Source organism: Paraburkholderia ribeironis (genome assembly GCF_900019265.1).
GTDB lineage: Bacteria > Pseudomonadota > Gammaproteobacteria > Burkholderiales > Burkholderiaceae > Paraburkholderia > Paraburkholderia ribeironis.
Window position 1 is genome coordinate 59,615 of sequence record NZ_CYGX02000019.1, and the last position, 50,185, is coordinate 109,799.

Annotated in this window: 41 protein-coding genes and 1 pseudogene; 31 read left to right on the forward strand and 11 right to left on the reverse strand. The window is 64.2% G+C overall.

Translation table 11 applies throughout. The features are described from left to right. Nucleotides 1–157: 157 nt before the first annotated feature. The 7 genes from BN2475_RS09645 to BN2475_RS09675 all read left to right on the forward strand — a co-directional run bounded on the left by BN2475_RS09645 (nt 158) and on the right by BN2475_RS09675 (nt 7,091). Nucleotides 158–943, forward strand: coding sequence for a sugar phosphate isomerase/epimerase family protein (locus BN2475_RS09645; protein WP_094779303.1), 786 nt, complete (start codon nt 158–160; stop codon nt 941–943). A 141-nt stretch (nt 944–1,084) separates the two neighbouring features. Next, nucleotides 1,085–2,074, forward strand: a complete 990-nt coding sequence (locus BN2475_RS09650) for a sugar kinase (protein ID WP_094779304.1) — start codon at nt 1,085–1,087, stop codon at nt 2,072–2,074. Nucleotides 2,075–2,292: 218 nt separating this feature from the next. Continuing rightward, nucleotides 2,293–3,576 (forward strand): MFS transporter, encoded by a 1,284-nt coding sequence (locus BN2475_RS09655; protein ID WP_094779305.1) that lies wholly within the window; start codon nt 2,293–2,295, stop codon nt 3,574–3,576. A 4-nt stretch (nt 3,577–3,580) separates the two neighbouring features. After that, nucleotides 3,581–4,564 carry a 2-hydroxyacid dehydrogenase gene (locus BN2475_RS09660; protein WP_094779306.1) on the forward strand — a complete coding sequence of 328 codons (984 nt, stop codon included), beginning with the start codon at nt 3,581–3,583 and terminating at the stop codon, nt 4,562–4,564. Nucleotides 4,565–4,643: 79 nt separating this feature from the next. Next, nucleotides 4,644–5,747, forward strand: a complete 1,104-nt coding sequence (locus BN2475_RS09665) for a LacI family DNA-binding transcriptional regulator (RefSeq protein ID WP_094779307.1) — start codon at nt 4,644–4,646, stop codon at nt 5,745–5,747. A gap of 60 nt (nt 5,748–5,807) precedes the next feature. Continuing rightward, nucleotides 5,808–6,626, forward strand: coding sequence for a YhfC family intramembrane metalloprotease (locus BN2475_RS09670; RefSeq protein ID WP_094779308.1), 819 nt, complete (start codon nt 5,808–5,810; stop codon nt 6,624–6,626). A 99-nt stretch (nt 6,627–6,725) separates the two neighbouring features. Continuing rightward, a complete protein-coding gene (locus BN2475_RS09675) occupies nt 6,726–7,091 on the forward strand; it encodes a DUF3022 domain-containing protein (RefSeq protein ID WP_094779309.1) in 366 nt (121 codons plus the stop codon). A gap of 6 nt (nt 7,092–7,097) precedes the next feature. On the opposite strand, the gene BN2475_RS09680 is transcribed toward BN2475_RS09675, so the two are convergent. Both BN2475_RS09680 and BN2475_RS09685 read right to left on the reverse strand, forming a co-directional pair. Continuing rightward, complete coding sequence (locus tag BN2475_RS09680; RefSeq protein WP_094779310.1) at nt 7,098–7,532, reverse strand: PGDYG domain-containing protein; 435 nt, start codon at nt 7,530–7,532, stop codon at nt 7,098–7,100. A 229-nt stretch (nt 7,533–7,761) separates the two neighbouring features. Further along, nucleotides 7,762–8,280 carry a Spy/CpxP family protein refolding chaperone gene (locus BN2475_RS09685; protein WP_094779311.1) on the reverse strand — a complete coding sequence of 173 codons (519 nt, stop codon included), beginning with the start codon at nt 8,278–8,280 and terminating at the stop codon, nt 7,762–7,764. A gap of 197 nt (nt 8,281–8,477) precedes the next feature. Here BN2475_RS09685 and BN2475_RS09690 point away from each other — a divergent pair, with 197 nt between their 5' ends. From BN2475_RS09690 to BN2475_RS09700, 3 genes are all read left to right on the forward strand, one after another. Continuing rightward, nucleotides 8,478–9,362, forward strand: a complete 885-nt coding sequence (locus BN2475_RS09690; RefSeq protein ID WP_094779312.1) for a LysR family transcriptional regulator — start codon at nt 8,478–8,480, stop codon at nt 9,360–9,362. A 136-nt stretch (nt 9,363–9,498) separates the two neighbouring features. Next, a complete protein-coding gene (locus BN2475_RS09695; protein WP_094779313.1) occupies nt 9,499–9,957 on the forward strand; it encodes an Lrp/AsnC family transcriptional regulator in 459 nt (152 codons plus the stop codon). A 270-nt stretch (nt 9,958–10,227) separates the two neighbouring features. After that, nucleotides 10,228–11,325: a saccharopine dehydrogenase family protein gene (locus BN2475_RS09700; RefSeq protein ID WP_094779471.1), complete on the forward strand. Its 1,098-nt coding sequence runs from the start codon at nt 10,228–10,230 to the stop codon at nt 11,323–11,325. Between the two features lie 161 nt (nt 11,326–11,486). Here the strand turns inward: BN2475_RS09700 and BN2475_RS09705 are convergent, their stop codons facing one another. Both BN2475_RS09705 and cydX read right to left on the reverse strand, forming a co-directional pair. Next, nucleotides 11,487–12,107 carry a P-loop nucleotide/nucleoside kinase family protein gene (locus BN2475_RS09705; protein ID WP_094779314.1) on the reverse strand — a complete coding sequence of 207 codons (621 nt, stop codon included), beginning with the start codon at nt 12,105–12,107 and terminating at the stop codon, nt 11,487–11,489. Then, nucleotides 12,104–12,253: a cytochrome bd-I oxidase subunit CydX gene (gene cydX, locus BN2475_RS09710; RefSeq protein WP_094779315.1), complete on the reverse strand. Its 150-nt coding sequence runs from the start codon at nt 12,251–12,253 to the stop codon at nt 12,104–12,106. Before cydX ends, BN2475_RS09705 begins: the two co-directional genes overlap by 4 nt. A 653-nt stretch (nt 12,254–12,906) precedes the next feature. Here cydX and corA point away from each other — a divergent pair. The 12 genes from corA to BN2475_RS09775 all read left to right on the forward strand — a co-directional run bounded on the left by corA (nt 12,907) and on the right by BN2475_RS09775 (nt 31,550). Further along, the gene (gene corA, locus BN2475_RS09720; RefSeq protein WP_094779317.1) at nt 12,907–13,884 is read left to right on the forward strand and encodes a magnesium/cobalt transporter CorA; all 978 of its coding nucleotides are present in this window, start codon (nt 12,907–12,909) and stop codon (nt 13,882–13,884) included. A gap of 447 nt (nt 13,885–14,331) precedes the next feature. After that, the gene (locus BN2475_RS09725) at nt 14,332–15,312 is read left to right on the forward strand and encodes a sugar ABC transporter substrate-binding protein (RefSeq protein WP_094779318.1); all 981 of its coding nucleotides are present in this window, start codon (nt 14,332–14,334) and stop codon (nt 15,310–15,312) included. 360 nt (nt 15,313–15,672) lie between these two features. Continuing rightward, nucleotides 15,673–17,265 carry a sugar ABC transporter ATP-binding protein gene (locus BN2475_RS09730; protein ID WP_094779319.1) on the forward strand — a complete coding sequence of 531 codons (1,593 nt, stop codon included), beginning with the start codon at nt 15,673–15,675 and terminating at the stop codon, nt 17,263–17,265. Beyond that, on the forward strand, nt 17,265–18,356 hold the full coding sequence (locus BN2475_RS09735; protein ID WP_094779320.1) for an ABC transporter permease: 1,092 nt from the start codon (nt 17,265–17,267) through the stop codon (nt 18,354–18,356). The genes BN2475_RS09730 and BN2475_RS09735 overlap by 1 nt, the downstream gene beginning before the upstream one ends. 110 nt (nt 18,357–18,466) lie before the next feature. Further along, nucleotides 18,467–19,507, forward strand: coding sequence for a LacI family DNA-binding transcriptional regulator (locus tag BN2475_RS09740; protein WP_094779321.1), 1,041 nt, complete (start codon nt 18,467–18,469; stop codon nt 19,505–19,507). 46 nt (nt 19,508–19,553) lie between these two features. Continuing rightward, entirely contained in the window at nt 19,554–20,483 is a 930-nt protein-coding gene (rbsK, locus tag BN2475_RS09745) for a ribokinase (RefSeq protein ID WP_094779472.1), read from the forward strand. Between the two features lie 543 nt (nt 20,484–21,026). Beyond that, complete coding sequence (locus BN2475_RS09750; RefSeq protein WP_094779322.1) at nt 21,027–22,805, forward strand: methyl-accepting chemotaxis protein; 1,779 nt, start codon at nt 21,027–21,029, stop codon at nt 22,803–22,805. 368 nt (nt 22,806–23,173) lie between these two features. Further along, nucleotides 23,174–23,935: a 2-keto-4-pentenoate hydratase gene (locus BN2475_RS09755; RefSeq protein WP_094779323.1), complete on the forward strand. Its 762-nt coding sequence runs from the start codon at nt 23,174–23,176 to the stop codon at nt 23,933–23,935. Between the two features lie 813 nt (nt 23,936–24,748). Further along, complete coding sequence (locus BN2475_RS09760; protein WP_094779324.1) at nt 24,749–26,671, forward strand: PrkA family serine protein kinase; 1,923 nt, start codon at nt 24,749–24,751, stop codon at nt 26,669–26,671. 237 nt (nt 26,672–26,908) lie between these two features. After that, nucleotides 26,909–28,180, forward strand: coding sequence for a YeaH/YhbH family protein (locus BN2475_RS09765; protein ID WP_094779325.1), 1,272 nt, complete (start codon nt 26,909–26,911; stop codon nt 28,178–28,180). Beyond that, nucleotides 28,177–29,892 carry a SpoVR family protein gene (locus BN2475_RS09770; RefSeq protein WP_094779326.1) on the forward strand — a complete coding sequence of 572 codons (1,716 nt, stop codon included), beginning with the start codon at nt 28,177–28,179 and terminating at the stop codon, nt 29,890–29,892. The genes BN2475_RS09765 and BN2475_RS09770 overlap by 4 nt, the downstream gene beginning before the upstream one ends. Before the next feature lie 353 nt (nt 29,893–30,245). Beyond that, entirely contained in the window at nt 30,246–31,550 is a 1,305-nt protein-coding gene (locus tag BN2475_RS09775) for an MFS family transporter (RefSeq protein WP_094779327.1), read from the forward strand. Nucleotides 31,551–31,720: 170 nt separating this feature from the next. Here BN2475_RS09775 and BN2475_RS36320 read toward each other — a convergent pair. From BN2475_RS36320 to BN2475_RS09790, 3 genes and pseudogenes are all read right to left on the reverse strand, one after another. Then, nucleotides 31,721–31,943, reverse strand: a pseudogene (locus BN2475_RS36320) (hypothetical protein). Between the two features lie 169 nt (nt 31,944–32,112). Next, on the reverse strand, nt 32,113–33,177 hold the full coding sequence (locus BN2475_RS09785) for a glycosyltransferase family 2 protein (protein WP_094779328.1): 1,065 nt from the start codon (nt 33,175–33,177) through the stop codon (nt 32,113–32,115). A gap of 211 nt (nt 33,178–33,388) precedes the next feature. Next, nucleotides 33,389–33,568, reverse strand: coding sequence for a hypothetical protein (locus BN2475_RS09790; protein ID WP_094779329.1), 180 nt, complete (start codon nt 33,566–33,568; stop codon nt 33,389–33,391). A gap of 445 nt (nt 33,569–34,013) precedes the next feature. Between BN2475_RS09790 and BN2475_RS09795 the strand changes: the two genes are divergently transcribed. Then, a complete protein-coding gene (locus BN2475_RS09795; RefSeq protein ID WP_094779330.1) occupies nt 34,014–34,265 on the forward strand; it encodes a DUF1488 family protein in 252 nt (83 codons plus the stop codon). Nucleotides 34,266–34,269: 4 nt separating this feature from the next. Here BN2475_RS09795 and BN2475_RS09800 read toward each other — a convergent pair whose 3' ends face one another. Then, the gene (locus BN2475_RS09800) at nt 34,270–35,199 is read right to left on the reverse strand and encodes a LysR family transcriptional regulator (protein WP_094779331.1); all 930 of its coding nucleotides are present in this window, start codon (nt 35,197–35,199) and stop codon (nt 34,270–34,272) included. Between the two features lie 251 nt (nt 35,200–35,450). On the opposite strand from BN2475_RS09800, the gene BN2475_RS09805 reads away from it, so the two are divergent. Continuing rightward, nucleotides 35,451–36,224: an SDR family NAD(P)-dependent oxidoreductase gene (locus BN2475_RS09805; protein WP_094779332.1), complete on the forward strand. Its 774-nt coding sequence runs from the start codon at nt 35,451–35,453 to the stop codon at nt 36,222–36,224. A 127-nt stretch (nt 36,225–36,351) separates the two neighbouring features. Here the strand turns inward: BN2475_RS09805 and mdtD are convergent, their stop codons facing one another. Beyond that, entirely contained in the window at nt 36,352–37,752 is a 1,401-nt protein-coding gene (gene mdtD, locus BN2475_RS09810; protein WP_094779333.1) for a multidrug transporter subunit MdtD, read from the reverse strand. 163 nt (nt 37,753–37,915) lie between these two features. On the opposite strand from mdtD, the gene BN2475_RS09815 reads away from it, so the two are divergent. Further along, nucleotides 37,916–38,776: a LysR family transcriptional regulator gene (locus BN2475_RS09815; protein WP_094779334.1), complete on the forward strand. Its 861-nt coding sequence runs from the start codon at nt 37,916–37,918 to the stop codon at nt 38,774–38,776. A gap of 146 nt (nt 38,777–38,922) precedes the next feature. Here BN2475_RS09815 and BN2475_RS09820 read toward each other — a convergent pair whose 3' ends face one another. After that, entirely contained in the window at nt 38,923–39,360 is a 438-nt protein-coding gene (locus BN2475_RS09820) for a carboxymuconolactone decarboxylase family protein (protein ID WP_094779335.1), read from the reverse strand. A 229-nt stretch (nt 39,361–39,589) separates the two neighbouring features. Here BN2475_RS09820 and BN2475_RS09825 point away from each other — a divergent pair, with 229 nt between their 5' ends. From BN2475_RS09825 to BN2475_RS09835, 3 genes are all read left to right on the forward strand, one after another. After that, nucleotides 39,590–40,639, forward strand: coding sequence for an NAD(P)/FAD-dependent oxidoreductase (locus BN2475_RS09825; RefSeq protein WP_094779336.1), 1,050 nt, complete (start codon nt 39,590–39,592; stop codon nt 40,637–40,639). A gap of 270 nt (nt 40,640–40,909) precedes the next feature. Beyond that, a complete protein-coding gene (locus BN2475_RS09830) occupies nt 40,910–42,889 on the forward strand; it encodes a PAS domain-containing hybrid sensor histidine kinase/response regulator (RefSeq protein WP_094779337.1) in 1,980 nt (659 codons plus the stop codon). A gap of 273 nt (nt 42,890–43,162) precedes the next feature. After that, entirely contained in the window at nt 43,163–43,657 is a 495-nt protein-coding gene (locus BN2475_RS09835; protein WP_094779338.1) for a DUF421 domain-containing protein, read from the forward strand. Nucleotides 43,658–43,696: 39 nt separating this feature from the next. Here the strand turns inward: BN2475_RS09835 and BN2475_RS09840 are convergent, their stop codons facing one another. Beyond that, entirely contained in the window at nt 43,697–45,094 is a 1,398-nt protein-coding gene (locus tag BN2475_RS09840) for an MFS transporter (RefSeq protein ID WP_094779339.1), read from the reverse strand. Between the two features lie 149 nt (nt 45,095–45,243). On the opposite strand from BN2475_RS09840, the gene BN2475_RS33510 reads away from it, so the two are divergent. The 3 genes from BN2475_RS33510 to BN2475_RS09850 all read left to right on the forward strand — a co-directional run bounded on the left by BN2475_RS33510 (nt 45,244) and on the right by BN2475_RS09850 (nt 49,875). Next, a complete protein-coding gene (locus tag BN2475_RS33510; RefSeq protein WP_143325763.1) occupies nt 45,244–45,471 on the forward strand; it encodes a hypothetical protein in 228 nt (75 codons plus the stop codon). Nucleotides 45,472–46,018: 547 nt separating this feature from the next. After that, nucleotides 46,019–48,613: a bifunctional lysylphosphatidylglycerol flippase/synthetase MprF gene (gene mprF / locus BN2475_RS09845; protein ID WP_094779340.1), complete on the forward strand. Its 2,595-nt coding sequence runs from the start codon at nt 46,019–46,021 to the stop codon at nt 48,611–48,613. Beyond that, entirely contained in the window at nt 48,610–49,875 is a 1,266-nt protein-coding gene (locus tag BN2475_RS09850; RefSeq protein ID WP_094779341.1) for a virulence factor family protein, read from the forward strand. Before mprF ends, BN2475_RS09850 begins: the two co-directional genes overlap by 4 nt. Nucleotides 49,876–50,185: the final 310 nt, after the last annotated feature.

Sequence of the window (50,185 nt, forward strand, 5' to 3'; positions counted from 1 at the left end):
ACACAGGCAACACAGGCCTGGGGATTTCCTCTATGGTGCACGACGCGGGTCTCGGCGCACTATTCGGCCATCGCAAGGCGCTTCGGCGCTTTTTTTCAAAACGAGTTTGGAACCGGTTCCAAGTGCCATTTACTCGACAGTACTAGGTAGATTCGACATGGCTGACGCAGTCGACATCGTGATCGTCGCAAGCGCATTCGGGATGGATGCGGTCCGCACGGGCGGTCATGCGCGGTGGGCAGACGCGTGCAAGCGCGCTGGCGCCGCGGGTTTCGAAGTGCGTCGCGAGTTGTTCGCCGACGAGGCCGATGCCGCGCCGCAGCGTCTGCGCTCGCTCGGCGCGTCGATCGCCGCGCTGGGCTTGTGGTCGGTGTTTTCGACGCCCGCGTCGCTGTACACGTCGGACGGACAACTCGATGCCGTCGCCTTGCGTGGTGCGCTCGACGAAGCGGCGGCGCTCGGCGCGCGTCTGGTCAAACTGCAACTCGGCGGGTTCGCCGGTAATGCACAAGGCGCGGCAATTGCGCGACACCTTGCTGAACAGTCGCATGGCGCGCAGCCGCGGCTTGTCGTCGAGAATGGGCAACTGGCGCAAGGCGGCTCGCTGGCGCAATTCGTCGGCCTGTTCGACGCATTGGCGCGTGAAGGCCACGCCGGGGTGCTGGGCATGACCTTCGATATCGGCAACTGGGCGTGGCGCGACGTCGCGCCGCTCGATGCTGCCGAGCTGTTGGCGCCGCACGTCGAATACATCCATTGCAAGACGACGGTGGGCGAAGGCGCGCGGCGCTTTCCCGCCGCTCCGGCCGCCGACGACGCGCGCTTCATGGCGGTGCTCGACCGGCTGCCGCGCGATTTACCGCGCGGCATCGAATTTCCGTTCGATACGGATCGCATCGATGCGGACGCGGCGCATTACGTCGGATGGCTTGCCGCGGCATGAGCCGCGCGCCGGACCGGCGAGGGTCGCGCACGCCGACCCGACGGAACACGCGGCCGACCACGCCGCTACAGCGATACGCAGCAGAAGGCGCAGCAATAAGCTGCAACACCAGCAATAAGCTGCAACACGCAGGAGCACAGCATGAGCAACCCACGCGCAGCACTCGATGTCATCACCTACGGCGAAGCGATGGCCATGTTCGTCGCGGCCGAAACTGGCCCGCTCGCGGGCGTCGGACAATTTACGAAACGCATCGCCGGCGCCGATCTGAACGTGGCGATCGGCCTGTCGCGTCTCGGTTTCAAGGTCGGCTGGATGAGCCGCGTCGGCAACGATTCGTTTGGTCAGTACGTGCGCGACACGTTGACGAAAGAGGGCATCGACCAGCGCTGCGTCAGCACCGACGAACGCTATCCGACCGGTTTCCAGCTGAAGTCGAAAAACGACGACGGCAGCGACCCGGCCGTCGAATACTTTCGCAAAGGCTCGGCGGCGAGCCATGTTTCGCTCGCCGACTATGCGGCGGACTACGTGCTGCCGGCGCGTCACCTGCATCTGACCGGTGTCGCGCCCGCGATCTCGGCAAGCTCGCGCGAACTCGCGTTCCATCTGGCGCATGAAATGCGCGCGGCTGGCAAGACGATTTCGTTCGACCCGAATCTGCGCCCGACGCTGTGGCCGTCACGCGCCGCGATGGTCGACGGCCTGAACGCGCTCGCCGCGCTGGCGCACTGGGTGCTGCCCGGCATCGGCGAGGGCGAGATCCTCACTGGCTACACGCGGCCGGACGACATCGCCCGCTTCTATCTGGATCAGGGCGCACGTGGCGTGATCGTCAAGCTCGGCGCGCAGGGCGCCTACTACCGCACCGCCGACGATGCCGCCGTGATCGCCGGTCCGCCGGTCGCGAAGGTGGTCGACACGGTCGGCGCGGGCGACGGTTTCGCGGTCGGGGTGATCAGCGCGCTGCTCGAAGGTCGGACCTTGCCACAGGCGGTGGCGCGCGGCAACCGCATCGGCGCGCTGGCGATCCAGGTGATCGGCGACTCGGAAGGCCTGCCGAGCCGCGCCGAACTCGACGCGCTCGAATTGGCCGACGCTGACGTGCCGTCCATTGCGACCGCGGCGTGAGCGTGACCTGAGTGTGACCTGAGCGTGACCTGAGTGTGGTTCGAAGCTGGCCCGTGATTGAATCGGGTTCGACCTGAATGCACTGCGAGCGGCGGCGATCCCCCTCCCGCCCCACGCTGCATCGATAACAGCAAGAGCGCCCGACAGCGCGTCACCACCGTTATTCATTGTTTCGGAAATTCGTAAAGCAACTATCTTGCATGGGACCGGAGACATCTATGACCTCATCGCTTGCGATCCGCCGCTGGTGGACGATCATGCCGATCGTATTCATCACGTACAGCCTCGCTTATCTCGATCGCGCGAACTTCGGGTTCGCGTCGGCCGCCGGCATCAACCAGGATCTTGGCATCAGCAAAGGGCTGTCGTCGCTGATCGGCGCGCTGTTCTTCCTCGGCTATTTTTTCTTCCAGATTCCCGGCGCGATCTACGCGGAGCGCCGCAGCGTCAAGAAGCTCGTGTTCTGGAGCCTGATTCTGTGGGGCGGCTGCGCGGCGCTGACCGGCATGGTCAGCAATATTGCGTCGCTGATGGTGATCCGCTTCCTGCTCGGCGTCGTCGAAGCCGCCGTGATGCCGGCGATGCTGATCTTCATCAGCAACTGGTTCACGAAGAGCGAACGCTCGCGTGCCAACACGTTCCTGATTCTCGGCAATCCGGTGACGGTGCTGTGGATGTCGGTGGTGTCGGGCTATCTGGTGCATTCATTGGGCTGGCGGCAGATGTTCATCGTCGAGGGCGCGCCCGCGATCATCTGGGCGATCTGCTGGTGGTTCCTCGTGCAGGACAAACCGCAGCAGGTCGCGTGGCTCACCCAGCAGGAAAAGGATCAACTCGCGCAAACGCTGCGCGCCGAACAGGCCGCGATCAAACCAGTGCGCAATTACGGCGAGGCGTTTCGCACGCCCGCGGTGATCAAGCTGTGCGCGCAATACTTCTGCTGGAGCATCGGCGTGTATGGCTTCGTGCTGTGGCTGCCGTCGATCCTGAAGAACGGCTCGACGCTCGGCATGGTCGAAACCGGCTGGCTGTCGGCGCTGCCGTACCTGGCCGCGACCATCGCGATGCTTGCAGCTTCATGGGCATCGGATAAACTCAACCGCCGCAAAGTGTTCGTGTGGCCGTTCCTGCTGGTCGGCGCGGTGGCGTTCGCGGCGTCGTATGCGCTCGGCTCCACGCACTTCTGGCTGTCATACGCGTTGCTGGTGATCGCGGGCGGCGCGATGTACGCGCCGTACGGCCCGTTCTTCGCGATCGTGCCGGAACTGCTGCCGAAGAACGTCGCGGGCGGCGCGATGGCGCTGATCAACAGCATGGGTGCGCTCGGCTCGTTCGTCGGCTCGTACGTGGTCGGCTATCTGAACGGCGCCACCGGGTCGCCGTCCGCATCGTATGCATTCATGAGCGTGGCGCTCGCCGCCGCGGTGATCCTGACGCTGATCGTCAAGCCGCAGCCGCTGACGAACGCGCCCACGCTCGCCACACCGTTGCAAGGAAAATGAGCCGATGAAGAAGATCGTCGCCTGGAAGTCGCTGCCGGAAGACGTGCTTGCTTATCTGCAACAGCATGCGCAAGTCGTGCAGGTCGATCCCGCGCAGCACGATGCATTCGTCGCCGCGTTGCGCGATGCCGACGGCGGTATTGGCGCGAGCGTGAAGATCACGCCGGCGATGCTCGACGGCGCGAGCCGCCTGAAGGCATTGTCGACCGTCTCGGTGGGCTTCGACCAGTTCGACGTCGACGACCTGACGCGTCGCGGCATCGTGCTCGCGCACACGCCGGACGTGCTGACCGAGTCCACCGCGGACACCGTGTTCTCGCTGATCCTCGCGTCGGCGCGCCGGGTGGTCGAACTCGCCGACTGGGTGAAGGCGGGGCAATGGCGCGCCAGCATCGGGCCGGCGCAATTCGGGCTCGACGTGCAGGGCAAGACGCTCGGCATCGTCGGGCTGGGTCGGATCGGCGGCGCGGTTGCGCGACGCGCGGCGCTCGGCTTCAATATGAACGTGCTATACACTAACCGCAGCGCAAATCCGCACGCTGAACGAACCTACGGCGCGCGGCGCGTCGACTTGCCGGAACTGCTCGCAAATGCCGACTTCGTGTGTCTGCAAGTGCCGCTCACGCCGCAGACGAAGCATATGATCGGCGCGGCCGAACTTCGCGCGATGAAGAAGAGCGCGATCCTGATCAACGCGTCGCGCGGCGCGACCGTCGACGAAGCGGCGCTGATCGACGCATTGCAGAACGGCACGATTCACGGCGCCGGGCTCGACGTGTTCGATACAGAACCGCTGCCGGCCGACTCGCCGCTGCTGAAGCTCGCGAGTGTGGTCGCGCTGCCGCATATCGGCTCGGCGACCCACGAAACCCGTCATGCAATGGCGCGCAATGCGGCGGAGAATCTGATCGCCGCACTCGACGGCACGCTCGCCGTCAACATCGTCAATCGCGACGTGCTGGCCGGATCAGCGGGCCGTGACTCATGACTGAGTGCGCATCGGAGTGAGTCCGCGGAGTGAGTCCATCGAGTGAGTCCACATCAACCAGCCGAGCGCTGAGGAACCCATGAGCACGACGCCGCAGGCCACGCCGCGGCGCGCGACGATCACCGACGTCGCACGCGAAGCCGGCACCGGCAAGACCAGCATCTCGCGCTATCTGAACGGCGAGATGAGCGCGCTGTCGTCTGAATTGCGTGCGCGCATCGAAGCGGCCATCGCCCGGCTCGACTATCAGCCGAACCAGATGGCGCGCGGTCTCAAGCGCGGCCGCAACCGGCTGATCGGCATGCTGCTCGCCGACCTGACGAATCCGTACTCGGTCGAAGTGCTGCAAGGCGTCGAAGCGGCGTGCCATGCGCTCGGCCTGATGCCGCTGATCTGTCACGCGGCGAACGAAGTGGAAATGGAGCGGCGCTATCTGCAACTGCTGACCACGTACCGGGTGGAGGGCGTGATCGTCAACGCGCTCGGCGTGCGCGAGGAAACCTTGCGGCCGGTCGGTGGCGGCGGCATTCCGGCGGTGCTGGTCGACCGTCTGGTGGAAGGGCTCGTTGCCGATATGGTCGGGCTCGACAACCGGGCCGCCGCCGAACTCGGCACGCGGCATTTGCTTGACCAGGGTTTCGACGAGATCTGGTTCGTCGTCCAGCCGTTCGAACAGGTCAGTTCGCGGCAGCTGCGCGAGGTAGCGTTTCGCGACGCGATGCGCGCGCAGGCCGCTGCGCACGGTACGAAGCGCAAGGCCATCGCACGCGGACACACGCTGGTGCTCAATCTCGCGGACCCCGCCGAGGTCGAGCGCAGCCTCGCCGAACTGGATCGCACGCTCGATGCGGTCGGCAGCGTCGGCGTCATCGGCCACGCGGGCGAGCCGAACCAGGCCGCACGCGTTGCGCTGTTCGCGGCCAACGCGCCGGTCGCGCTGTGTCTCGCCCTGCATCTGAAAGCACGTTACGGCGCCGACTGGCAGGCGCGCGTCGCGCTGCTCTCGATCGACGACCCCGACTGGGCCGAACTGGCCGGTATCACGACGATCCGTCAGCCGACCTACGAGATCGGCTACCGCGCGGTCGAGTTCCTGCACGAACGCATCGAAGGCGTTCAGACCACGGCGCGCGATTGTCTCCTGCCGGGCGAGCTGATCGTTCGCGCGTCGACTTCGCGCTGATCTGCGATCATTCGGGCTGCGGCGCGCAGCGGGTGTGCGCCGGTCATCGCAAGGAAATCCATGGTCGTAGCACCGCTTACTCTCTCGAGCCTCGCCCTCGCGACGCTGTTGGTCGCCGCCTTACCGTTCCTGATCTATCGACGTTTGCGCCGGCCGCTCGCGCTGAAGCCGCGCGACGCGATCGTCGGCATTGCCGTGTTCGCGTTGTTCGCGATGGTGATCGAGCGCGCGTTGAACGACTACGTGCTGCATGGAAACGAGGCGACCGCCACTTTCCTGTCGCATCCGCTCGCCTTCGTGGCGTACGGCGCGCTGGTCGCGGGGGTCTGCGAGGAAGTGGGGCGTTTCATCGGCATGCGGCTGCTGCTCAGGCGCGCGGCGGCCCGGCCCGCCAACGCGGCCAGTGCGCCGCGCGCCGATGACGGCCCCGGGCTGACCTACGGCCTCGGCCACGGCGGCGCGGAAGCCTGGATGGTCGGCGTGCTGGTGCAGGTTCAGTGGATCCTGTTCGCGGTGTTCGAAAACCGCGGCCAGCTCGATGACTATCTGAGCAATCTGCCGAGCGACTCGGTGATGCGCATTCACCTGATTCTCGCCGGTCTGACGCCGCAGACGGCTGGCATTTTCGCGCTTGAACGCGTCGCCGCGCTGGTGTTCCAGATCGGTCTGTCGGTGCTGATGTGGCGCGGCGTGCGGGCCGGCTGGCGTGCGATCCTGCCGCTCGCGATCGTTCTGCATGCGCTCGTCGACGTGCCCGCCGCGTTGTTCCAGGCGCAGCTGGTGCCGCTCGCGGCGGTGGACGCGGTGTATGCGGTAGCGGCGGTGCTCGTCGCGGGGCTGCTGCTGCGCAGCTTCAGGCGTGCCGCGGTGGCCACGTGATGACCTGCATCGCTACATACGTGCCTCGCTAAATTGCTGGCCTTTGCCTAAAATCGGCCTACTTTTCAGGCCCCTCCAGGATCACGTCCGGCAGACCCCATGGAAGCTTACCAATACGAGTGCGCGAATCCCGAGTTCGAGGAACTGGCGCGCGTTATCAGCGACCTGTTTCCCGAGCAGACGCAGTTCATCCAGCGCGCGGCGGAAGACGGCACGCCCACGCTGGCGATTCACTGGGTGGCGATGCGTTTCGGCGCCACCGCGCGCCGCATCGTGATGACGGTGGTGATTGCGCCGGCGGCATTGGCGCGTTATCGCGCGTTGCCGGCGCGGCTGCGCGGCCGCAGTTTTGCGGTGCTGCGCGCGTATGTCGAAGCGAGCCTGGGCTCGCTCGAAGAGCTGTATGCGAACGGCGAGCCGGTGCCGCGCGAGGTCACGGTGGATCTCGGCGACGAGTTCGCCTGACGGGGATCAATCGGCGAGCCGATAAACCTTCGCGAAGCGTGCCGCCTGGACCACGCCATAGTCGCCGGGCGCGTATTGCATGATCCAGTCGCCGGCGGCGCCGCGCAGCACATCGCCGCCGTGCGCGGAACGGGCGAGCGAGAACGCTTCGTGCATCTGTTTGGCCAGCACCACGGCCGGGCGGTTGCGGTAGGCGCCGGGTTCGCCGTGCGCGAGCGCGGCGTCGGGCACGTATTTGGCGTCGAAGCGCTCGCGCGAGACGACCCAGCGGTCTCCCGTCGAGCCGGTGATCAACGCGTCGCCGCGCATGTAGCGGTTCGGGCCTTCAAGGCTCATCAATTCGCCTGCGGCGATGGCAAATTCGACGCCGACCGTTTCGTCTTTTACGACGCGTTGGGCGTTGGCGTCCTGACTGAGATCGACATTTTTGAGTTCGGTCATGAAGCGGGCAGAGATGGAAATGTTGACGACGGCGCGTCGACTTTGTGTCGAGGCTTTGCAGCGGGACGTCGTGTCCCGCGGCCGCGTACCCGCATCATGCCAGATGCATCTGACGAGTGGTTCTTTTGCGTTGGGCAGCATGGATCGCGTGTTCGGGGAGGCTGCCGTTCATCGCGAAAGAGCCGCACGCGCGGCGCACGCTAAATCGCGCTGCGCGCGAGCCAGTTCGTTACGGCTTCACCGTCGCGTCGCTAGCGGGAGCCGGCGTGGTCTTGCCGACCTTGCCCCTGCCATGATGGTGATGGCCACCTTCGACGCCGCCCGGCTGATGGAACGTCGTGTCAGCGAGCTTCTTCTGTTCCGGCGACAGGCTGCTATACAGCGGTTCGAACGCATCGACCAGTTTCTTCATGCCGTCCGCGTGTGCTTGCGCAATGCCTGCGTATTGCTTCATGTCGTCGAGCGCGCTCACGTTGGTCGCAGCCTTGCGTTGCTGGAACAGTTGGCTCATCGTTTGACCGTTGCTGCGCATCACATCGGCGAACGTGTTCCATTGCGTTTCCTGCGCCGGGGTGATCTTCAGTTGCGCGTGCAGATAGGCGATGCGGTCTTCGACGTTGCGCTCATGGCCAGTCTTGCCGGCCGGCTCGGCAGCGGTGCTCGCCGGTGCTGAAGCCGGCGCGGCAGTCTGGGCGAACGCGCCGCTCATCGAGATTGCGGTAGCCAGCATTACGAGTGCTTTTTTCATCGAAAACTCCTGATGTCTATTCGAATTGGGGAATCTGGAAAAGGCGTGTGGCGCCCGGCTCGTGCCGCGTCGGGCAGTCGAGATGCACGGCGGCCCGCTGCCCGTTTGCGCCGTCGCCGTTATTAGTAACACGATATCGCGGCAGTGCGGCCCTTGCGCGACAAACGCTTACAACCGAAACGAACGGGAAATAGCCGGTGGACAAATTCGTCAGCATGGAAATCTTCGTCGCGGTGGTCGAGGCCGGCAGCCTGACGGCGGCGGCCGAGCGCTTCGACATTTCGTCGGCGATGGTGGGCAAGCACATTCGCGCGCTCGAAAACCGGCTGGCGACGCGACTGCTCACGCGCACCACACGGCGGCAAAGTCTCACGGAAATAGGCCGGCAATACTATGAGCAGTGCCGGCGCATTCTCGCCGACGTACGGGATGCCGAGTCGCTCGCCGAGGCGATGGCCGCTGCGCCGCGCGGCGTGCTCAAGGTGACCGTGCCGCTCACCTACGGCGTCGAAATCTTCGCGCCGGCGATGACCGACTATCTGAGCGCGTGGCCAGAGGTGAGCCTCGAACTCGATCTGTCGAACCGCATCGTCGACCTGGTGGACGAGGGCTTCGATGCAGCGGTGCGCATCGGTCATCTGGCGGAATCGAGTTTCGTCGCACGGCCGCTGAAGCCGTACCGGATGCGCGCGTGCGCGTCGCCGGCCTATCTGGCGCGCGCCGGCACGCCGCACACGCCGGCCGATCTCGTGCAGCACGAATGTCTCGGCTTTCTGCATTGGGGCCGCGAGGGTTTGTGGCGTCTGGATGGCGAGCGCCCCGACGACAGCTCGCTGCGCGCCGGCCGGTTTCGCGCGAACAACGGCCAGGCGCTGAAGGTCGCGGCGTTGCGCGGCTTCGGTCTGGTGCTGCAACCCGAGGCGCTGCTCGCGCGTGAGATCGCCAGCGGCGAACTGGTATCCGTGCTGGACGACTATTTGCCCGAAGGCGTGCCGGTGCATCTGATCTATCCGCGCGATCGCCGCGCCACGCCCAAGCTCACCAGCTTCATCGATTTCGTGATGGAGCGGTTGGGCGCGTGAGTGGCGCCGTCGCCGGTGTCTCCGCCGTCTCCGCCGTTTCTATTGCCGAGTGCATCACAGCGCAGCACCGCGCGCCACCGCGCACTGAAGACGCGCGATAATCCGCAGCACCGTTGACTCACATCCTTCGCCCTCGATGAGACCTCCACGCCTCGACCAGCTCGACGACCTCGACCGCAACCTCGTTGCACTGCTGCAAGCCAACGCCCGTGAAAGCGTGGCCAGTCTCGCCCGCCAGCTGGACGTGGCGCGCACCACGGTGATCGCGAGAATTGCCCGGCTGGAGCGCAGCAACGTGATCGCCGGCTATAGCGTGCGGCTCGGTCAGGACGTGCTCGACTCGAGCATCGTGGCCTATGTCGGCATCATCATCGCGCCCAAGTACGGGCCGGCCGTGCAGAAGCGTCTCGGCAAGATGCCCGAGGTCCAGCTGCTATGCGCGGTGAGCGGCGAGTTCGACTACGTCGCGTGGCTGCGCGCCGATTCGCCGGACCGGTTGAATGATCTGCTCGACCAGATCGGCGGGATGGAAGGGGTGGAGCGGACCACCACGTCGATCATTCTCGCGCGCAAGATCGACCGCGGGACATTGTGAACACGCATGCGGCGGTCATGCGGTTTTTACAGCGGCGGCTTCGTCACTAGCGCGCTTTAACGTCAGCGCACTTTAACGCCATTCCGACAGATCGACTGCCTGCTTCGTCATAACGTCGAACTTCATAGTCATAACGCAGCATTTTGTGCGTATGAACTGTGTGCGCTTCTTCCTACACTGTTGCTCAAGGGTTCAGCCCGCCGGGCGCCGCGCCTTCAACGCTGCGCCATTCGAAGCTGGAGACAGCACACACACAACATGGAGAAGCGCATGAAAGTAGCCATTGTGGGCGCAGGTCTGATCGGTCACACCATCGCGCACATGCTGCGCGAAACCGGTGACTACGAAGTCGTCGCGTTCGACCGCGACCAGCACGCGCTCGATAAGCTCGCCGCCCAGGGCATCCCGACGCGGCGCGTCGATTCCGCCGATGCCGCCGCGCTGCGCGCCGCGATGCAAGGCTTCGACGCGCTCGTCAACGCGTTGCCGTATTACCTCGCGGTGAACGTGGCGTCCGCCGCGAAGGGCGCGGGCGTGCATTACTTCGATCTGACCGAGGACGTGCGCGCCACTCACGCGATCCGCGCGATCGCCGACGACGCCGAGCACGCATTCATGCCGCAGTGCGGTCTCGCGCCGGGCTTCATCGGGATTGCCGCGCACGAACTCGCGAACCGCTTCAGCGAAATTCGCGACGTCAAGATGCGCGTCGGCGCGCTGCCGGAATTCCCGACCAATGCGCTGAAGTACAACCTGACCTGGAGCGTCGACGGTCTGATCAACGAGTACTGTCAGCCTTGCGAAGCGATCCGCGACGGTCGCACGCAATGGGTGCAGCCGCTCGAAGGCCTCGAACATTTTTCGCTCGACGGCACCGAGTACGAAGCCTTCAATACGTCCGGCGGCCTTGGCACGCTGTGCGAGACGCTCTCGGGACGGGTCGAAACGCTCGACTACAAGTCGGTGCGCTATCCGGGCCACCGCAATCTGATGCAGTTCCTGCTCGAAGACCTGCGTCTATCCAGCGATCGCGACACGCTCAAGAACATCATGCGCCGTTCGGTGCCATCGACCGCGCAGGACGTCGTGCTGGTGTTCATCACCGTGAGTGGCATGCGCGACGGTCAACTGGTGCAGGAGGTGTTCACCCGCAAGATCTTCGCGAAGACGGTGTGCGGCGTGGCGATGAGCGCGATCCAGATCACCACGGCGGGCGCGATGTGTGCGGTGCTCGATCTGTTCCGCGAGCAGAAGCTGCCGCAAAAGGGCTTCGTGCGTCAGGAACAGGTGTCGCTGCGCGACTTTCTCGCGAACCGATTTGGTCAGCTGTACGAAGGACAGTCGCTGGACACGATGGCGACCGCATAACGCGCGATCGTCAGCGTTAAGCCAGCGAAGGAGGGCCGTGGCGCCGCCACCATAAGCGGCGGTAGCGGCTGCGACTGGCAGGAAAGGCCCCGCAGAGGGCCGCAAAAAATGCCCCGCCTTGAACTGACCTGGCGGGGCATTTCTGTTTTCGGCCGCCGTTGCTACACAGGCACCGGCGGCATCATCGTGGGTGCCGCGTACGGCTCGTCGACGATGCGCGCCAGCAGGTCCTGGTAATCCGCCGGCGTCGGCGCGCTATTGTCGAACATCAGCAGATCGTCGCAAAGCGCGCCGCTGGGCATGAAGCGGCGCTGCCGGTACTCGTCCCAGTGCGCGAGCTTATACGCATCGTTCGGATTGGCGCGCTCGACGATGCGCTGCCGCGCCGTCTCTTCCGACGTATGGACCCACACGACCCGTAGCTTCACCTCGGCGCCGATTCCCAACCACGCGCGATCGAACAGGCGCCGCTCGCGCACTTCGCGCGATAGCGGGCCGACCACCACGGCGCTGACGCCGAGCGCAAGATTGTCGCGCGCGGTGTCGAGCAGGCCGCGGTACTCGGGGTCGCGCAGGTGTTGCAGGAACAGCGGGCTGTCGCGGTCGTTCGGGTTGCCGGTCAGCATCGCTATCGCGGCGGCGCTATAGCCGCCGAACAGCGTGTCTTTGTCGAGCAGGCAAAAGGGCGAACCGCTCGCCTTCATCAGCGCGCCGAACAGTTTTCTGGCGAGCGTGGTCTTGCCCGTGCCGGCGTGGCCGCAAAAGAAAACCAGATGCGTCACGAAGAGGCGTCCTCGGCAGGGGACGATGGTGTGTCGCCAGGCTGGGGATCACGCGCGAACTTGCCATTGGTTTCCAGCCACATCACGTTGATGATGCCGAAGCCCAAAGCCACGCCGACGCCGAGAATCCAGGTGAAATACCACATAGCCGTCTCCTTTGTCGACCAGAGTTGGCGCTTTAGCGCCTACTCTGGTCCCATGCTGAGGTTTGACCGGAGTTAGCGCTTCAGCACTTACTCCAGGCCCTCAGCGGTCGACCAGAGTTGGCGCTTCAGCGCGTTACTCTGGTCCCATGCAAGATGGTTGCTGTTCGTATGATCGGGCGATGCGGACGACGAAGCCGCCGATCTGCGACGCGAAGCGCCAGCCGCGTCGCCTTTCGCACCGATCATGAAGAAGAACGCCACGCCATGCAAGCGGTGTCGCGCTGACCTGCACGGCCGGGCGGGTGGAAGCGGCCCGCGTTGCTATCATGCAAGGCAGCGGCAGCACGGCAGCGATCAGGATCGCCCGGCACTGGGCCACGCGCTCGCAGGAAGCGGGACCACGATTGACAGCACGCGCGAACCCGCATGCCGACGCGCCTGGACGACCGGTGCAAAACCGCGCTCGCCGCGCATGTCATGCGCGGGCGCGTCGCTCCGCAGGTTCCCAGCAGGTTTAACAATTGAATACATGACGTTGCCGCCATGCCCATTAACATGACGCCTCACGCTTTTTCGTCAACTCGGACCTGACGCATGCCTTGCGCGCCGCGCGAGGCCGGGCGGTCCGTTTTCGCTTTCAAGGTAATCCGAACATGCTGATCAATTGCGCTGCCTATCAGGACGGTCGGAAGCTCGCTGACATCGACATCGATAGCATCAGCGACTACGTAGCACGGCCGGAGTGTTTCGTCTGGGTCGCGCTCAAAGACCCGGGGCCGGAGGAGCTGGCCGCGATGAAAAAGGAATTCGGCCTGCACGAGCTCGCGGTCGAGGACGCGCAAAACGGTCACCAGCGTCCCAAGATCGAGGAATACGGCGAGTCGCTGTTCGCCGTGATGCATACGGTCGAGATGGACGAGAACAACGAGCTGCTGCTTGGCGAAGTCGACGTGTTCGTGGGGCGCAACTATGTGCTGTCGGTGCGGCGCGGCACGCGCGTCGGTTTTCAGTCCGTGCGGGCGCGCTGCGAGCGCGAACCGCGCTTGCTCAAGGAAGGCTCCGCGTTCGTGTTGTACGCGCTGCTCGACGATGTCGTCGATCGCTATTTCCCGATCGTCGAGTCGATGAGTTCCGAAATCGAAGCACTCGAAGACCGCATTTTCGACCGCAACAATTCGGCGGCGTCGCGGGCGATCATTCAGGATCTTTACTCGTTAAAGCGCCGCCTCGTGCTTCTGCAGCACCATGTCGTCCCGCTGCAGGAAGCGGTCAGCAAATTGACGGGCGGGCGCATTCCGAGCGTCTGCCAAGGCATGCAGGCCTACTTCCGCGATGTCTACGACCATCTCGAGCGGATCGTCAGAACCATCGAAGGCCGGCGTGAAATCGTCGTCACCGCGGTGCAGGTCAATCTCGGCATGATTTCCCTCGCCGAGAACGAGGTGACCAAACGGCTCGGCTCGTTCGCGGCGCTGTTCGCGGTGCCGACCATGATCGCCGGCATCTACGGGATGAACTTTCAGAACATCCCCGAGCTGCACTTCAGATTCGGCTATCCGCTCTGTCTCGCGATCATGTTTGGGATCGACCTCTTGCTGTTCACGCGCTTTCGCAAGGCGGGCTGGCTATAAGTGGCAGGCCACGCGCCGCGCGCCGCGCGGTTCGGCGCCGCGCGCCGCGCGGTTCGGCGCCGCGCCTGGCGGCCGGGCCATGCGATCGCCGCGCCTGCGAATTGCTTTCATCGCACTCGGCACACGCGGTTCGGGCTTGCATCGCGCGCAATAAAGGGCCAGCATAGGCGGCCAGCCGGCTGACTGCCTTGCAGCCGGTGGCAAATCCACTACGCACGGACCAAGCGAGGGACCCTTGCGATATGCCGCCCGCCGGCGCGCTCATCACGCGCGCCAGCCTGAATCGATCGAGCGCGCAGCACGGCCGCAGATTCTGCGCGCCGGTGCACCGCACCACTGCGTGCCGTTGACATTTCGACGGGGCTGCATTGAGAATAAGCCTCGCAAACGTTTGCGCGTCACTAAGAATACGGTTCGCCCCGAGCCTGAAAAAACCTGGAGATACGCATGAGCCATCGCATTCGCCGTCGCATCCTCGCGGCCGCCGTTCTTGCCGCCGCTACCGTTGCATTGCCGTTTTCCGCTGCGCATGCGCAGAACGCGCCGGCCCACAAGCCGAAGATCGCGCTGGTGATGAAGTCGCTTGCCAACGAGTTCTTCCTGACCATGGAAACCGGCGCGAAGGAATATCAGAAACACAATCCCGGCCAGTTCGACCTGATCACCAACGGCATCAAGGACGAGACCGACACCGCGAACCAGATCCGCATCGTCGAGCAGATGATCGTCTCGAAGGTCGACGCGATCGTGCTCGCGCCGGCCGATTCGAAGGCGCTCGCGCCAGTCGTCAAGAAGGCGGTGGACGCGGGCATCATCGTCGTGAACATCGACAACCGGCTCGACCCGGACGTGCTCAAGTCGAAAGACCTGAACGTGCCGTTCGTCGGCCCGGATAACCGCAAAGGCGCACAGAAGGTCGGCGATTACCTGGCCAAGAAGCTGAAGGCGGGCGACGAGGTCGGCATTCTCGAAGGCGTGTCGACCACCACCAATGCGCAGCAGCGCACCGCGGGCTTCAAGGACGCGATGCAGGCCGTCGGCGCGAAGGTCGCCTCGGTGCAGTCGGGTGAATGGGAAATCGACAAGGGCAACGCGGTGGCCTCGGCCATGCTCAACGAGTACCCGAACCTGAAGGCGCTGCTCGCCGGCAACGACAACATGGCGATCGGCGCGGTCTCGGCGGTGCGCGCGGCGGGCAAGCAGGGCAAGGTGATGGTGGTCGGCTACGACAACATCAACGCGATCCGGCCGATGCTCAAGGACGGCCGCGTGCTCGCCACCGCGGACCAGTACGCCGCCAAGCAGGCCGTGTTCGGCATTGATACCGCGCTGAAGGCGCTCAGCGAGCACAAGAAGCAGTCGGATTTGTCGGGCGTGGTGGAAACGCCCGTCAGTCTGGTAACCAAGGAAACCCTGGCGGGTAAATGAGCGTCGCCCTCGGCGCGTTGGCGCTGGCGTCGGCGCGACGCGTGCGGGCTCGCGCCGGTGCCCTTGCATCACGCCATGCAGCGCCGAAGCTACACAAATAAGCCACACAAATAAGCCGCACGAATCCACGTCTATTCAATGAACGCTCAATGAACGTTCAATAAGCGCTCAAGAAACCCGCCGCGCCGCCGTTAAATCCAGAGGTAAGCGTCATGACGGTGGCCGCGCGGTGGGAGGGTGCGTGGCCGTGAGCACCTGCGCATCCCGCGCATTGGGCCGGCATGACACGTGACGGTAGTGGGCGGACTCATGCGGGTGAACCAGATGAGGCCGCGCCGGCCGCCATGAACCAGGATCGCGATGGATTCAAACGACCACGATGCCTTGCCTGTCGTCCTGTCCGTTAGCGGCGCCGGTAAGACCTATGCCGAACCTGTGCTCGCCGACGTCTCGTTGTCGCTGCGAGCCGGCGAGGTATTGGCGCTGACCGGCGAGAACGGCGCTGGCAAAAGTACGCTGTCCAAAATTATCGGTGGACTGGTCGAGCCGACCACCGGCACGATGCGCCTCGGCGACGCGCCTTACGCGCCGGCGAGCCGCACCGAAGCCGAGGCGCTCGGCGTGCGTATGGTGATGCAGGAGCTCAATCTGCTGCCGACCCTGTCGGTCGCGGAAAACCTGTTCCTGAACCGCTTGCCGCGCGTGGGCGCGTTCAGCTTCGGCTGGATCGACCGCCGCAAGCTGCGCGACGACGCGCGCCATGCGATGGCGCAAGTCGGCCTCGATGCGATCGATCCCGACACGCTGGTCGGCGAACTCGGCATCGGGCATCAGCAGATGGTGGAGATCGCGCGCAATCTGATCGACGACTGCCGCGTGCTGATCCTCGACGAGCCGACCGCGATGCTGACCGCACGCGAAGTCGATCTGCTGTTCGAACAGATCCACCGGCTGAAGTCGCGCGGCGTCGCGCTGATCTATATCTCGCACCGGCTGGAGGAGCTCGCGCGGGTGGCCGAACGGGTTGCGGTGTTGCGCGACGGGCGCCTCGTGCACGTGGACGCGATGACCAACCTGACGAGCGATCAGATCGTCACATGGATGGTCGGCCGCGAACTCGGCGAGCGGATCGATCTGGGCGTGCGCAAGCTCGGCGCACCGCTGCTCAGGGTCGAGCGGCTTACGCGCGGCAAGGTGGTGCGCAACGTGTCGTTCGACGTGCGCGCGGGCGAGATCTTTGGCGTTAGCGGCCTGATCGGCGCGGGCCGCACCGAGCTGATGCGGCTGATCTACGGCGCCGATCAGAAAGACGGCGGCACGGTCGCGCTGGCCGCGACGCCGGGCGCGCCGCCCACGCCGGTGGCAATCGATACGCCCGCGGATGCCGTGCGCGCCGGCATCGCGCTGATCACCGAGGATCGCAAAGGCGAGGGGCTGCTGCTGCCGCAACCGATCGCGGCCAACGTGTCGCTCGGCAATATCGGCAGCGTTGCGCGGCATGGCGTCGTCGATGCGCGGCGCGAGAACGCGCTGGCGCAGAAGCAGATCGACGCGATGCGGATTCGCAGCTCGGGCCCGGGACAGATCGTCGGCGAGCTGTCGGGCGGCAACCAGCAGAAGGTCGTGATCGGCCGCTGGCTGGCGCGCGACTGCCGCGTGCTGTTATTCGACGAACCTACGCGCGGTATCGACGTCGGCGCGAAGTTCGATATTTATGGCTTGATGGGTGCGCTGGCGCGTGAAGGCCGCGCGCTCGTCGTGGTGTCGAGCGACCTGCGCGAGCTGATGCTGATCTGCGACCGGATCGGCGTGATGTCCGCGGGTAGCATGACGGGCGTGTTCGAGCGCGCCAGCTGGTCGCAGGATGCGCTGCTGGCCGCCGCGTTCGCCGGCTATCGCAGCCGCGAAGCGCTGCTGCACGCCCCCGTCACCAATGAAGCAGGGAGTCTGTGATGACCGATCAATCGTTGCGCGACCAGCAGGGCGGTAATCAGAGCGGCCGGCAGGGCGACCATCAAGGCAACCATCAAGGCAACCACCAGGGCGCGACCGCCGCGACGGTGCCCGCCGACCCGTCCGCGCCGCTCGCGAGCGGCAAACCGGCCGGCACGCGGCTCGGCTTTTCGAACTACCTTGGGCTGGCTGGCGCGTTGCTGGCGATGATCGTGCTGTTCTCGTTGCTGAGTTCGCACTTCCTGACCTACGACACGTTCAGCACGATCGCCAATCAGATTCCCGATCTGGTGGTGATGTCGGTGGGCATGACCTTTGTGCTGATCATCGCCGGCATCGATCTGTCGGTGGGATCGGTGCTGGCGCTGGGAGCGTCGGTGGTGAGCGTGGCCGCGCTGAAGTGGGGCTGGGGAGCGCTGCCGTCGGCGCTGCTCGGCGTCGCCGCGGCGGCGCTGACCGGCACGATCACCGGCGCGGTGACGGTGGGCTGGCGGATTCCGTCGTTCATCGTGTCGCTCGGCGTGCTCGAAGCGGCGCGCGGCCTGGCGTATCAGATGACCAATTCGCGCACCGCCTATATCGGCGACGCGTTCGACTTTCTGTCGAATCCGCTCGCGCTCGGCATTTCGCCGGCTTTCCTGATCGCGGTCGCGGTGATGGTGATCGCGCAACTGCTGCTCACGCGCACGGTGTTTGGCCGCTATCTCGTCGGCATCGGCACCAACGAGGAAGCGGTGCGGCTCGCGGGCGTCAATCCGCGGCCATACAAGGTGATCGTGTTCGCGCTGATGGGCGCGCTCTCGGGGCTTGCCGCGCTGTTCCAGATCTCGCGTCTGGAAGCGGCCGATCCGAATGCGGGCGTCGGCCTGGAGCTGCAGGTGATCGCGGCCGTGGTGATCGGCGGCACGAGTCTGATGGGCGGGCGCGGTTCCGTGATCAGCACCTTTTTCGGTGTGCTGATCATTTCGGTGCTGGCGGCCGGGCTCGCGCAGATCGGTGCGAACGAGCCGACCAAGCGCATGATCACCGGCGCGGTGATCGTGGTGGCGGTGGTGCTGGACACGTACCGCAGCCGCCGCAAGCGCGCCTGATCAATGGTCGGGCGCAGATATTCATGAGTGGGGGCTGTCTTCGATGAAGACGTCCGGTGGTCGCCAGATGGCGCGGTCGGCGGGAAAAACGGGCAGGAGAACAACAGGTTATGGCGACGATCAAGGATGTGGCGGCCGTGGCGGGCGTGTCGTTCACGACGGTATCGCACGTGGTGAACAACTCGCGGCCGGTGTCGGCCGATGTGCGCGCAAAAGTCGAGCACGCGATCCGTCAGCTGCACTACGTGCCGTCGGCGGTGGCGCGCTCGCTGAAAGCGCGCGCGACCGCAACGATCGGACTGGTGGTGCCGAACGCCACCAACCCCTATTTCGCAGAACTGGCGCGCGGCATCGAGGACGGCTGCGCGCGCAACGGCTACTGCGTGTTCTTCTGCAACTCCGACGACGACCCGGCCAAGCAGCGTAACTATCTGCGCGTGCTGCAGGAAAAGCGCATCGACGGGCTGATCGTCGCGTCCGCTGGCGATGACGCCGTGCTCGCGCAGACGCTCGCCGACGCACATGAACCGCTGGTGATCGTGGACCGCAACGTCGAAGGCCTGAGCGCGGACCTGGTGCAGATCGATCACGAGAAGGGCGCGTATCTTGCCACTCGTCACCTGCTGGAGTTGGGCCACGTGCGGATCGGCTGCATCACGGGGCCGGTGCAGACGGCGGTCAGCGCGATGCGGGTGCACGGCTTCATCCGCGCGATGACCGAGCGCGGCATCGAGATTGCGCCCAATGCGATCGTCGAAAGCGATTTTTCCGGCACAGGCGGTCATCGCGCGGCCGGCCAGCTGTTCGACACGGTCGGACCGTCGGCGATTTTCGCCGGCAACGACATGATGGGCATCGGTGCGCTGCGCGCCGCGGCGGAACGCAACATCAGCGTGCCGCGCGACTGCTCGATCATCGGTTTCGACGACATCGAACTGGGACGCTTCACCTATCCGTCGCTGTCGACGGTCGGCCAGTCGGTGCGCGCGCTGGGCGATATGGCGGCGCAGACACTGATCGAACGCATCGCCGGGGCGTCGTCGGGCAATGCCCGCGCGCCTGGCCGCCGGCGCGTCGTGTCGCCGCGGCTGATCCTGCGCGAATCCACCGCGACGTGGGCCGGCGCGCTCAAGCGCGATCTGGCCGCCTGACGCGGCGAGTCGCGTGGACCCGCTACGTGCAATGGAGGACAAGCAAGTGGCAAATCAGCAAACGCGAGGACGCGTGACGGTGGTCGGCAGTCTGAACATGGACCTCGTGGTGCGCGCGCCGCGTCTGCCGCAGCCCGGCGAGACACTGGCCGGGCGCACGTTCGCGCAGGTCACGGGCGGCAAGGGCGGCAACCAGGCGGTGGCCGCCGCGCGGCTCGGCGCACAGGTGGCGATGCTCGGCTGCGTCGGCGCGGACGCGAATGGCGCGCAGTTGCGCGACGGGCTGACGGCGGAGGGCATCGACTGCGCGGCGCTCGAAACCGGCACGCAAGCGAGCGGCGTCGCGCTGATCGTAGTCGACGACGCGAGCCAGAACACGATCGTGATCGTGGCTGGCAGCAACGGCGAGGTCACGCCCGCGATGATCGTCCGTCATGAAGCGGTGCTGGCCGCCGCCGACGTCGTGATCTGCCAGCTCGAAACGCCGCCCGACGCGGTGCGCGCGGCACTGGCCGCGGCGCGGCGGCTCGGCAAGACGGTGATCCTGAATCCCGCGCCCGCCACCGGGCCGTTGCCCGCCGACTGGCTGCCGCTGATCGACTATCTGATTCCGAACGAGGTGGAAGCCGCGGCGCTGACCGGTCTGCCGGTCGAGTCCCCGGAGGACGCCGCCAAAGCCGCCGCCGCGCTGCGCGCGGCCGGCGCGCGCAATGTGCTGGTGACGCTCGGTCCGCGCGGCGTGCACGCGACGCTCGACGGCGCGCACGCGGCGCTGTACGACGCGCCGCGGGTCGAGGCCGTCGATACGACCGCGGCGGGCGATACCTTCATCGGCGGCTTCGCGGCGCAGCTCGCGCGAGGCGCGAGCGTCGATGCGGCAATCCGCTTCGCGCAGCGGGCGGCTGCGTTGTCAGTGACCCGCGCCGGCGCGCAGCCTTCGATTCCCACCCGCGCGGAACTGGACGCGCCGGCCTGATTGCATGGAGCGGTGTCGCGCGACCGAAGATAGTCGTGCGGTGCCGCGCGTTGTTCCCGTGCTTTGCTCCCGCGCTTTGTTTCTGCTTCGTTTCTGCACTTCATTCCCGCAGTTTGTTCGCTGTTTGCGCGCAGTTTGCGCGCGCATTCGTGGCGGGTTCCACCTCTGCTGTTGCCGCAGCTTCCTCCCGGCTTGACTTTATTGCGCGCGACACCTGTCGCGCGCCAGTTTTGCTCCGTCTTCGGCTCGCAAGGCTCTCCAGCTCCGCGTCCATGCGACGCGGCTCGCTATCAGAAAAAAAATTACCACGCAAGATGATCGCCCAGCCTGCACGCCGCGTCGGCGGGAGGCAGCACCTCAAAAAATCGTTCAAATTGCTTACAACGTCTTTCTTCATACTTATTAAATGCTTCAAGTATGCGACTGCGGTGCCGTAAACAAACACATTAGAGCGTGGACTCAAAAAAAGCGCCAATACGCAGACGCCACACGTTACGCCGCGCTGTGATGCAGCCTCTCATTTTGATAAGCACAGGGACAAGCATGTTGAACAATGGCATTACGATCAAGGCACGGATTGGCCTCACGATGGGCTTTCTGGCCGCACTGCTGGTCGCCATCGGTGTATTTGGTCTGTTCGGGATGAACCGCTCGAACCTCGCCTATCAGGACACCTTCACCAATGCGATGCCGAGCGCGGTGGATATCGACAATGCTGAGCTTTACGCGGCGCGCGAGCGCCTTGCGACCGATCGGGCGGCGTTCATGGCCGGCACGCCGGAAGTGGGGCCCACGCTGGAGCGCGCGCACTTGATGCGCAGCACGTCCGACATGTGGTGGAAAAAGTATCTCGACCTGCCGCGTGACGCGCAAGAAGATCGTGTCGCGCAGGACGTCGCCGCGAAGCGCGAGGCACTGCACCAGAAGTTGGACGCCTTTGCTGCGATCATCGGGGCCAACGACCAGGGCAAGCAGGTGGAAGGCGCCAAGCAGCTGCAGATCGCCTGCAACGAGCTTGCCACTGCCGACGACGCGCTGCGCAAAATCCAGTTCGACTCGGCGAAGCAGAGCTACGACGCCGCGCAAGACAACTTCAACATGTTCCGCATGGTCAGCCTCGGCGCGCTGGCGGTGGGCGTCGTCGCCGCAGTGCTGTCATACCTGACCCTGAGCCGCGCGATTGGCCGGCCGCTTGGCGAAGCACTCGGCCATTTCGACGCGATCGCAGCAGGCGATCTGCGCCGCCCGGTCGCCGTGAGCTCGCGCGACGAGATGGGCCAGTTGCTGGCAGGCATCGCCAAAATGCAGCATAACCTCACCGAAACGGTGCGTAGCGTGCGCAGTGGTAGTGAATCGATTGCGACCGCGACGCGCCAGATCGCGGCCGGCAATATCGATCTGTCGTCGCGCACCGAGGAGCAGGCGTCGGCGTTGCAGCAAACCGCGTCGAGCATGGAAGAGCTGACCGGCACGGTCAAGCAGAACGCCGACAACGCCCGCCAGGCAAGCTCGCTCGCGGCCAATGCGTCGGCGATCGCCAACAAGGGCAGTGCGGTGGTCGGCCAGGTGGTCGGCACGATGGGCGAGATCAACCAGAGCTCGGCGAAGATCGCGGACATCATTGCGATCATCGAAGGCATTGCGTTTCAGACCAACATCCTCGCGCTGAACGCGGCCGTCGAAGCGGCGCGCGCTGGCGAAGAGGGGCGTGGGTTCGCGGTGGTGGCGGGCGAGGTGCGCAGCCTCGCGCAGCGTTCGTCGGCGGCGGCCAAGGAAATCAAGGAACTGATCGACACCTCGGTCGAGCGCGTGCAGTCGGGCTCCGCGCTGGTGGACGAAGCCGGCCGCACGATGACCGAGATCATTGGCGCGGTGCAGCGCGTGACCGACATCATGGGCGAGATCGCGGCGGCGTCGGAAGAACAAAGCAGCGGCATCGATCAGGTGGCACGCGCCGTCACGCAGATGGACGAGGTCACGCAGCAAAACGCTGCGCTGGTCGAGGAAGCGGCCGCGGCGGCGGCGTCGCTCGAAGATCAGGCCGGCAAGTTGCGCACCGCGGTCGCGGTGTTCCAGCTCGAAGAAGGCGGCGAGAAGGCCTCGGCAAATGTGGCGGCGAATGTGGCGGCGAAGCGCGCGTCAGCACCCGTGCACCCGGTGGCCGCGCGCATGGTTGCGTCATCCGCGGCGCAAGCCGTGGCGGTGAACCGGGCGCCAGCCGCAGCGGCCGCGCCGCGAGCCACGGCCGCGCCCACGCGTGCGCCGGCCAAAGCCATCGCGCCGGCGAGCGCCGGCGGCGCTCAGGATTGGGAGACGTTCTAGGCGGCGCAGGGCGCCAGGCGCTGGCGCGCCAAGGCTGATGTGCAATGTTCGTTCCGGCACGGCGCGTCGACGCGATGCGCGCTGCCGATGGTCGAAAGTCTTTAGCTCAGGACCGCGTTTGCGCAGGCATTCGCGGTCTTTTTGCGTCATGTGCGCATCAAGTCACATTCAAGATGACCGCGGGCGCCCTAGCGGGCCTCGTGATCCGGTACATTGACGGGCGCGGCAAGAACTCGTCGCGCCGGCAGCTGACGCGAATCGTCGATTCGGCAAGCGTGAGCGCCCGCCTTCGCAGATTGCCGCCCCACACGCCCGCTCCGACCATCACGCCACCATGAACCGCTCAATGCGCCAGCCAGAGGACAAACATGACGCCACAAGACCTTGCGCACCGCCTCATCGAAGCACGCCGACAGCATCGCCCGATCGATGCGCCCGCTCCGGACAGCCTGCCGCCCGATGCGGCGACTGCGTATGCGATCCAGCAGGCGGTCATCGCAGGCCTCGGCGATTCGACCGGCGCGTGGAAGATCGGCGCGCCGTCGCCGGGTGGGGCCGCCGCCGGCGCGCCGATTCCCGCGTCGCTGGTGCTGCCGTCGCCGGCACGGATCGCGCATGACGGATTCTTTCGCGTGCTTGTGGAGCTCGAGATCGCCTTCCGCTTTGCCGAGCCGATCGAGCCGCGCGGCCGCGCCTATGCACGCGACGAGGTGCTCTCGAAGGTCGGTGTGGTGCTGCCCGCCATCGAGATCGTCGATAGCCGCTTCAGCGAATGGCCGAACATCGCGCCGCTCGCGCAACTGGCCGACGCGCAGAACAATGGGGCGTTGGTCAGCGGCCATCCGGTTGCCTACGCAGGTCTCGCACGCGGCTTCGATTTCGTTTCACCGGAGCTGGAGCTGAGTTTCGACGGCGAGTCGCTGGTGCCGGAAGCCACCGGCAACCCGGCCGGCGACCCGCGCGAACTGCTGGTATGGTTCGTCAATCATTGCGCTGCGATGGGCATCACGATCGAACGGGACTGGACGCTCACCACCGGTTCGTACGTTGGGGCACATGCGGTGGACCGGCCGGGCATTGTGCGCGGCCATATCGACGGGCTCGGGGAAGTGGAGATAGAACTGATCTGAGCGAGGGACGGTGACCTTCGCCGCGGCGCCCGGAGCATGCGCTTGTCACCATACGCTTGTAACCGTAAGTTACGAAGCTTCATTCCAATCATTCAAACGGCCGCCTCGTGCGGCCGTTTTATTTTTATCGCAGCCGCGTTGGCGGATTCGGCGCATAGCCGTATCAAGTCGATGCGTGAGATTGCCGTGATCCAGTTATGGACGCGCCGACCCGGCTCGTAACACGGTTACTCGGCGCGGCGCAGCACGTGTGGCGCTGCCACGAACCATCGTGTGCGTTTGCAGAATCACACGCAACTCAGGCCCTCACGCGATGGCGAATCGGCTGAAGATGCACCAGCGAACATGTAACAGACGCGTACAGGCGTAGACCGAACACATGGGCCGCGCGTTGATGAAGAGAGGACCGGGCACGAAACGAGCATGGGATTTCCACGTCCGCACTTTGCGCCACCAGGTGTGGGTACGCGCACAACTGTTCCGATGCGCACGAGAGATCGTTCGGGCAGCGCGTGACGCGATGAGTCGTGCAGGAGCACTGAGCAGCAGTGTGGGACGACGAGGCCGTGATGTGACGACGGTGGGGCGCAGGCAAGGACGCAAGACGCTGTCATCGCTGTGATGAGAGTGCAAAATTGTAGGTGGTCGAAACTATGTTTCCAAGTGAGGAATATCGGGAGGCAGACACGGCGCGATTTTCGCAACGTAGTTCGTGAAAAAAAATTTAAAAGGGTTTAGGATGAATTCGAGCGATGTCGTTTCCGAATAGCGCGCCGCGCACGACATCGGTCCAGACTTCGGCGAGGAGGTAGCATGGATATCTACAGCAGTTTCGCGACACGCTTCGAGAAAACACGAGAGGATGAACTCTCGCTCGAGGAGTATCTCGCGCTCTGCAAAGACAATCCCGCCGCGTACGCCACGGCTGGCGAACGCATGTTGACGGCAATCGGAGAACCCGAACAGATCGACACTCGCAACGATCCGCGCCTGTCGCGTATCTTCGCGAACAAGGTCATCAAGGTATACCCCGCATTCCGCGAGTTCTACGGAATGGAAGATGTGATCGAGCAGGTGGTCGCTTACTTCCGGCACTCGGCCCAGGGGCTCGAAGAAAAGAAACAGATCCTGTATCTGCTGGGACCGGTCGGCGGCGGTAAATCGTCGATCGCGGAACGTCTCAAGCAGCTCATGGAACGCGTGCCGTTTTACTCGATCAAGGGCTCGCCCGTGAACGAGTCGCCGCTCGGTCTGTTCGACTACGAGGAAGACGGCCCGATTCTCGAAGAACAATACGGTATTCCACGGCGCTACCTCAAAGGTATCCTGAGTCCGTGGGCGGTCAAACGCCTGCATGAATACAACGGCGACATCCGCAAGTTCCGCGTGGTGCGCCGCTACCCGTCGATCCTTCGGCAGATCGGTATCGCCAAGACCGAGCCAGGCGACGAGAACAATCAGGACATCTCGTCACTGGTCGGCAAGGTCGATATCCGCAAGCTCGAACAGTATGCGCAGGACGACGCGGACGCGTACAGCTACTCCGGCGGTCTGTGTCTCGCCAATCAGGGCCTGCTCGAGTTCGTCGAAATGTTCAAGGCGCCGATCAAGGTGCTGCACCCGCTGCTCACCGCGACCCAGGAAGGCAACTTCAAGGGCACGGAAGGCTTCGGCGCGATTCCGTTCGACGGCATCATCCTCGCTCACTCGAACGAGTCGGAATGGAAGGCGTTCCGCAACAACCGCAACAACGAGGCACTGCTCGACCGGATCTTCGTCGTCAAGGTGCCGTACTGCCTGCGCTACGGTGAAGAGATCAAGATCTACGAGAAGCTGCTGCGTAATTCGTCGCTCGCCAATGCGGTTTGCGCGCCGGGCACGCTGAAGATGATGGCGCAGATGTCGGTGCTCACGCGGCTGCAGGAGCCCGAGAATTCCAGCCTCTTCTCGAAGATGCAGGTGTACGACGGCGAGAATCTCAAGGACACCGATCCGAAGGCCAAGTCTTACCAGGAGTACCGCGACTTCGCGGGCGTCGACGAAGGGATGACCGGTGTATCGACCCGCTTCTCGTTCAAGATCCTGTCGCGCGTGTTCAACTTCGACTCGACCGAAGTCGCTGCCAATCCGGTGCATCTGATGTACGTGCTCGAACAGCAGATCGAGCGCGAGCAGTTCCCGCCGGAAACCGAGCAGAAGTATCTGTCGTTCGTCAAAGACGTGCTCGCGTCGCGCTACGCGGATTTTATCGGCAAGGAGATTCAGACCGCGTATCTGGAGTCATATTCGGAGTACGGACAGAATATTTTCGATCGCTACGTGACGTACGCGGACTTCTGGATTCAGGATCAGGAATTCCGCGATCACGACACCGGCGAGAGTTTCGACCGCGCGGCGCTGAACGCCGAACTGGAGAAGATCGAAAAGCCTGCGGGCATCAGCAACCCGAAGGACTTCCGCAATGAGATCGTGAACTTCGTGCTGCGTGCGCGTGCTGCCAATGCGGGGAAGAATCCTGCATGGATCAGCTACGAGAAGCTGCGCGTCGTGATCGAAAAGAAAATGTTCTCGAACACGGAGGAACTACTGCCAGTGATTTCATTCAACGCGAAGGGCTCGGCAGAGGAGCAGCGCAAGCACGAAGACTTCGTCAACCGGATGGTGACGAAGGGCTATACGCCGAAGCAGGTGCGCTTGCTATGTGACTGGTATCTGCGCGTGCGCAAGTCATCGTGATGCGCATTGCGTGGCGCCCGCGTGGTCCAGCCGCGCGGGCACCCTGCGAGGCGCTAGCTGCATGGACGTAGCGTTGCGGACCATGCGGCGGGCGTCTCGCGGACCCGAAATTAGCGCAGTTGGATGGGGTTGGAATAAGCGCTTTGCGTGGGACCAGAGTAGCGCGCTAAAGCGCGAACTCTGGTCGACAGCTAAGGTGCCAACTCCGATCGACGCGCAGTTGCATGGGAGACCGGCGTGCTTCATCAAATCATCGACCGCAGGTTAGCAGGCAAGAACAAAAGCATTGCGAATCGCGAGCGTTTTTTGCGCCGCGTTAAGAACTATATTCGTCGCGCCGTTTCGGAGGCGGTGCGCGACCGTAGCATCAAGGACATCCAGAACACCCAGAGCATCACGATCCCGCGCAAGGACATCGCGGAACCGTCGTTCCGCCATGGTCCGGGCGGCAGGCGCGAGATGGTGCATCCGGGCAACTCGGACTACATCCGCGGCGACAAGATCCAGCGCCCGCAAGGCGGCGCCGGCGGAGGCGGGGGCAGTCAGGCCAGCAACGAGGGCGAAGGTCAGGATGACTTCGTGTTCGAGCTGAGCCGCGAAGAATTCATGCAGTATTTCTTCGACGACCTCGAACTGCCGCGTCTCGTCAAAACCCATCTGCTGGCCGTGCCGACGTGGAAGAGCGTGCGCGCGGGGTGGGCCGCCGAAGGCACGCCGAACAACATCGACGTGGTCCGTTCGCTGCGCAGCGCGCTCGGCCGGCGTATCGCGCTTGGCGCGCCACTCGTCAACCAGCTGCACGAGATGGAGCGGCAGCTCGAAGTGCTGAAGGCCGATCCCGCGGATCGCCGCGAAGAAATCAGACTGCTCGAAGAGGAAATCCACCATTTGCGCGGTCGCATCTGGCGAATTCCATTCATCGATCCGTTCGACCTGCGCTACGTGAACCGCGTGAAGCAGCCCACGCCGTCCAGCCAGGCGGTGATGTTCTGTCTGATGGATGTCTCTGGTTCCATGGACGAACAGCGCAAGGATCTCGCCAAGCGTTTCTTCATCCTGCTGTATCTGTTCCTCAAGCGGAACTACGAGCGCATCGAGGTGGTGTTTATCCGCCATCACACGCGCGCCGAAGAGGTCGACGAAGACACGTTCTTCCATTCGACCGAAAGCGGCGGCACGGTGGTGTCGAGTGCGCTCGAACTGATGCGCAAGGTGATGGACGAGCGCTATTCGCCGACTGAATGGAACATTTACGGGGCGCAGGCCTCGGACGGCGACAACTGGACCGACGACTCGCCGAAGTGCCGCAAATTACTCTCGGATGACATCCTGCAGAAGGTGCGGTATTTTGCGTATATCCAGGTCACGCCCGAAGAGCAGAACCTGTGGCTCGAATATGCGCAGTTGGCGCTCAGCCAGCCGCACATGGCGATGAAGAAGGTCGAAACCGCGGCCGACATTTATCCGGTGTTTCGAGAGCTGTTTGAAAAGCAGGCGGCGACTTCATGACCGACAAGCACCTGCACAACGAAGCGCGCGGCTATCAGCCTGAGCGCGGGAAAGGCGTGCCGCAGCAACAGTCGGGGCATGCCGAGGCCGGGGCGCACGCTACGCGAGCCACCGAAGCCGGAGCGCACGACAGCGCTGCAGCACAGGGACACACCGGAACGCCCACTGAGGGGCAAAGGGAAGTCCGTATGACCGTAGCCGATAGACGGCCTCTGCCGTGCCCGTCGGACTGGACCTTCGAATTGATCGAAGAGTACGACTCGCATATCGCTCGTGTTGCGGAGCAATATGAACTCGACGTGTATCCGATCCAGCTCGAACTCATCAGCGCCGAACAGATGATGGATGCGTACGCGTCCGTCGGTATGCCGGTGAACTACCGTCACTGGTCGTTCGGCAAACACTTTCTCTCCACCGAAAAAAGCTACCGTCGCGGGCAGATGGGTCTGGCGTACGAGATCGTGATCAATTCGAACCCCTGCATCGCGTATCTGATGGAAGAGAACACGATGACGATGCAGGCGCTCGTCATCGCGCATGCGGCCTACGGGCACAACTCGTTCTTCAAGGGCAACTATCTGTTCCGGCTGTGGACGGACGCGCACGCGATCATCGACTACCTCGTCTACGCGAAGAATTACATCGCGGAGTGCGAGGAGCGCTACGGGCTCGATCGGGTCGAGGAATTGCTCGATTCGTGTCATGCGCTGATGAACTACGGCGTGGACCGCTACAAGCGTCCGCAGAAGCTTTCGCTCGAAAAGGAATTCGCCGCGCGGCGCGAGCGCGAAGCCTATCTGCAGTCACAGGTCAACGAGTTGTGGCGCACGCTGCCGACCCGGCACACGCCGTTGCCGGAGGAAATCGAGGAGCGCTATCCGCCGGAGCCGCAGGAAAATCTGCTGTATTTCGCGGAGAAAAACGCGCCGCTGCTCGAGCCGTGGGAGCGCGAGGTGATCCGCATCGTGCGCAAGGTCGGCCAGTACTTCTATCCGCAGCGGCAGACCCAGGTGATGAACGAAGGCTGGGCGACGTTCTGGCACTACACGTTGCTCAACACGATGTACAACCAGGGCAAGCTGGAAGACGGCTTCATGATGGAGTTTCTCCATTCACACAGCAACGTGGTCTATCAGCCGCCCGTGACGAAGCCTTACTACAGCGGCATTAATCCCTATGCGCTCGGCTTTTCGATGATGAGCGACATCCGCCGGATCTGCGAATCACCGACGGACGAAGACCGCAAGTGGTTCCCGGAACTGGCCGGCAGTCCGTGGTTGCCGGCCATGCACTACGCGATGCGCAACTTCAAGGACGAGAGCTTCGTCGCACAGTATTTGTCGCCGCATCTGATCCGGGAAATGCGGCTCTTCTCGGTGCTCGACGACGACATGCGCGATGCGCTCGAAGTGTCGGCGATTCATGACGACAGCGGTTACCAGTACGTGCGCCAGGCGCTGTCGCGGCAGTACGACATGCATCATCGGGAGCCGAACATCCAGGTGTGGGCAGTGAACACGCGCGGCGATCGCAGTCTGACGCTGCGGCATTTCATGAGTGACAACCGGCATCTGTCGTCGGATAGCGATGAAGTGCTCAAGCACATGGCGCGCTTGTGGCAGTTCGACGTGTATCTGGAAAGCGTCGATGAGAACGGCACGGTGAGGAAGCGCTATGAGTGCCGCTATGTGCCGCCCGCTGTGAGGATGTGAGGTACGCGCTCGTTCCCGGCGTGGGTCGAAAACAGTGCGAATCTGTTCAAAGCCGTTCGAAGCGGTTCAAAGCCCCTGGCAGCCGGAAGACTGCGAGGGGCTTTTTTCATCGCGGCCTTGCAGCAGGGCCGCTGGGGATCAGGATGCACATCAGGTAGCGCAGGAAGTTGCCCGCCGCGCCAGGTTCGGCAAGCGTGAATGCGCGTTGCGGCACGAGATGCCTGACAATCCGCCATCCTGCCCTTGCAATTCTGTAAAATTCGCTCACTCGCGCCATGGACACTTCGATGCGCGCGTTGTCAAGGCGGCAGCACGACCGCCATCTTCGTTTTAAAACAAGGACAGACACTAGCATGACCGACATAACCGACCAAACCGTGGGTTCGGCTCACGACACGCGGCGCCGCATTTTCGCGATCGTGGGCGCTTCATCGGGCAATCTCGTCGAGTGGTTCGACTTTTACGTGTACTCGTTCACCGCGCTGTATTTCGCGTCGGCGTTCTTCCCGAGCGGCAACACCACCACGCAGCTACTCAACACGGCGGGCGTGTTCGCCGCCGGCTTCCTGATGCGGCCAATCGGCGGCTGGTTCTTCGGCCGTCTTGCCGACAAGCACGGCCGCCGCACCGCGATGATGGTGTCGGTGTTCATGATGTGCGGCGGCTCGCTCGTGATCGCCGTGCTGCCCACCTACGCGCAGATCGGCGCGCTGGCGCCGACGCTGCTGCTGGTCGCACGGCTGTTCCAGGGTTTGTCGGTGGGGGGCGAATACGGCACCAGCGCGACCTATATGAGTGAAGTCGCGCTCAAGGGCCGGCGCGGTTTCTTCGCGTCGTTCCAGTATGTGACGCTGATCGGCGGTCAGTTGTGCGCGCTGCTGGTGATCGTGATCCTGCAACAAACGCTCTCCACTGCGGAACTGAAGGCGTGGGGCTGGCGCGTGCCGTTCGTGATCGGTGCGGTGGCGGCATTGGTCGCGCTGTATCTGCGCAAATCGCTCGACGAAACCTCTACCGCCGCGACGCGTCAGCGCAAGGAAGCCGGCACGCTGCGCGGCTTGTGGCAGCACAAGGCCGCGTTCATGACGGTGCTCGGCTTCACGGCTGGCGGCTCGCTGATTTTCTACACCTTCACGACCTACATGCAGAAGTACCTGGTCAACACGGCGGGCATGCAGGCGAAGACGGCCAGCACGGTGATGACCGCGGCGCTGTTCCTCTACATGGTGATGCAGCCGGCGTTCGGCGCGCTGTCGGACCGCATCGGCCGCCGTCGCTCGATGCTGTGCTTCGGCTTCTTCGCGACGATCGGCACCGTGCCGCTGCTGCACGCGCTGCAAGACGTGACCAGCCCGTTCGCGGCGTTCGGGCTGGTGGTGCTGGCGCTCGCAATCATCAGTTTCTATACGTCGATCAGCGGCCTGATCAAGGCCGAAATGTTCCCGCCGGAAGTGCGCGCGCTGGGCGTGGGCCTGTCGTACGCGGTGGCCAATGCCGTGTTCGGCGGCTCGGCGGAATACGTGGCGTTGTGGCTGAAGTCGATTGGCGTCGAGTCGATGTTCTTCTGGTACGTCACGGTGATGTGCGCAATCGCTGGCCTCGTGTCGCTGCGCATGCGCGATCCGTCGACAGAAGGATATCTGCGTCTCGAACCTTGAGCGTGCGTGGCACGCTCGAACCGCGCACCGGCGGTGCGGGTTGAGAACGGCGGCGCGGGGTGACCCGGCCGCCGTTTTTTATCGGCTGAACGAAGCAATGCGAGGCGGGAAGATGCGACGACGCGACGACGCGACATGCGGGCCGCGTCGGCAGGCGCAGCGCGCAGCGTTCAGCTCACCACGAGCTCCGTCCCGAGTGCATGCAACAGATCGCGCAGCGCCTCGGCCTGTTGCATCTTTCGTGCCGCTGCGCAAATGAATCTGCAGCGCCCGGCCCGCAATGCCGTCGACCGGCTGCGCCAGCCACAATTCCACCGCGAGCCCCAATCCTTCTGGTTGATTGAGGGCTACCGGTTCGATCACACGCGGCTTGAAAAAGGCACTGTCGGACATGGCGAATCACCTCCGGGCTGATGACGGGTCGGGTCCATCGTAATCAGCACCGCGTGCCGCGCCAAGCAACAAATACGCGTTTGCTAAGCAGAGGATGCATAGCAGCAAAGACGCTAAAAATATATAGCGCGCGACGCTTTACGCGCAGCGCCATCAAACCGCAGCCCCATCAAACAGGTTCGGACCGATCGCTCACGAGCTCGGTGACGAACTCCTTCACCACGGCGGCCGGGTCGGCCGCGACCGCGGCGACCGCCGCAGCCTCGACGGCCGGTCGACGCATGCCCAGCGCGGCGCGTGCGAGCATCAGCAGATGATAGTAAAGGCGCGCACTGAAGCCGTAGTTGTATGCGAACAGGTGCGTGAGCGCGATCCTGATACTCGCGAGCGGCTGGCGGTTTCGCGCGTGAATCGACACGACGATCGGCGCGAGACGCCGCAACGCCAGCTTGCGCGACGGCTCCAGCTGCGGCGGCAGCGTCAGCGCCTTCACGAACGCATACGCGCTCACCGTGGCGGCGAGTGCCGTGCCGCGCGTGCTGTGCGAGATCGAGGTTGCCGTCTTGCGATACACCGATATGTAGTCATGCAGATAGAACACCTCGCGCGCCGCGAGGCAAAGTTCGGTGCCGAACACGAAATCGCAGCACATGCCGTACTGTTCCGTGTAGCCGATCCGCTTCACGAGTTGCGCGTTAGCCATCCAGCCGTTGTTCGGGAACATCTGGATCAAACCGGTTCGGCCCGCCAGCGGCTGCAGGCCCTCGGCGTCCCTGGTGCGCCGGAACGCCTTGTTCAGCCGCATGCTCGCGTCGATGTCGACCGCGCCGTTCTGATCGGCCTCGTACTGATCGCCGAAAGCGGCATCGAGTTGCGGATGAAGCGTCCACAGCGACAAAAGCTTTTCGATGCCGTCGATGGTGAGCAGATCGTCGTCGTGGATCAACAGGATCTTGTCGCCGCGCGCACGCTCGAACAGCTTTGCGACGTTGCGCGCCTGGCCGAGCGGCGGCCGATTCTGCGCGTAGCGCACGCGCGGCTCCTGCCCGTAGCGGGCCGCGATCAACTGTGCCGTGCGGTCATCCTGTGAGTCGTCGCCGATCAGGATTTCCAGTTCGCCGTAGGTCTGCGCGAGGCACGAATCGATGCATTGCGCGATCAGTTCGGGACGGTTACAGGTGGGCAGACAGATGGAGACTGTCGGGGGCTCAGGGCGGATTGAAGAGATGGACATGGGCGTCGCCTTTTTATCGATTGAAGGGCGGCAGCCGGTTCGCTTGGCGCACACAGTGCTGCATGCAGCAAAGTAGTGCATCATGCGAAAAAAATAATCGGTAAAAAGTGGGAAAAAATGTTTGCTTTCCGAAAGCCGGCAGAAGGGGAAAATTTATGCGGCTTGGCTATTTTTTGCACAGCAAAGCCGCCTGCAGCTCGGGTTTTATTTTTCAACCGACTGACGGTTCGCCTTCGCCAGGTTTCTTGCCCGGGCGGTCAGCGGGCGATTGTTTGCGGCCCTTGTCGTGGCGTTCGGGCAGCTTGCTCTTTTTGTTGTCGCTGTGCGTTGTCGGCTGTGGGTGTTCGGGGGCGGCCGGTTTGTCATTGGTGGATTCGCTGGTTTCGTTCATGGTGGCCCTCAGCGGTCGACCAGAGTTGGCGCTTCAGCGCTTACTCTGGTCCCATGCAAGATGGTTGCTGTGGAAGATGCCTTGATTGCAGCAAGGCGCAGACCTGACGCCTCGCCCCGATGCGGTGTGCGCGTCCACGCAGCGCCAAGAACGCGGCCGCGATGCATTTGTGCGGTGCGGGCAGGAGATCCGCGGTATCTTGGCTTGTTGCGCCATCCGGCAACTGGGGAGGTTGCGTCGGGCGAGCAGCCGGCGCTGGTGATGCTGTTTTGCACGGCCATGACGTTTACAAACGAGCTAACGAACCAGCTAACAAATAAGCCAACAAACCAGCTAACAAATGAGCCAACGAACCAGTTTACAAACGACCTTGAAATCGACCACTTGACCGCGCCCTTCATTCAGCGCACCGTGGAAAAGAATACCGATCCTGTGGGAGTCCGAAATGTCGATCAGCTTCCCGAATCCGAGCCGCAGCTATGATGCGTCCCACCATTGCGTCACCTTCTGGGGCTACGACAATGCGCGCGAAATCGCCTTCTCGGTCGATCGTTCGGTGATTTCGAATCTGAGCCCCAATGCGGGTTCGGACGAACCGGCGCTACTGGCGGCGTTCGACCAGCACCGCGAGCAGATTCTCACGCTCGCCCGCGGCATCTATGTCGGCGGGCCGCAAAACCACTACACGATTGGTTGACGCGTCAGGCCGCCGGTTCGCGCGGCGCACCGCCGGTCAGCGAAACGATGAACTCGAAGAAAGCCCGCACTTTGGCCGGTGGATGATGCCGCGAAGGATAGAGCGCATACAGCGGATAAACTTCGTCGGCCCAGTCGGGGAACAGTTCGACCAGCTTGCCGTTAGCGAGCAACGATTCCGCGCCAAGCGACAGGATCTGCGCGACGCCCTGGCCCGCCATGCAGACGCTATGCAGGGTGCCCACGTCGTTCACGGTCAGCCGGCCCTGCGGCGCAATCACCAGCTTCTTGCGGCCGCGATGGAATTCCCAGCTGAATGGATAGCCCGTCAGCGGATCGCGAAACTTGATGCACACGTGCCCGCGGTTTTCGAGTTCGGCGGGGTTCGTCGGATGCCCATGCTTCTTCAGATATGACGGCGCGGCCACCGTCAGGATGCGCGTATCCAGCAGCTTGCGTGCGATCAGCGTCGACCCCGGCGGTTCGCCGAACCGGATCGCCAGATCGAAACCGTCGGCGACCATATCGCCCAACTGGTCACGCGTGATCAATTCGAGTTGCAGATCGGGATGCCTGTCGATGAAGCCGCCCAGGCGCGGCCCGAGCACGAGGCGCGAAAAGAACGGGTCCATGTTGACGCGCAAACGTCCGCGCACGGTGCTCGCGCCCTGGGCGGCGGACGCCGCGGCTTCTTCCAGCCCGCCGAGCAGCGGTACGATCTGTTCGTAGAAGCGCCGGCCTTCGTCGGTCAACGAGACCGAGCGCGTGGTGCGGTCGAATAGCCGGATGCCAAGCCGCGCTTCGAGCCGAGCAACCGAACGGCTGACTCCGGATTGCGACATGTCGAGCGCTTCGCCGGCCGCTGCAAAACTGCCGCAATCGACGATCGCCGTCAGCACGCCCATGCCGTTCAGCATGCGCTCGTCAAATGGCATGTGAGGTTCCTTTGTTATGCATTAATGCACGACATGCTAACGCGAAGTCCGTCCGAATTCACGCGGCGGCGCTCGAACGTGATACCTCTCCAGCGTCATAGATGATGTGGTGTCATCAGTGCAGTGATAGCCAGGCTATCGCGTCAGTCGTACTGCTGCCGTTAATCTAAGCAAGTTGGCGAAAGATACGCATGGAACGCGGCTTTCGTTATGCATAGGGCATATTTCGACTTATCAACGGAGAACCCATCATGGCGCGCGTTTTTATTACTGGTTCCGCTGACGGTCTCGGCCAGATGGCGGCACGTCTGCTCGTCAAGGCTGGTCATCGGGTGGTGTTGCATGCGCGCAGCGCCGCACGTGCCGATGAGGCGTTGCAGGCAGTGCCGCAAGCGCAGGCCGCGCTGAGCGGCGATCTGTCGAGTATCGCGGACACCACCGCGCTGGCGCAGCAGGTCAACCGGCTTGGCCGCTTTGACGCGGTGATCCATAACGCGGCGGTCGGTTTCCGGGAGCCGCGCCGGATCGCCACCGTCGACGGCTTGCCGCATGTGTTCGCGATCAACACGCTGGCGCCGTACATCCTGACCGCGCTGATCGACAGACCCGAGCGGCTCGTCTATCTGAGTTCAGGTTTGCATCGCAGCGGCGACGCGAGCCTCCACGATTTGACATGGGAGCGACGGCCGTGGCAAGGCACGACCGCTTATTCGGACTCCAAACTGCACGACGCGTTGCTTGCGTTCGCGATTGCGCGCCGCTGGCCGCGGGTGTTGTCGAACGCGTTGGAACCGGGTTGGGTCGCGACGAAAATGGGCGGCGCGGGTGCGCCGGATGATCTGCAGGCCGCGCCGAAAACCCAGGTGTGGCTCGCCGTCAGCGATGAGCCGGCGGCCAAAGTGAGCGGCGCGTACTTCTATCACATGAAGCCGCGCGACACGCATCCAGCGGTACACGACGTTGCCGTGCAGGAGCGCCTGATCGAAGCGTGCGAGCGTCTATCGGGCGTCCGGTTGCCGGACTGAAGGCGGCGCAGCTACGCGAGACCGGTGCGATCCAGTGCGGGCGTTTGTTCGTTGGTTTATTCGTGGGTTTGTTCGTCGATTTGTTGGGCCGCCTGCCACGACCCAGCATGCCGTGCGCGGCGAAGTCTCATCGCCCCGCGCCTTGCACTGCCTGGCCACGCATCACGCGCGTGCCGGACGGCTCGTCGAGATGGCGGAACACCCACGCCGACAGCAACGTGATCACGCCGACGCACACGAAGCTCAACCGGAACCCCAGCGCCGCCGAATCCCATTGCGCCGAGAACAACTTCACGAGGCCGCCGCCGATCGATACGCCGAGGCCAATCGCCAGCATCTGCACCATCGAAAAGAGGCTGTTGCCGCTGCCGGCATCGGCGTGCGAGAGATCCTTCAGCGTGACGCTGTTCATCGCCGCGAACTGCATGGAGTTGGCCGCGCCGAACACGGCGAGGATGGCGATCTCGATCACGAGCGGCGTGCCACGTGAAATGAGCGCGAACGCGACGATCGCCGAACCGACGATCACGGTATTGACGAGCAGGAAGGTGTCATAGCCATAGCGGCGCACGAGCGGCGCGATCCAGCGCTTCGCGAGCGTGCCGGCCAGCGCGGCGGGCAGCATCATCAGGCCGGAATTGAGCGGCGTGTAGCCCAGTTGCAATTGCAGCAGCAACGGCACGAGGAACGGCACCGCACTCGAGCCGATGCGGCACACGAGGTTGCCGATCAACCCGACGCTGAAATTCGGCTCGCTGAAGAGCGAGAGCTTGAAGAGCGGATTGCGCTGGCTTTTTGCGTGCGGAATGTAGGCGAGGGCGCTGACGACGGCGAGCGCGAACAGTCCAGCCGACCAGGCCGCGCGATGCGTGGCGACCGGTGCGTCGATCGCGAGCGAAAACGCGCTCATGCTGAGCGACAGCAGCGCGCAGCCGATGAAGTCGAACGGCGGCGCGGCGGCGGTGTCGTGCGACGGCAGGAACCGCTGCACCGCGTACAGACCGACCACACCGATTGGCACGTTGATCAGAAAAATCCAGTGCCACGTGGCCGCCTGCACGAACCAGCCGCCGAGCGTCGGGCCAGCGATCGGGCCGAGCTGGCCGGCGATGGAAATGAACGCCAGCGCCGCCACGTACTGCTCGCTGGAAACGCTGCGTAACACGGCGAGCCGTCCGATCGGCAGCAGCATCGAGCCGCCCAGGCCTTGCAGCACCCGCGCGATCACCAGCTGGCCGAGCGTGTGCGCGCTCGCGCAGCAGATCGAGCCGAGCACGAACACGAGGATCGCCGCGAAATAGATGCGGCGCGTGCCGAAGCGGTCGGCGAGCCAGCCGGACGCGGGCGTGAGCATCGCCATCGTCAGCGTGTAGGCGACCACGATCGGTTGCATCGCGAGCGGCGCGACATGCAGGCTGTGCGCGATCGACGGCAAAGCGGTGTTGACGATCGTCGTGTCGAGCGACTGCATGAAAAAGCCGGCGGCGACGATCCACAGCAGCGCGGTGTGGGCGGAATCCTTGGTCATCTTTTACGGAGCGGCGGGCGGCGAGTGGCGAGTGGCGAGGCGTGGCCCGCCCGAAGCAATCAGGGCTATTCCGTCATCGTATTGACATCGACGTCAATCGGGAACCCCACTGAGTTCGCTAACTGTTATCGACTTTGCCGATAAGCAGCGCGACAATGAGCACATGCTCAATCCCATCTGGCTCAAGACCTTCGCGACCGTCGCCGCCTGCCACAGCTTTACCGAAGCGGGGCGCCGGCTCGAGCTGACGCAGTCGAGCGTCAGCGAACACATCCGGCGGCTCGAACAGAGCGTGGGCCGGCGGCTGTTCGTGCGCGACACCCATTCGCTCGCGATGACGCCCGACGGCGAGGCGATGCTCGCGCACGCCAGCGTGATTCTGCAGGCGCTCGCGCGGGCCGAGTCGCAGTTTCGCGCGCCGCGTCTGAAAGGGCGCGTGCGCCTCGGCTCGTCCGACGATGTCGCGCTCGGACCGTTGCCCACGGTGCTGGCGGCGTTTCGCGACGCGCATCCGGACGTCGAGCTGGAGATCACCATCGGCATGACCGGCAAGCTGTACGAGTTGCTGGACGCGGGGGCGATCGATCTGCTGGTCGGCAAGCGACGGCTCGGCGACCGCCGCGGCGTGCCGTTGTTCACCGGCCGGCTCGAATGGCTGGCGCGCACCGGCACGCTGGTCGATCTGAGCCAGCCGCTGCCGCTGATCCTGGTCGCCGAGCCGAGCGTGACGCGGGCCGTCGTGCTCGACGCGCTCGCCGAGGCGGGTTTCAGCTGGCAAGTGGTGTGCACGAGCAGCAGCCATTCGGGCTGCATCGCGGCCGCACGCGGCGGGCTCGGCATTACGGTGCGTCCACAGTATCTGGCCGCGCGGGGCCTGACGCCGCCGTTGAATGCGGCCAGCTTGCCGCCGCTGCCGCCGGTGGAATTCATCGCGCTCGCGGCGAAGCGGCTTAGCCGTCCGGCCGGCACGCTCTTGCAGCTACTGCATGACAGCGATCTGCGCGGCTCGTGGATCGGCGAATGAGGAAGGGCGCACCAAAGGTGCAGCAAGGACACACGAAGGGCGCGGCGCCTGCGTGAGGCAGGACGCCGCGTGCCGACCTTTCGTTCAGGCGCGCAACGCCGCCGCCGCGCGACCGCCCACGCTGCGCGTCCATCAAACAGCCCGGTTCAGCGTGGCATCGCGCGAAACGAAATCGCAAAGCGGTTCCATGCATTGATCGCGGAGACCAGCAGCGTCAGGTCGACCAGTTCCTCGTCGCTGAAGTGCGGGCGTACGGCCTCCCATACCGCGTCGGGCACATGCTCGTGGGACACCAGCGTTAGCGCTTCAGTCCATTCGAGCGCGGCGCGTTCGCGATCCGTGAAGAACGGCGTTTCGCGCCATACCACCACGGTCGCGAGGCGGCGGTCGGTTTCGCCGCCTTTGCGGGCATCGGTGGTGTGCATGTCGACGCAATACGCGCAGCCGTTGATCTGCGATGCACGCAGACGAACCAGTTCGGTCAGCGATTTTTCGAGCGCCGATTTGCCGATCCGCTCTTCGACGCCGAGCAATGCCTTGATCGCAGCGGGGTTGGCTTTATAGAAGTCCAGACGTTGTTCCATGATTCACTCCTGAGTCGGGTTGGACACATTCCGTGATGCGATGGGTCAAGCTTAGTCGTGCGACTGGATTCAAAAAATGACCGATTCCGACTATTTTCGGGTAACCACTTTCCTGCGATGACGAGGCGCGCGAAGCGCCCTTACCGGGTGTAATGGCATCGTTGCCGCCACTCGGGCGATTCGGTATGGTGGGTCATCATCTATTCATCACCTGTTCGAGGGACCGCCCATGACGCCCGCCGCCGACTCGCTCGCCCCGCCAATCCGCTCCGACGTCCTGATTATCGGCGCCGGCCCCGTCGGCCTGTTCGCGGCGTTCGAGGCGGGCGTGATCGGCCTGTCGTGCCAGATCGTCGATGTGCTCGATACGATCGGCGGCCAGTGCATTGAACTCTATCCCGACAAGCCTATCTACGATATCCCCGCGATCCCGTCCTGCACCGCACGCGAACTGGTCGAACGCTTGATCGCACAATGCAAACCGTTCGACGTACCGATTCATCTCGAACAGCGGGTCGATTCGGTCGAGCAGCGCAGCGACGGACGCTGGACCGTGCGCACCCATCGCGGCCTCGTGTTCGATGTCGCGGCGATCCTGCTCGCGGCCGGCAACGGCGGCTTCGTGCCGCAAAAGCTGCAGCTCGCCGAGGCGGTGCCGCTGGAGTCGCGCCATGTGCATTACAGCGTGCCGCGCCTTGCCGATTTCGCCGGCAAGACAGTGGTCGTGGCCGGGGGCGGCGATTCCGCGCTCGACTGGGCGCTGGCATTGCGCCATGTCGCGCGGCGCGTGACGCTGGTGCATCGGCGCAGCGGTTTCAGCGCGACCGATTCGAGCGTCGAGTCGATGCGGCGCGCGGTCGAGGCGGGCGAGATGGATTTCATTGTCGGCGCGATTACGGGGCTCACCGTCGAGGGCGATACGTTGAAGTCGCTGACCTTGCGGCATATCGAAGGCGAGACGCAACTCGAGGCCGAACACCTCGTCGCGCTGTATGGCATGGTGACAGATCTCGGGCCGATCGCGCAGTGGGGACTCACGATTCACGGTGGACGTGTCGATGTCGATACATCCAATTACGAAAGTTCACGGCCAGGCATCTTCGCGGTCGGTGATATCGCCAACTATCCGAACAAGCAGAAGTTGATTCTGTCCGGGTTTCATGAGGCGTCGCTGGCGCTGCGCAAGGCGTATGCCTACGCGTATCCGGACAAAAAGCGTGTGCACGTCCATTCCAGTTACGACGCGAAGCTCGCGGAGAAGATCGCAGCAGCCGGCTGAGCGGATCGCCTGTGCATTCACGTCGGGTCTGATTTGCCGGGCTGCGGCCCGGGTCATCGTAATGAATATTCGCTTGAATTGGGGCTCCCGCACGAACGATGACGATGCGCTGACCAGCCCGCGAGCATCAGGCCCGACGATTGCTGGCATTGTCGTCATGCGGCGACGCATCTGCGCCCACGCCGCGCGTGCGCTTATCGGGTGAAACGATAGGCCGGTTCGCCCGTTTTGCACGGTGTATCCTTCTGAGCAAAACCTTATACCGCGCCCATGAGCCAGTTTGATGTTTCCTCCGCCCGCGAAAACCGCGAGCCCGACCGCAATCCTTCCGAGGCCCTCGCGAGCGCGCCCGTGGGCGTCGACTACGCGGCGCTCGTGCAGGCGATCGAGGACTACGCGATCTTCCTGCTCGATGCCAGCGGTCGCGTGGTCAGCTGGAACGTCGGCGCGCACAAACTCCATGGCTACACGGAGCAGGAGATCGTCGGCCAGCACTTCTCCTGCTTCTATGCCGCCGAAGCCGTCGCGCACGGCTGGCCGGCCTATGAGCTGCAACAGGCGTCGCTGACGGGCCGTTTCGAAGACGAAGGCTGGCGGGTGCGCAAGGACGGCAGCACGTTCTGGTCGAACGTAGTGATCACGGCGATCCGCAACCAGGCAGGCATCGTGACCGGTTTCGCCAAGATCACGCGCGATCTGACCGCGCAGCGCGATTACGTGGAAGCGTTGCGGCAAAGCGAAGAGCGTTTCCGTCTGCTGGTCGACAGCGTCAAGGATTGCGCGATATTCATGCTCGATCCGCAAGGCTATGTCATGAGCTGGAATGCGGGCGCCGTGCGCATCAACGGCTATACGCGTGAGGAAATCATCGGCCGGCATTTTTCGGCGTTCTATCCGCCCGAAGACGCCGCGGCGGGCAAGCCAGCGCGCGAGCTGGCCATCGCGCGGCAGATCGGCCATGTGGAAGATGAAGGCTTGCGCGTGCGCAAAAGCGGCGAGACATTCTGGGCCAACGTCGTCATCACCGCTGTGCACGATGAATCGAACCGGCTGCGCGGTTTCGCCAAGGTCACGCGCGATCTGACCGAGCGGCGCCAGCGCGAGGAACTGGAGCGTTCGGGCATACGGATGCGCGAGTTTATCGCGACCCTCGCGCATGAATTGCGCAATCCGCTCGCGCCGCTGCGCAATGCCATCAGCGTGATGCAACTGGAGATCGAGCTGAGCCCGACGCTCGTGCGCTCGCGCGATCTGATCGACCGTCAGGTCACTCATCTGACACGGCTGGTCGATGATCTGCTCGACGTCGGCCGGATCATGTCGGAGAAGGTCGAGCTGCGGCTCGCGGCCGTCGATCTGGCCGAGCTGGTGACACGCGCGATCGAAGCGGTGCGGCCGTTCACCGACGCGCAGGAACAGCGCGTCGTGCAGCATGTCCCGGTCGAGCCGGTGTCCATTCGTGGCGACATGATTCGTCTCGTGCAGGTGCTGCAAAACCTGCTGCACAACGCGTCGAAATTCTCGCCGCCGGGCAGCCGTATCGACATCACTGGCCGCATCGACTACTCGATGGCCGTGGTTGAAGTGCGCGACTCGGGATGCGGCATTCCGGTGCGCTCGCTCGACAAGATTTTCGACCTGTTCGCGCAGGAAAAGAGCGGGCAGAGTCGGGGCGAGAGCGGCCTCGGCATCGGTCTCACGTTGTGCAAATCGCTGGTCGAAATGCATGGCGGCAGCATCTTTGCGAATAGCGAAGGGCCGGGATGCGGCAGTACGTTCACGTTGAGTCTGCCGCTCGCGTCGCCGTCAGCGTCCGAAGCCGCCGATGCCGGGACGGGCGCGGCGACGCCCGAGACTGCGCCGCTGCGGGTTCTGCTGGTGGACGACAATCACGACTCGGCCGACAGTCTCGCGATGCTGCTCGAACTCAAAGGCCACGACGTGCGCATCGCCTACGAGGGGCGAGAGGCGCTGCAGATTGCACCGAGCTTCATGCCTGAGCTGGCGGTGATCGATATCGCGATGCCGAAGATGGATGGTTATGCGACGCTCGCGGCGCTGCGCAAACTGCCTGGTGTTGCCGACACGATGTTCGTCGCGATGACCGGCTTCGGTCACGCCGGCGATCGCGAACAGACTCGCGCGGCCGGTTTTCATGCGCATCTCGTGAAGCCGGTGGAAATGGCGTTGTTCGATGCATTGCTCGCGCAGGCGATAGCGAACCGCGGCGGTGGCGGTTCCAGCAGCTAACCGTCGAAGCGTCGGCGGGCTTCCTTCCTGGCTGAAGATGCGCGGCCGCGCGTACCTCGAAGTTCCTGAAACACAGCGCTGCGTCGTGGCGTGAGGCGCCTGAGGCGTGTCGTTTGCTGTCTGTATGTGTCGCGGCGATTCGTGAGGCATGCTTCGGCGATACGCTATTGACGTGAGCCGCCGGCTGACGCAGACGATGACCGCGGCGCGCGCCGGAGATGTTGGTTTGGACAACAAAATATCGGGGCGACGACACGCCGCGAGGAGGACGACATGATGGACGCGATCTACGTTCTGTTTGGCGAAGGCAAGGATCTCGGCCCTTTGCAGATGGGCATGCGCGCGATCGTCGTGTTCGTGATTGCGCTGGTCATGATCAGGGTGTCGGGCCGACGTTCGTTCGGGCAACGCTCACCATTCGATTTGGTGGTGGTGATCCTGCTCGGCGCAACGCTGAGCAGGACGATCGTCGGCGCGTCGCCGTTCATCGGGACGGTCGTTGCATCGTTTGTGATCGTCATGTGCCATCGGATGCTGGCGTGGGCCTGCATGCGCTCGCATGGGTTCGAGCGGCTGGTGGGGGGCGTCGAGCGCGAGGTATATGCCAACGGTACATTCAACGCGCACGAAATGCATGCGGCGCTGATTACCCGGACCGACGTTCAGGAAAGCGTGCGGCAGAAAACGGGTTCGCGCTCGATGGACAACGTAGCCGCAGCGATCCTCGAACGTAACGGCGAAGTGAGCGTGATCCGCAAGAACGCGTGAAAGGGTGAAGCGGGCAGAGCGGCAGAGCGGTCGAGGTGCTCAGCCCCGGACGCCACGCGAGATTTCTTCACCCGCGCCGTGCGGCATGCGCCGCGTGACCGGAATCGACGCGAACGAGCACAGGCCGACCACCAGGAACGCGGGCCAGAAATCCGACCACGTGATGCTGGGATGGCCGTGCAGGATCCGCGATATCTGCAGCACGATACCGCCGACCGTCACACCGAGACCCAGCGACATCTGTTGCACGACGCTGCCGAGACTGGTCGCGCGCCCGACGTCGCGACTGGCGATCTCCGCATAGGTCAACGAGTTCAGACTGGTGAATTGCAGCGCGGGGAAGAAGCCGCCGAGCAGCACGACCACCCAGATGATCCACGTCGGCGTGCCGGGGAAAAACAGCCCGCATGCCGCGATCGAGAGTCCCGACAACGCGGCGTTGATCACCAGCACCGAGCGGAAGCCGAAGCGGCGCAGCACGCGCGCTGCGACAGTACGCATGAACATGCCGCCGAACGCGGACGCGCAGGTGATCAGGCCGGATTGGAACGCGCTCATGCCGTGCCCTTCCTGCAGCATCAGCGGCAGCAGAAACGGCAGGGCGCCGAGGCCGATGCGAAACAGCGAGCCGCCGAGCACACTGGCCTGGAACGTCGGCACCTTGAAAAAGCGCAGATCCAGCAACGGGAATTCGACGCGCTGCGCGTACGCGACGTAAATCGCGAGGAGCGCGGCGCCGCTCGCGCACATGCCGAACGCGTCCACGTTCGAAATCAGTTCGCCGCCCACCAGCGACAACCCGAGCAGCAGCAGGACCGCGCCCCCCGCCGACAGGAGGAAGCCGATCCAGTCGAGCGGACCCGGGTCCGGTTCGCGCGTGTTCGCGATATGGCGGTTGGTCAGATAGATGCCGAGTAAGCCGATCGGCACGTTGATGAAGAAGATCAGGCGCCAGTGCAGATAGGTGGTAATGAAGCCGCCGAGCAGCGGACCGGCGGCCGGACCGAGCATCGCGGGGACGCTCAGATAGTTCATCGCGCGGATGAAATCCGACTTGTGTACCACTCGAAAAATGATGATCCGCCCGACCGGCACCATCATCGCGCCGCCGACACCCTGCACGAAGCGCGCGAGCGTGAAGGTGGCGAGCGAATCGGACGCGGCGCACAGCAGCGAGCCCGTCACGAAGATGCCGATCGCGGTGCGAAAGACCGTGCGTGCGCCGAAGCGGTCGGCGAGCCAGCCGCATACCGGGATGAACACGCCGAGTCCCAGTACATAGCTCGTCACCGCGATTTTCAGCGTGACCGGATCGCGCCCGAAGTCGCGCGCCATGGCCGGCAGCGCGGTGACGATCACGTTTGCATCGACGCTTTCCATGAACATCGCGCACGCGACGATGAGAGGCGCAATCAGGGCTTTCTGGGCGACGGTCATAAAAAGGCGGGCTGCGGCGGACGGTCGCAGGCAAAGGGGCATTATTGCACCTGTATGGTGCGGTTTGTTAATACGCTGCGTTCTGATGACGCCCTTTTCAGAAATGGCGGGCCGGCGGGTGTGGCCGTCGCACAACAGAGGAAGGCATCATGAATTTTGTTGCGGTGCCGCATAAGGCGGCTATAATCGGGTTATTACCCAGGTATAAACACTTAATTGAGTCCACCATGAACACCGCCTCGAATGTCACCACCCGCGCCACCACTGCCGCCAACGCTACGCTATTCGGCAAGCTGCGCGCGTTGGCGCTGCATGCGCTGAACCTGCACCTGCAACAGTGCGCCGTGATCGCAGAAGCGCATCGCCGTCCGCAGTAAAGAACAGGCGCCACGCGCCACGCGCCGCGCTTGCCGCCAGGCGGTCGCGCTGGTGCTGGAATGCGCTGACTTGCCCATGTTGTATGCGCGCCCGCTCATCCAGCGGGCGCGCTGCTATCTGGCCCGAAAATCGGCGGTTGAATCGGCGGCGACCGCCGCGGTGCCGTGCCAATCCGCCGCTGACGCGCGCCCGCCGTCGCGGGGACCCTGTTACACCATCCTCGTTCCCTCATGCGCCGGACTTTCCACGGGCAAGTAGCGCGCGCATTGCATTGCTTCATCGCGCCCTCTTTAGTGGCGCGCCGCTCATTCCTTTGCCGGCGACCCCCAATCGGCAATTTCGACCGGCTTACCTGCACTCATCGCGTCGTAACGCCGTGCGCGTCAACCAGCTCGGGCCATGCGAGGTCAAATCAGGGCGAAATGGCTGACGGTGTCAACCTTTTTCACACTTTGCCGTTATCCCTTTGTAATCGCCAAAAGCAGGCGACGCAGCGATGGACGATCCGTCGTCGCGACAGTTCCACGCAAGGCCCCCGCATTGACTATGTTCCATCGACATAACAATAAATCCGACCAGCCAGGCGCGACGCCCGACTCTGCGTCGAAGCCGTCTGGCATCCGGGGACTTCTCTCGCCCGTGCTCGCGCTCGTTATTTGCGGGTTGCTGCTGATCGTCCTGCAGCATCTGTCGGAATCGGTCGACTATCGCTCGGTGATACGTCAATTGCGTGAACTCACGGCCAGCGAGTGGACCGCGGCGCTCGGCGCGACCGTGCTCAGCTACCTGGCGCTGGTCGGCCGCGACGCCGTCGGCTTGCGCTACCTGGGTGCGGCCGTGCCGCGTGTAGCGCTGTGGATCGGCGCGACTGCGGGCTCCGCGCTCGGCAATGCCACCGGCTTCGGCGCGTTGACGGGCGGCGCCGTGCGCGCGCGCGTGTATGGCGTCGCGAACATCACGCCCGCGCAGATCGGCCGCATGACGGTGTTCACGAGCGTCTCGCTGGCGCTCGCGCTGGTGCTGATGACGGCGCTCGGGATGGTCGGCATGGCCGGCCAGCTCGCGCCGATGCTGCGTCTCACGCCGACCACGCTGCGCTGGGGCGGCGTCGCGCTGCTGATCGCGCTTGCGCTCGTGGCCGCCGCGTGCCGCCGCGAGACGCGTCCGGTCCGTACGCGCTGGCAGTGGCTGTCGTTCGATATCCCGTCGCGCCGCGATCTGCTCGCACAGGTGGCGCTCGCGGTGCTCGACGTGGTGGCCGCGGGCCTCGCGTTGTGGGCGCTGCTGCCGCACGCCGACGTGGACTTCGTGACCTTCATCACGGTCTATGCCGCGGCCATGCTGCTCGGCATGATCGGCCATACGCCCGGTGGTGTCGGCGTGTTCGAAGCGGCGATGGTGTTCACGCTGAGCGGCAGCGTGCAAACGCATCAGATGGTTGCGGCGCTGCTCGCGTATCGCGCGATCTATTTCGGTGTTCCGCTGATCGTCTCGGCGGCGTTGCTCGCGGGTTTCGAAGGCCGCGCGCTGAAAAGCCGCCTGCCGTGGCTGCACGCAGCGCGCGCGTCGGAACTCGCACCGCTGTTTCTGAGCCTCGTCACGTTCGTGGTCGGCGGCATGCTGGTGATTTCCAGCGCGACGCCCGCGTTCTGGCAACGCATCCATATCTTGCGCGATCTGGTGCCGCTGTGGGTGCTCGAAAGCTCGCAGATGCTGTGCAGCGTGCTTGGCGTGCTGCTGCTGTTCGTCGCGCGTGGTTTGCTGCGGCGGCTGGACGCCGCCTGGTGGATGACGCTGCTGCTCGCGGTGTTGAGTCTCGCGCTGTCGATGACCAAGGGGCTCGCGTTCGTGGAGGCGAGCGTGCTTGGTATGCTGATCATGCTGCTGCTGACCACGCGCAAGCGTTTCAACCGTCATTCGTCGCTGTTCGCCGAACGCTTCACGGCGGGCTGGCCGGTATCGGTCGCGATGGTGCTGATGCTGGCCACGTGGGTGATGCTGTTTGCTTTCCGCGACGTGCCGTACACGCAAGATCTGTGGTGGCAGTTCGCTTTCGACGAACGCGCACCGCGTGCGCTGCGCGCGACGCTGGCGGCGAGCCTGTTCGCGGCAACCTTTTCGTTCTGGCAATTGCTGCGTCCGGCGCGTGGCCGGTTCGTCAAACCGGCGCAGGAAGATCTGCTCGACGCGGCGCGCATCGTGCGTGCGCAGGAGCGCAGCGACGCCGGTCTCGCGCTGATGGGCGACAAGAGCTTTCTCTTTTCCGAGTCGCGCGAGGCGTTCCTGATGTACGCGAAAAACGGCCGCACGTGGGCCGCGCTGCACGATCCGGTGGGACCGCGCGAGGAGTGGGCCGGCCTGATCAGCAAGTTCGTCGCGCTCGCGCATGCGCACGGCGGGCGCGCCGCGTTCTATCAGGTCCGCGCCAACGCGTTGCCGCTTTATCTCGACGCCGGCCTCACGCTGATGAAGCTCGGCGAGGAAGCGCACGTCGTGCTCGACGACTTCGATCTCAAGGGCTCGCATCGCGCGCATTTGCGCTATGCGCTCAAGCGCGGCGAGCGCGATGGCTTCACCGTCGAAGTGATCGATAGGGCCCACGTGCCGGCGTCACTCGAGACGCTGCGTGAGATTTCCGATGGCTGGCTCGACAGCCGCGACGCCCGCGAAAAGAGCTTCTCGGTGGCCGCGTTCACCGATGAGTACCTCGCCGCGCAATCGGTGATGCTGGTGCGTCAGAACGGTGAGCCGGTCGCATTCGTGACCTTCATGACGACCGATCTGAACACCGAGGCGACCGTCGGCGTGATGCGGCACGTGGCGAGCGCATCGCCGTACGCGATGGAATATCTGTTCACGCAACTGGCGCTGCATCTGAAGCAGGCGGGTTTCCGCTCGCTCAGTCTGGGCATCGCGCCGCTTTCGGGAATGCGGCCCACGCCGCTCGCCTCGCGCTGGCACCGGTTTGCTGGCATCGTGTGGCGCTTCGGCGGCCGCTTCTATAACTTCCGCGGACTGCGTGCTTTCAAAAGCAAGTTCCAGCCGCGCTGGGAGCCGCGTTATCTCGCGGCGTCGGGTTCGGTGGGCGTGTTCTTCACGCTCGCGGACCTGTCATTGCTGGCGGGAGGCCGGCGTTCATGACCTTGCATTCGATCTTCAGACTCGCCGTGACGGCGAGCTTTCTGAGCTATGGCGCGCTCGCGCACGCGGCAACCAACACCGTGCCCGGCGGCCGTTATGGCAACGTCACGGTCACACAGCCGGCCGGCCCGTTGCGCGGCTTCGTGGTGCTCTACTCGCAAGCGAGCGGCTGGAGCGCGGCCGATCAGCAAAGCGCCGACGCGCTCGCCAAGGCCGGCGCGCTGACCGTCGGCGTGGATACCGCGCGTTACGCGGCTAACCTGAAAGCGAAGAAAGAGACCTGCCATCAACTGGTGGGCGATGCCGAGGCGTTGAGCCACCAGCTCGAACGGCAATCGCAATCGAGCCACTATTTCGCGCCGATCGTCGCGGGTACGGGGCAGGGCGCGACACTCGCGATGCACGTGCTCGAACAGGCGCCGTCGAATACGATTGCCGGCGCGGTCGCGGTGGATGCCGAGCGCACGCTCGACGCGCGCTTCCAGCCGTGCCCGCCGGACCCGACGGTGATCCGCGACAAGGTACCAGGCTTTGTCGAACAGGCGAGCACCGGGCATGCCGATCGCGCACGAGTCGTCGCGTTGCTGACGCCGCATTTGCAGGCCGCGTCCGCGAGCGATGACGACGTCTCCGATCTGCCGCTCATCGAGTTGCCGGCGGCGCATCCGAACGGCCTGATGGCGATCGTCATTTCCGGCGACGGCGGCTGGCGCGATCTCGACAAGACCATCGCGCAGGCTTTGCAGAAAGACGGCGTTTCCGTGGTTGGCTGGGACAGTCTGCGCTATTTCTGGAGCGAGAAGCCGCCCGCGCAAACCAGCCGCGACCTCGCTCGCGTCATACAAACCTACGGTGCGCGCTGGCACGCGCAGCACATTGCGCTGATCGGCTATTCGTTCGGCGCGGACGTGATGCCGTTCGCCTATAACCGCCTGCCGGACGCGCAACGTGCGAAGGTCTCGCTGATCTCGTTGCTCGGCTTCGCGCCCGACGCCGATTTCCAGATCCGCGTGGGCGGCTGGCTCGGCATGCCGGCGAGCGACAAGGCCTTGAAGGTGCGGCCGGAATTGACGCGCGTGCCGCCCGCGATCGTGCAGTGCTTCTATGGTGAAAACGAGAAGGACACGTTGTGCCCGGCGCTCGGCAAGACCGGCATCGACGTGATTCGCACATCGGGCGACCATCACTTCGGTGGCGACTACAACGCGCTGGAGAGGCACATTCTCAGCGCCTTCAGGAAGCACAGTGGCGCGCAAGATTGATGGCGGCACTGGATTGACAAAGCGTGCCAACTCAACGAAGATCGAGCCCATGAACTGCCTCGACATCCGTATTGCGCTGATTATTAGCATCATTCATCGAATGGTGGGTTAGCGCGCGTCGGATAGCAGTGACACATTAACCCGCCCCACGAGGCGGGTTTTTTTATGTCCGCTACCTGCCTCCTGGTGAATTTCCCGCTGATCCAGCCTTGCACACAGGAGCCTGCCTTGTCGTTCTCGCCGTTAGATGAACTCGAACACGTTGCCGAAGCCGCCGACAATCTCGCGCTTCGCCACGACTACCTGAAAA

What these genes read in the sequence shown, in the direction of transcription:
- BN2475_RS09785 (WP_094779328.1), bottom strand. Translation starts at nt 33,177, where the DNA reads ATGTCCATCTCTTCAATCCGCCCTGAGCCCCCGACAGTCTCCATCTGT.
- BN2475_RS09735 (WP_094779320.1), top strand. Translation starts at nt 17,265, where the DNA reads ATGACCGATCAATCGTTGCGCGACCAGCAGGGCGGTAATCAGAGCGGC.
- BN2475_RS09755 (WP_094779323.1), top strand. Translation starts at nt 23,174, where the DNA reads ATGACGCCACAAGACCTTGCGCACCGCCTCATCGAAGCACGCCGACAG.
- BN2475_RS09805 (WP_094779332.1), top strand. Translation starts at nt 35,451, where the DNA reads ATGGCGCGCGTTTTTATTACTGGTTCCGCTGACGGTCTCGGCCAGATG.
- mdtD (WP_094779333.1), bottom strand. Translation starts at nt 37,752, where the DNA reads ATGACCAAGGATTCCGCCCACACCGCGCTGCTGTGGATCGTCGCCGCC.
- BN2475_RS09740 (WP_094779321.1), top strand. Translation starts at nt 18,467, where the DNA reads ATGGCGACGATCAAGGATGTGGCGGCCGTGGCGGGCGTGTCGTTCACG.
- BN2475_RS09800 (WP_094779331.1), bottom strand. Translation starts at nt 35,199, where the DNA reads ATGCCATTTGACGAGCGCATGCTGAACGGCATGGGCGTGCTGACGGCG.
- BN2475_RS09825 (WP_094779336.1), top strand. Translation starts at nt 39,590, where the DNA reads ATGACGCCCGCCGCCGACTCGCTCGCCCCGCCAATCCGCTCCGACGTC.
- BN2475_RS09650 (WP_094779304.1), top strand. Translation starts at nt 1,085, where the DNA reads ATGAGCAACCCACGCGCAGCACTCGATGTCATCACCTACGGCGAAGCG.
- BN2475_RS09770 (WP_094779326.1), top strand. Translation starts at nt 28,177, where the DNA reads ATGACCGACAAGCACCTGCACAACGAAGCGCGCGGCTATCAGCCTGAG.
- BN2475_RS09695 (WP_094779313.1), top strand. Translation starts at nt 9,499, where the DNA reads ATGAGACCTCCACGCCTCGACCAGCTCGACGACCTCGACCGCAACCTC.
- BN2475_RS09850 (WP_094779341.1), top strand. Translation starts at nt 48,610, where the DNA reads ATGACCTTGCATTCGATCTTCAGACTCGCCGTGACGGCGAGCTTTCTG.
- BN2475_RS09730 (WP_094779319.1), top strand. Translation starts at nt 15,673, where the DNA reads ATGGATTCAAACGACCACGATGCCTTGCCTGTCGTCCTGTCCGTTAGC.
- BN2475_RS09795 (WP_094779330.1), top strand. Translation starts at nt 34,014, where the DNA reads ATGTCGATCAGCTTCCCGAATCCGAGCCGCAGCTATGATGCGTCCCAC.
- BN2475_RS09830 (WP_094779337.1), top strand. Translation starts at nt 40,910, where the DNA reads ATGAGCCAGTTTGATGTTTCCTCCGCCCGCGAAAACCGCGAGCCCGAC.
- BN2475_RS09665 (WP_094779307.1), top strand. Translation starts at nt 4,644, where the DNA reads ATGAGCACGACGCCGCAGGCCACGCCGCGGCGCGCGACGATCACCGAC.
- BN2475_RS09670 (WP_094779308.1), top strand. Translation starts at nt 5,808, where the DNA reads ATGGTCGTAGCACCGCTTACTCTCTCGAGCCTCGCCCTCGCGACGCTG.
- BN2475_RS09725 (WP_094779318.1), top strand. Translation starts at nt 14,332, where the DNA reads ATGAGCCATCGCATTCGCCGTCGCATCCTCGCGGCCGCCGTTCTTGCC.
- BN2475_RS09815 (WP_094779334.1), top strand. Translation starts at nt 37,916, where the DNA reads ATGCTCAATCCCATCTGGCTCAAGACCTTCGCGACCGTCGCCGCCTGC.
- BN2475_RS09760 (WP_094779324.1), top strand. Translation starts at nt 24,749, where the DNA reads ATGGATATCTACAGCAGTTTCGCGACACGCTTCGAGAAAACACGAGAG.
- BN2475_RS09775 (WP_094779327.1), top strand. Translation starts at nt 30,246, where the DNA reads ATGACCGACATAACCGACCAAACCGTGGGTTCGGCTCACGACACGCGG.
- cydX (WP_094779315.1), bottom strand. Translation starts at nt 12,253, where the DNA reads ATGTGGTATTTCACCTGGATTCTCGGCGTCGGCGTGGCTTTGGGCTTC.
- BN2475_RS33510 (WP_143325763.1), top strand. Translation starts at nt 45,244, where the DNA reads ATGAATTTTGTTGCGGTGCCGCATAAGGCGGCTATAATCGGGTTATTA.
- BN2475_RS09820 (WP_094779335.1), bottom strand. Translation starts at nt 39,360, where the DNA reads ATGGAACAACGTCTGGACTTCTATAAAGCCAACCCCGCTGCGATCAAG.
- BN2475_RS09840 (WP_094779339.1), bottom strand. Translation starts at nt 45,094, where the DNA reads ATGACCGTCGCCCAGAAAGCCCTGATTGCGCCTCTCATCGTCGCGTGC.
- mprF (WP_094779340.1), top strand. Translation starts at nt 46,019, where the DNA reads ATGTTCCATCGACATAACAATAAATCCGACCAGCCAGGCGCGACGCCC.
- BN2475_RS09835 (WP_094779338.1), top strand. Translation starts at nt 43,163, where the DNA reads ATGATGGACGCGATCTACGTTCTGTTTGGCGAAGGCAAGGATCTCGGC.
- BN2475_RS09660 (WP_094779306.1), top strand. Translation starts at nt 3,581, where the DNA reads ATGAAGAAGATCGTCGCCTGGAAGTCGCTGCCGGAAGACGTGCTTGCT.
- BN2475_RS09790 (WP_094779329.1), bottom strand. Translation starts at nt 33,568, where the DNA reads ATGAACGAAACCAGCGAATCCACCAATGACAAACCGGCCGCCCCCGAA.
- BN2475_RS09700 (WP_094779471.1), top strand. Translation starts at nt 10,228, where the DNA reads ATGAAAGTAGCCATTGTGGGCGCAGGTCTGATCGGTCACACCATCGCG.
- corA (WP_094779317.1), top strand. Translation starts at nt 12,907, where the DNA reads ATGCTGATCAATTGCGCTGCCTATCAGGACGGTCGGAAGCTCGCTGAC.
- BN2475_RS09750 (WP_094779322.1), top strand. Translation starts at nt 21,027, where the DNA reads ATGTTGAACAATGGCATTACGATCAAGGCACGGATTGGCCTCACGATG.
- BN2475_RS09685 (WP_094779311.1), bottom strand. Translation starts at nt 8,280, where the DNA reads ATGAAAAAAGCACTCGTAATGCTGGCTACCGCAATCTCGATGAGCGGC.
- BN2475_RS09680 (WP_094779310.1), bottom strand. Translation starts at nt 7,532, where the DNA reads ATGACCGAACTCAAAAATGTCGATCTCAGTCAGGACGCCAACGCCCAA.
- BN2475_RS09675 (WP_094779309.1), top strand. Translation starts at nt 6,726, where the DNA reads ATGGAAGCTTACCAATACGAGTGCGCGAATCCCGAGTTCGAGGAACTG.
- BN2475_RS09645 (WP_094779303.1), top strand. Translation starts at nt 158, where the DNA reads ATGGCTGACGCAGTCGACATCGTGATCGTCGCAAGCGCATTCGGGATG.
- BN2475_RS09655 (WP_094779305.1), top strand. Translation starts at nt 2,293, where the DNA reads ATGACCTCATCGCTTGCGATCCGCCGCTGGTGGACGATCATGCCGATC.